The sequence below is a fragment of the Streptomyces bungoensis genome, assembly GCF_001514215.1.
GTDB lineage: Bacteria > Actinomycetota > Actinomycetes > Streptomycetales > Streptomycetaceae > Streptomyces > Streptomyces bungoensis.
The window spans coordinates 133,559-190,456 of record NZ_KQ948868.1; the positions used below are offsets into that span (position 1 = coordinate 133,559).

Genomic DNA, 56,898 nt, shown 5'->3' on the forward strand with positions numbered 1-56,898 from the left:
CCGGCCGGGGGCCATGATCCTGCCTTGGCCGGTGCCGTCCGGCGAACTGAAGGCCGAGGACTCCGCCGCAACCGGCCCGGTCGGCTCGGGCACGTCGCCGGACCGTTGCCCCGCGGTGCCCCAGCCGGCGCCCAGCGCGGGCAACTCCCCGGTGCCGGTGAGCGATTGCGCTGTGCGGCCGCTCGGCAGGTCCGCCGGCCGACCGCTCGGCAGCTCCGCCGGCCCGCTGCCCGGCAGACCCGCGCCGCCCGCCTCCAGAGCGAGGCGGGGCCGACCGCCCACACCGGAAGAGGAGCCGCTCGGCAGTTCGGCCACCGCGCGCTCGCCCGGACGGCCCGCGGAGCCGGGGGCCAGTTCGGGCAGCCCGACGCTCAGGGCGTCACGCGCTCCACCCGCCCGCTCCCGGGAACGGCCCGGGCCCGCGGCGTGGCCGGGCTGCCGGTCGGCGGGCAGGACGGCGGGCACCGAGGGGCCCAGCCTGGCGCGAGCCCCTTCGAACCACTGCCGGGCCACCGCGTCGAGCGCGGGATCCTGCCGCCCCCCGGACCTCTTGGCCAGCGGGACGCCCCGGGAACGCTTCCCCGACATCGCCCGGGTCGCGTTGAAGTTCCCCGTCGCGTCCTCGGCCCGGTCGTAGAGGGAGTTGATCCGCTGCCTGACCTCGTGGCTCTCCGGCGCCATGGAAGACGTGCTCCTTCCTTGCCCTGCAGGGCACTTGGGCCGATCCCGGAGTCGGTCGAACCCCGGCTCCGGACGCCACGGCGGAATCGCCGGCGGCAGCCGGGCGGCCGAGCGTCAACCTAGCCAACTTGTGTCCCCCGTGTGAAGGTTGAAGGGCGGAATGTCCGATACATATTCGTGATGTTCGCTTTGCCGTTCGAGTGGGCAGGGCAGACGCCCTCCCGGTCGCAACAGCCCTGTGACCAAGGCTTCCTGTGGGTTCTCGGTGAATTCCCGATGCGGTTGAACACAACGGCCTCGCGCTGCGTATGGGGCTCTGGGTAAACCGTGCCCACCGACCGGCTCCACGCAGGGGGACACCTTGGTAAGCAGCAGGCGCAGACGCCCGACCGGCGCACGACGCGTGACCTTCGCAGCGGTCGCCCTGATGCTGGGCGGCGGCGGGCTCGTCGCCGCGAACGTCTACGCCTCGGCCACCGAGAGTGGCTGGGGCGGCCAGAACGGCCCGGACGCCACCGGACAGGTCAAGTCCGCTGGCATGGCCACGATCGACTGCCCCGACGTCGGCAGCCGGCTCACGAACGTGCCGGACGGCGCCCGAGCGGACGTCGACCGGGAACTCGCCGAGCTGGACCGGCAGACGGCGTCCGCCTACCAGCAACTCCAGGCGTCGGCACAGGCCCTGAGCGAGAACCCGCACGCCGCCGACGACTCGGTCATGAACCCGCTGAAGGACGAGCGGTCGGCGACCATCGAGCGGATCGCCGTCGCCATCGACCGGGTCGGCGACCGGCCGGAAGGGCTGGAGTCCCTGGCCGCCTGCGCCCTGCTGCCCGGCCAGGAGGGCACGGGCGGCGGCACCGGCGGCACCGGCCAGGCGACGGCCACGGCGTCGGCCTCGCCGGGCGGCGGCCAGGGCCAGAGCGGCGCCGGACAGGCGGGCGCGGGCCAGGGCGGCAACGGACCCGTCGCCTCCGACTACGCCGACATCACCGCCGTACAGCCCAACGCGCCGCAGCCGGCCCAGCAGGCCGACGCCTCCCGCGGCAGCTTCACCTCGGACTGCGGCGTCAACGCGAACGGCCTGCGCAACTCCGACAACGTGATCGTCGCCCCCGGCGTCTCCAACGGCGCCCATCACTTCCACGACTACGTCGGCAACCAGTCCAACAACGCCTTCGCCAGCGACGGCGACCTGGCCAAGGCCGACACCAGCTGCGTGGACAAGGGTGACAGGTCCACGTACTACTGGCCGGTGCTGCGCCTGCAGAACGGCAAGCAGGAACGGGACGCCGGCGCCCCGGGCGGCGGCACCGAGGGCAACGCGGGCCAGATCGTCACGCCCAAGCAGGTCACGCTGACCTTCGTCGGCAATCCGCGGAGCAAGGTCACCGAGATGCCGCGCCTGCTGCGCATCATCACCGGCGACGCCAAGGCCTTCGTCAACGGCCCCGCCAACGCCAACGCCTCGTGGAGCTGCACCGGTTACGAGGACCGGCAGCTGAAGGACAAGTACCCGCTGTGCCCGTCGGGCAGCGACGTGGTGCGCACCTTCCGCTTCCAGAGCTGCTGGGACGGCCGCAACACCGACAGCGCCAACCACCGCACCCACGTGGCCTTCGCGGGCCCCGACGGCTCCTGTCCCGAGGGCTTCCGCGCCATCCCGCAGCTGGTGCAGCGCATCGTCTACGACGTGCCGGCGCCGAGCATCGAGGACGGCGGGCGCACGGTTCCGCTGTTCGCCGTGGACTCGTTCCCCGAGCAGCTGCACAAGCCGGTGACCGACCACGGTGACTTCATCAACGTCTTCGACGAGAGCCTGATGCGCCATATGGTCGACTGCATCAACTCCGGCCGCACCTGCGGCGCCGGGGCCGACGGCGGCGGTGCCTCCGCGTCCCCCGGCACCGGCTCCGGCTCCGGCTCCGGCTCCGGCTCCGGCACCGGCTCCGGCACCGGCACCGGCTCCGGCTCCGGCTCCGGCACCGGCTCCGGCACCGGCACCGGCTCGGGCGCGACGGCCGAGCCCACCGCAGGGGCCTCCGCCACTCCGGCACCCTCCGTCTCCAACCCGTCGGAGCTGCCCAGAACCGACGCGACGACCACACCGGCCCACACCACCAAGCACGGCGCGCCCAGCAAGCCCGGCAATCAGGACGGCCGGAGCGAGCAGGGCACCCACGACACCGGCCGCCCGGCGAAGCAGGGCGGCCAGGGCACCCACGGCGCACAGACCGCTCCGGCCAAGACCGGCACGTCGCACTCGTCCGCGCCGTCCCGCTCGGCCGCCCCGTCCGCCTCGGAGGCCGGCGAGATCGGCCAGGCCACCCGGAGCCCCGAACCCGGCAGCGGCCGGACGACACCCCCGCCCGCACAGAGCGAACCGCAGGCGGTCCACGGCGGCCTCGCCGAGACGGGGGCCAACCTCTGGCCGGCGGGCCTCGGCACCCTGCTGGCCCTGTCCGGCCTGGTGATGCTCATCCGCGCCAAGCGCCTGCGCTACTGACGCCCCCAGCCCACCACCGGAGACGGCGGCCCACCCACCCGGGGGGCCGCCGTTTCTTGTCCACCGCAACCGCGACTCCCTTGTGGGAGCGCTCCCATGGGTATGAGGATGTCCCTCATGAGTCCCCAGCATCAGCAGGCCGCGCACCCCGTCATCCGGCCCTACCGCCCCGCCGACCGCGACGCGGTGGCCGACGTCTGCGTCCGTACCGCGCACAACGGCGGTGACTCCCGAGCTCGTTACCCCGACCTGCGGCTCATGCCGTCGATCTTCGCCGAGCCGTACTGCCACTTCGACCCCGCACTCTCCTTCGTCCTGGACGACGGCGACGGCCGGGCGGTGGGGTACGTCATCGGCACGGCGGACACCGAGCGGTTCGTCAAGGACTTCCGCCGGGAGTGGATCCCCCGGCTGGCCGGCCGCTACCCGGCACCCACCGCGCCGCCGAGCACGCCGACGGAGGAGATGATCGGCCTTCTGCACCACCCGGAGCGCATGCTCGTACCCGAACTGGCCGCGTACCCAGCCCACTTGCACATCGATCTGCTGCCGCCCTGGCAGGGCCGCGGGTACGGCCGCCGGCTGATGACCACGCTGCTGGACGCCCTGCACGGACAGGGCGTACCGGCCGTGCACCTCGGCATGGTCACCGTGAACACGGCCGCCCGCGCCTTCTACGACCGGCTCGGCTTCCACGAGATCCAGGTGGCGGACGCCGGCCCCCTCACCTACCTGGGCCGGACGACGGCGCCCAACCGAACACGCATCTCGGCGGGGTGATGCCGCGTCAGGAGACCTGAAGGGTCTGCTTGGCCAGTTCGTACGCGGGCAGCATCGCCTCGTGCTCGTCGGTGTCCATTCCGCCGAGGTGCAGCACGACCGGACCGTCGGGTGTGGAGACGGCCAGCGCACGCTCCTTCTTGCTTTCTTCCAGGAGCTTGCTCGTCGTGACGTACTCCACCTCGGCACCGGACAGGCCGGCGGCCGTCGTGAAGGCGTGGTACCTCTCCCCGCTCACCTCGTCCTCGGCGGCGACGAACGCGCGCAGCACGGCGCGGGCGTCCGCGTCGCCCGGCTTGCCGGTCCACACGCGCAGGAAGCCGATGTGGCCGGCGGGCTTGGCGTCGATCTCGCAGGCGGCGGTGACCGGGCCCTGCCGCAGGAAGGCGTCGGCGAGCTCCGCCGCCAGATCGCCGTCCGGCCCGCTCGACGCCTTCGCCGCCGCGGCCCCGGCGTCGATGCCCCTGGCCTTCCAGTGCTTGGCGGCGGAGAAGCTGACCGGCAGTTCACAGGCGGAGCCGGCCGCGCCGACCGTGTCCCCGCTCGCCGCCGTCCGCGTCGTGGCCGAGGCGCTCGGACGCGCCGTGCCCTCCGTCCCGCCCGGCGTGGCGCAGCCGCTCAGCGCCGCCGCCAGCAGTACGGTCCCCAGTGCCGCACCCGTCGCTCCGCCCCGCATGATCCCCACCCTTGCCCGCACCGTGCGCTCCCCGTCGATCCGGCCGGTCACTGTAGCCGAGGGCCCCGGCAGCACCGGACAAGCCACCCTCCGGTACCGCTTCTTGACACGGAGTCGCATTGCTCAACTGTGACCTCCCGTGGGCTACCACCGGTAACTTACTCGACAGTAAGGTCCGTGCAGCCGCTTCGGAGCCCCCCTGCCCCACCACCTCAGGAGGTCCGCCATGCCCGCACGGCACCAACTGACCGCCCTCGCCGTCGCCGTCGCCGCCTGCCTCGGCGCGCAGAGCGCCGCCGCGCTCCCCGCCACCGCCCCGGACCCGGTCGTGTCCCGGGGCGTCACCATCCCCGCCTTCTACGACCCGCCGGCCACGCTGCCCGCCGCCGACGGCACCGTGATCCGCAGCGAGCCCCTGCCGCTCGCGCTGAGCCTGCCCGGCCTCGACGGCCCGCTGCCGGGCCAGGCGACCCGGCTGATGTACAAGAGCACCGACTCCACCGGCGGCCCGGTCGCGGTGACCGGCGCCTACCTCGAACCGGCAGCCGCCTGGACGCACGGCGGACCGCGCCCGCTCGTCGCGGTCGCCCCGGGCACCCTGGGGCAGGGCGACCAGTGCGCCGCCTCCCTCGGCCTGGAGCACCCGCTGCGGGCCAACGGCCAGACGCTGTCCGTAGGTTACGAGGACCTGGCGATCTACCGGCTGCTCGCCCGGGGTGTCGCCGTCGTCGTCACCGACTACGCCGGCCTGGGCGCCACCGATCGGCTGCACACCTACGTCAACCGCCTCGACGGCGCGCACGCCGTGCTGGACGCCGTACGCGCCGCCCGCACCCTGCGGGGCTCCTCCGTCACGGCCGCCTCACCTGTCGGGCTGTACGGCTACAGCCAGGGCGGCGGTGCCACCGCGGCCGCGGCCGAGGCCCAGCCGTCCTACGCCCCCGACATCACCCTGGCCGGCACCTACGCGGGCGCGCCGCCCGCCGACCTGACCGCGGTGACCCGGGCGATCGACGGCAGCGACCTGGCCGGCGCCCTCGGCTGGGCCGTCAACGGCTTCCTGCAGTCCGATCCCGCCCTGAAGCCCATCGCCGACCGGCACCTCAACGCGAAGGGCAGGGCCGCTCTCACGGACCTGTCCACGATGTGCGTCGGCGACGCCCTCATCGCCTACAACTCGGCACACAGCACGGCCTGGACCACCGACGGCTCGTCCCTCAGCGACGTCATCAAGGGCGAGCCCGCGCTGCGGGACTTCCTCGACCGGCAGCGCATCGGCACGAGACGGCCGGCGAGCCCGGTCCGGGTGGCCACCGGCGTCAACGACGACCTCGTCCCGCACGCGCAGGCCCGGCGACTGGCCGTCGACTGGTGCCGCGAGGGCGCCGACGTCACCTATGTGCCGGTCCTCGACCCGCCGTTGGGGCGCGCGCTGCTCAACCACGTCGCGCCGCTGCTCACCGACCAGGGCAAGGCCATCTCCTGGCTGACCGACCGCCTCTCCGGCGAGCCCGCCGGGAACACCTGCGCGTCGCTGCCCCTGCGGCCGTAACGGCGGGCCCGGGCCCGCCCCGTGTGTGTCAGTCCGTCTCGCGCCGGCAGTGCAGGAACAGGTGCGGCTCCGGGCCGGCGCCGGGGTGGGCGGGGGAGAACAGGGCGTGCTCCTCGGAGAGCACCGTCAGCCCGGCCCCGGCCGCCATCGCCCGGAAGTCCTCCGCCGCGAAGCTCGTCACCCGGACGGGCTGCCCCATGAAGGTCCCCTCGACGCCCTCCACGTCGAGGGGCACCGTGGCCAGCACCGCCGACCCGCCCGGCCGCAGGGCCCGGGTCAGCTTCGCGACGACGGCGGACTGCTCGGCGCGGGTCATCTGCAGCAGCGAGAAGTAGCCGCACACGGCGTCGAAGGAGTGCTCCTCCAGGGGCAGTTCGCGGAGGTCGGCGAGCCGGAACTCGGCCCGCGGCACCTGCCGGGAGGCGAGGCCGACCATGACCGGGGAGACGTCCACGCCGAGCACGGCGTGCCCGGCCCCGGCGAGGGTCTGCGCGGTCGGCCGTCCCGTCCCGCAGCCCGCGTCCAGCACCCGGCTGCCCGGCGGCAGCCGGTCCAGCAGCCAGCGCAGCGAGGCCCGGTGCGCCTCGGAGGACGCGAACGCCCTCTCGTAGTCGAGCCCCAGCGCGTCGAACAGCACGGCGGCCGGTGCCCGGCGGTCGTCCTCGGCCAAGACGGCTCCTCCCGTCGTCCCTGCACGGCTGCCGGGCATCGTCGCACCCGCGTCCCCGGTCCCACAACGCCGCACGCCGTTTGCGGGGCGCGGTCCCGGCACGGCAGGGTTCGGTGCGTGCCCACCTTGCTGATCGTGCATCACACGCCCTCGCCGCACTGCCAGGCCCTGTTCGAGGCCGTCGTCTCCGGGGCGACCACGCCCGAGATCGAGGGCGTCCGCGTCGTGCGGCGGGCCGCCCTGGCCGCCACCGCCTCCGACGTCCTGGCGGCCGACGGCTACCTCCTCGGCACCCCGGCCAACCTCGGCTACATCTCCGGGGCCCTCAAGCACTTCTTCGACCAGATCTACTACCCGTGCCTGGACGAGACCCGGGGCCGGCCCTTCGGCTACTACGTCCACGGCGGCAACGACGTCACGGGCGCCGTCCGCGCCGTCGAGGCCATCACCACCGGCCTCGGCTGGCGGCGCGCGGCCGAGCCGGTGACCGTCACCGGTGCGCCCGCCAAGGCCGACACCGAGGCCTGCTGGGAACTCGGGGCCACCGTCGCGGCCGGCCTGACGGACGGCGCCTGAGCCGGACGGCGGGCCTGTGCGCGCCGCGACCCCGGGGCCGCCGGCCGGCGCCGCGCGCCCTCGTGCCCGGCGCCCGCCGGGGTGCGCGGGCCGGGCCCCTGGCCGACGATGGGGAGCGAGACCGCGTCCCCCGGGCGCGGTCGCACACCGTCGTACGTCGTCGAGTCGAGGGAGCGTCGGATGCGAGCGGACGGCCACGCACCCGGACGGCCCGCACGGGACCAGCACCACGCGCGGGACGCGCAGGACGACGAGGAACTGCTGCGCCGGTGCGCGACGGACGTGGCCGCCGTGGCCGACGGCATCCGTCAGGTGTCCCTGCGTACCGGGGCCGCGCTGCGGCTGCCCGCCCCGACCGCCTCCGCGCGCCGCCCCCGGACCGCTCTCGCCGCGCGGTGGGCGCTGCTGCGGGCCCTGACGGACCGGCGCGGGCTCGGCGGGCCCGCGTTCACGGCGCCGTACCCCGTACGGCGGACACCGGGCCGGGAGGACCTGGCCCGGCTGGTGGGGGTCACCGCGCTGCGGCTGAAGATCGCCGCCGTTCTGGTCAACCACCCCGAACTGGTGCACGACCCGGGCATGCGCCGGCTCACCGCCGCCGTCACCGCGGGCTCCGACCCGGCTGCCGTACGGGCCCTGCGGCGCCTGTTCCAGGACCGGGACGCCCAGCGCGCCCTGGCCGGCCTCGCTCCCCTGATGGCCGAACTCCCGGCCGTGCGCGCCCTGCTGGACGCCTCTCCGCCCCCCGGCCCCGACCGGTGCGAGGGCGCCGCCGAGGCCGTCGGCCTCACCGACCAGGAGAGGCAGGTCATCGCCACCGAGGGCTCCCTCCTCGGGTTCCTGCGCAACCTCGAGGTGCTGTCCACCGACGGGCGGATCCTGGTGCAGAACGTGCGCGGCCCCGACGGCGTCGTCCGGTACGTCGTCCAGGCACCCGGCACGGCCCCCGGCCGCCCCCGCACCGGCTCCCCGCACGCCGGCACCGGCGCCTGGCGCGACCCGGCCGCGGCGGACCCGCCCCACACCCGCTACACCCGCTCGGTCCTGCTCGCCCTGCGGGAGCACGGCATCCCGCGCGGCGCCGACCTCGCCCTGATCGGGCACGGCGAAGGCGGGACCGTCCTGCTGAACCTCGCCCGGGACCGGGACTTCTGCCGCGCCCACCGGGTCACGCACGTGATCGCCGTGGGCTCCCCGCCCGACGGCGGGAAGCCCGCCGACCCGCGCACCTGGGTCGCCCGCATCGTCAACCGGCACGACCTGGCCGCCCTGCCCGAGGCCGGGGGAGCGGGCGCCGCCGGCCCCTCGTCCGGACCGCGCCCGAACCGGTACGAGGCCCACTATCCGGGGCCCAGCCGCGAATTCCCGGCGTGCCACCTGCTTCGCGCGTACATCGCCCACCTGCGGACGGTCGTGCCCGAGGTCCGCGAGTACGCCGACGAGGCGCTCACCCCCTACCGCGGCACGGTCGTGCGCACCCAGGCCTACCGGGTCCTGGACCGCGCCCACCCGCCCGAGGGCCACCCCTTCCTCACCCTGCCCACCGCCTCCGTCCGCACCACCACCGGCCCGGTCGACGTGCCGGTGCGCTACTACGACTCCTCCGCCGCCCACCTGTGCTTCCCGGTCGACGCCCGCACCGCACGCGCCCTGCTGCCCGACGCCGGCCGGATGGCGCCGAGCCGGCTCGGCGGGCGCGCGCTGGCCGTGCTCTCCCTGTACGAGCACCGCTGTTCCACCATCGGCCCGTACGCCGAGATCGCGCTGTCGCTGCCGGTCGGCGACCCCTGGCGGCCGCGCCCGTACGACGTCGCCGCCGACCTGCTGCGCCGCCTGGACCTGCGCCGCAGCGGGCGGCACGTGCTCTCCCTCGCCGTCAGCAGCGAGGAGGCCCGCACCGTGGCGCAGGAACTCTGGGGCCACAAGGCGCTCCTGTCCGGCGCCGAGGCCGACCTCGCGGGCCGCGCCCTCCGCTTCGCCGCACCGGACCTCGGACTCACCGTCGAGGGCCGCCTCGGGCCCGGCATCCCGTGCCCGGACGCGGACTGGGTGCTCTACGGCCGGCGCGGCGAGGGCACCGTACGCACCCTGGTCCGGACCCACGGCAGGCCGCGCCTGCACACCGGTACCGGCATGCGGCTGCGCCTGGACACCGCCGCGGCCGAACCGATGGCCGGGCAGTTGCGCAGGCTCGGTCTGGACACCGCCCGCCCGCTCTTCGTGCTGGCCTGCCCGCGGGTCCTGCTCCACCGCAGCGCCGGAGCCCTCCTGCCGTGCTGAATCCCCCGCCCGCCCCCATCAGCCGGGAGCCGTCATGGTCCTCGAGTCCACCCGCGTCATCGCACCGGCCCGCGAACTCCTCGACCGGGCGGCCGGTCTGCGCGCCGACGCCGACCTGATGGACGGTTACGCCCGGCGGCTGCTCGCCACCGCGGCCGCGCTGGCCGGCCGCGCCGCGGCGCCGGCGCCGGCCGGTCCCGCCCTGCGACGGCAGGCAGCCGCGTGCCGCACGGCGGCCGGCCGGCTGCGCACCGCCGCCGAGGCGCTGGCCGCACACGCCCGAGCCGGCGCCTGAGAGGCCCGCACCGTGTCGGGACCGACCGTCCGGCGGCACGTGCGTGTCGGAGGCCGCGTGCAGGGCGTGTTCTACCGCGACACCTGCAGACGGCTCGCCGAGGAGCGGGGCGTGGCGGGGTGGGTGCGCAACCTGTCCGACGGAGACGTGGAAGCCGTCTTCGAAGGCGCCCCCGACGCCGTCGGCCACATGGTGCGCTGGGCGGCCCAGGGGCCCCCGGCGGCACACGTGACCCGGAGCGCGAGCGCCGCGGAGGAACCCGAGGGCCTCACCCGCTTCCGCGTCCTGCCCGACGCGGCCCCTGGCGCGGGCGGCCGGTAGCGCTTCGCCGAGGGCTGTCCCGGCCACGGCGCCGAGCACGCCGCGCCGATCGTGGCTGCCGTTTCCGGGGCGGCGTTGCGTGGGGGTCGGAGCCACCGCGCAGCCCGTTCGGAGCTCGCGACCGCTCATCCCGCTCGCACCACCCGCCGTGGGCCATGGCCGCTCCTACGCACCGCCGTCGGCCGGCCGCGCGGAGGACGGGTCACCAAGGGCCGTGTCGATGGCCCGCAGATGGCGGGCGACCGGTCCGAAGGAGAACAGGCCGCTCCCCGCGCCCGCGAGTTCCGCTTCGGCGGCGGCGAGTTCGTCGCGGGCCCGACGCAGGACCGGCAGGTGCCCGACGGACGCCGCCGCACGGGCGAGTACGCACCACAGTGCCTCCTGGAGAAGGTCGTGCGGTGGCCGGGGAACCGTCGTGAGTGCCTCCCGGGCCCGCTCGGTGGAGCCGGAGGCGGCCAGCAGCAAGGGATCGAGCCACGGCCGGTAGGGGCCCGCGTCGAGACGGGCGAAGTCGTCGGGGTCCGGCAGCGCGTCGCCCCGCATGACCGGAACCAGAGCGACGAGGACGGCCGCTCCCCGGGTGAGGCCGGGCATACCGCAGTCGGCGGTCGCCGCCAGGACCTCTGCGTACCGGGGACGGGCCGCCGTCCATCCCTCGGTCTCGCAGCCGCGCAGGGCCCGGTACCACGACGTGAAGACCGCGGCGAGCGGCCGGTCGTTGCGGTGCGCCAGCCGGTCGACCTCCTCGGCCTGTGCGTCCGCCGCCGTGAGGTCGCCGAGTCCGGCGAGGGACTGGAGGCGGACAAGGCGACCCAGGACCTCGTGGCCGGGCATGTGGTGGTCGACGGCCAGACGGGTCAGTTCGGCGCCGAGGGCCTCGCGGTGAGCGGCCGTTCCGCAGGTGGCGAAGGACTGCATGAAGGCGCCGTTGAGGGCGAACGCGAGCAGGGCGGGATCTTTGAGACGCCGGGCGAGGCGGACGGCCTCCTGCGCGGCACGCTCGGCGCGCAGCCGCCACGGTTCGGCGGCGGGGGCCTCGGCCGCCCGGGGAAGCGGCGCGTCGGCGGCGGCATCGCCCCGTGACTCGACCGCGACGACCGACAGCAGGCGGGCCCGCAGCGCGGGCGGTCCGCCGGGGCCGAGCCGGGCAGCGGTGCGGGCGGCGGCCCGGGCCAGTTCGCCGGCGTCCTCGGGGTCGTCGGCGCGGGTCCACACCGCCGGGACGTCGTAGGAGCCGATGAGGCCGGCGGCCAGTTCGGCGTCCCCCGTCGACTCGGCCGCCGCGACCAGGTCCCGACGGTGCACGCGTGCCTCTCGCAGGCCGTCGGCGCCGGTCACCGCGAGGTCCCGCAGCAGGCCGGCGGCGGCGTGCAGCCGGGCGCGGGACCGCGTGGGCACCGAGCGGTTCCACGCGGCGGCCGTACGGTCCCAGACGCCGTCCGCCGCCCCGGCCGGCTCGCTCGCCAAGTCGCCGGCGCGGCTGAGGATCCGGGCCGTGGTCCGCGCCAGGGCGGCTCCGGGGCCGGATCCGTCGGGGCCGGCGAGGACGTGGCGGGCATGGCGCAGGGTCTCCAGGGCCTCACCGCGCCGACCGGACCGGTCCAGAGCGGTCGCCAGCAGCACCCAGCCGTCCTCCCGCCCCGGGTGCGCGGCCACATGGGCTCGCAGATCGACGACGGCGTCCCGGGCGGCGCCGGTGGTCAGCAGGGCGTCGGCGCGCCGCTCGACCGCGTCGAGGCGCAGCGCCTCCAGCCGGGCCTGCTCGGCGGCGGCCCACCCGGCGGCGGGGAAGTCGGCCAGGACCGGCCCACGCCACCGGGCGAGTGCCTCGTCCCAGAGGGCGACCGCCCTGTACGGCGGCGCCTGGGCGGCGCGCGCGGCCGTGTCCTCGAACCGCCAGGCGTCCACCGCGTCGCGTCCGGCCCGCAGGACGTAGCCGGGGCCCTCGGTGACCAGCAGGCGGGACGGCTGCCGGGGAGGGCGCCCGGGCTCCAGGGCGCGGCGCAGCGCCGCGACGAAGGTGCGGACCGCGCCCACCGCGCCGGCCGGGGGCCCGTCCTCCCACAGATCGGCCACGAGCCGGCCGACCGGGACCACCCGGTTGCGGGCGATCAGCAGCCGGCCGAGCACCTCCCGGTGGCGGGGCGCACCGAGCGGAACGGACGCGCCGTCGGCGTCCCAGGCGGCGACCGGCCCCAGCAGTCCGAACTTCACGCCCACGGCACGGTCCCTTCGCGGGCGGCGCCGGCTTCCGGAAGTGCCGCGTGTCCACTCATCGATCGCTGATCCGGGGCCCCCAGCCTGGGTGGCGCCCCCGGACACCCGGACCACCGGGTCCGGAGCATCCACTCTGCCACGAGCCGCAGGAGTCCCTGTGACACACCCGAGCATCCCCCGATTCGCCGAGCACCGCGTGACGGTCGACGACGGCGTCACGTTGCACGCCGCCGTCGGCGGCACCGGCACGCCGGTCGTGCTGCTGCACGGCTTTCCGCAGACCCGTCTGATGTGGCGGCACGTCGCCGCCGGCCTCGCCGCCGACCACACCGTCATCTGCCCGGACCTGCGCGGTTACGGTGCCAGCGACAAGCCCGCCGAGAGCGGTCCGGAGGTCTACTCGAAGCGGACGATGGCCCGGGACATCGTCCGGCTCGCCGCCGAGCTGGGGCACGACCGTTTCACCCTGGCCGGACACGACCGCGGCGCGCTGGTCGCCTTCCGCGCCGCGATGGATCACCCCGACACCGTGTCCCGCGCCCTCTTCCTGGACGTCCTGCCGACCCTCGACACGTGGAACGCCCTGCACGGGGTGTCCGGTGCGGTCGGCTTCCACCTCTACCTGATGGCACAGGCCCCGGGCCTGCCGGAGCGGATGATCCAGGCGTCCGCCGACGCCTTCTTCTCGTACTTCCTGGACGCCTGGAGCAACGCCCCGGACGCGATCCCCGCCGAGGTCCGCGACCACTACGTCGCCGCGTCGGCGGCGGCGGTGCCGTCCATCGTCGCCGACTACCGTGCCTCCGCCGGTGCGGATCTGGCCCACGACACCGCCGACCGGGATGCGGGCAACCGGCTGGCCATGCCGGTCACCGTTCTCCAGCAGGACTGGGGTGCCGCTCTCGGCTACCACGCCCAGGGGCTGTGGAGCGCCTGGGCCGAGGACCTGCGGCACCGCACGGTCTCCTGTGGCCACTTCATGGCAGAGGAGGACCCCGAGCTGATCGCCGACGAGATCCGGGCCCTCGCCGCCCGCTGAGGTCCTCCGCCCTCGTGGGGCCTCCTTGCGGGCACCGTGCCTCCGGAATCCGGGGTGCCCGGATCGGAGCCGGTCAGTCGCGGTGTGCGCCCCCGGGGACGCCGGCCGGGTCAGCCGGTCCCGGCCGCGGGCGGGTCCGGGTCCAGGACGGGTCGGCGGGCAGGTTCGGGACAGGAGTGGATCGGGGCATGCTCGGGGGTTCCTTCGGACGAGTGGGGGACGGTCCGGGGGAGAGGCGGGGCAGGGGGGCCGGGCGCGGTCGTCAGCTCCGCCCAGACGATGCGCGCGGGCCGGCCGGGCGCGACCGTCACACCCCAGTCGGCGGTCAGCGCGTCGACCAGGAAGAGCCCGCGCCCGTTCTGGTCGTCGGGCCCGGACTGCCGGGGGACCGGACGGACCGAGCCGCGGTTCTGGTCCTCGACCTCGACGCGGACCCGGCCGGCGGACCGGCGCACCCGACACGCGATCCGTTCGCCGGCCGCGTGCACCAGCGCGTTGGTGACCAGTTCCGAGGCGACGAGGACCGTGTCGTCGCGGGTGTCCTCGGCGACGCCCCAGGCGGCCAGCAGATCCCGTAAGACCCGGCGGGCCGTGCCGACCGACGCGGGCACGGCCGGCAGGTCGAAGGCGGCGGCGGGACCGGCGGGTGCGGCCCCGGAGGCGAGCGGGTCGGGGGCGTCGGCCCCAGGGAGTCGACCCAGGTGCTCGCCCCCGGGTGGTCTCGGGGCCGGTACCGCCTCCGCCGGCCGGAGCGCGGGGCGCTCGGCCTCCGGGAGCCGGACCGGCACACCGGCCGGCGGCAGCAGCAGCTCGGCGGGATTCACGGGTGGCCCGTCCTCGGGGGGTCGGTGCAGTGGTCGGGGGAGGGAGGGCGGAGCCATCGCCGTACGCCTTTCGTGCGGCCTCGCGTCGTGGGGGGTGTCGGTGTCACCGCAGACGTGCCGCTCGGGGAGCAGACGGCTCACCGCCTCCCGTGAGGCCGTGGTGCGGGCCGGTCTCCCCCAACCGGCCCGCGCCGCCCGCTCCTTCGTCGGCCGGAGCAGTGGGACCACTCTGGCACCCGCCAACAACAGCCCGCAACCGGCAAGTTGAAAATTTCAGGGTGCCAAGTGCACGCTGCTGCGCATCAGGAGGAGAGCCCACGGGTACGTGCCGGCGATCATGTGAGACGGTGGTGGCGGCCCGACGAGAAGGGGGAAACGGGGTTGCCCGACAACGGAGGGACGGCCGGTCGCGTCGACACCGAGAACGCGCACTCCGCCCGCATCTACGACTACATCCTCGGCGGGCACGACTACTACCCCGCCGACCAGGAGGCGGGCGACGCCATGGTCCGGGAGTGGCCCGCCCTCCCCGTGCACATGCGCGCCAACCGCGACTTCATGAACCGTGCCGTGCGCCGCCTCGCCGAGGAGGCGGGCATGCGCCAGTTCCTGGACATCGGCACGGGCATCCCCACCTCGCCGAACCTGCACGAGATAGCCCAGGCGGTGGCCCCCGGGTCGCGGGTCGTCTACGTCGACAACGACCCGATCGTCCTCACCCTCTCCCAGGGCCTGCTCGCCGGCGCGCCCGAGGGCCGGACGGCGTACGTCGAGGCCGACTTCCGCGACCCGGCGGCCATCCTCGCGGCACCCGGGCTGCGCCATACGCTGGACCTCGACCGGCCGGTGGCCCTCACCGCCATCGCCATCGTCCACTTCGTGCTGGACGCGGACGACGCGGTCGGGATCGTCCGCCGGCTGCTGGAGCCGCTGCCCTCCGGCAGCCACCTGGCCATGTCCATCGCCACCGCCGACTTCGCGCCCGAGGAGGTGGGCCGGGTCGCCCGCGAGTACGCGGCCCGCGACATGCCGATGCGGCTGCGCACCCTCGACGAGGCACACGAGTTCTTCGAGGGCCTGGAGCTGGTCGGGCCCGGCATCGTCCAGGTGCACAAGTGGCACCCCGACGGCAGCGGGGACAAGGACATCCGCGACGAGGACATCGCGATGTACGGCGCGGTCGCCCGTAAGCCGTGACCGCCCGATAGCGTGCGGCCATGTACGCCACGCGAGTCACCCGTCGCGTCCAGGCGCCCGCGACGGCCGTCTACCGGGCCCTGGTCGACCCCGAAGCCCTCGCCGTCTGGCGCGTCCCCGCGGGCATGACCGCCCGGGTGCACGCCTTCGACGCGCGGGAGGGCGGCGCGTTCCGCATCTCCCTCACCTACGGCGATCCGGCCGGCGCCGGCAAGTCCGGCGGGCACACGGACACCTACCGGGGCCGCTTCGTGCGGCTCGTGCCCGGCGTCCAGGTGGTGGAGGCGTTCGCGTTCGAGACGGACGACGACACCCTGCGCGGCACCATGACCATGACGACGACGCTCACCGAGACGGACGACGGCGCCACCGACGTCGAGATCCTGCACGAGGGCATCCCGGACGGCGTCCCCCGCGGGGACAACGAGCAGGGCACCCGCATGGCCCTCGACCACCTCGCCCGGCTGGTCGAGGAGCGGCACCCGCCGCAGGCCTGAAGCCGGGGCCCCGCGCCGCCCGGCCCCCCGCCCACCGGCGCCCCCGCTGCTCGGCCAGGACTGACCGCCGAAGGCCCCGGGTACCCGAAAGGCCCCCGGGGCCGACCCGGCGCCCGGGGCTGCCGTGAGAGGGAGAGGCCATGACGTGTGACGGGGAGGACGCCACCCACGCCCCGCGGCCGGAGGTCACCGAACTCCGCCCGGCCGCCGGCGCCCCCGGCCGGGCGGCGCCGGGCGCGCCGGACCCGCAGCAGCTGCCACGCGACCGCAGCCAGGCGATCCTGGAGGCCGCCAAGCAGATCGGGGCCCTGCTGAAGAAGAAGGGCCACCCCTTCGCGCTCGCGGGCAGCGTGGCCGTCTACGCCCACGGGGGAAGCAGGCACCTCCAGCACGACGCCGACTTCGCCGTCCTGCCCGAGGACGCCGACGCGGTGGCCGCCACCCTGCGCGAGGCCGGCCTCCCCGTGCGGACCCCGCCGGAGGACTGGCTGGTCAAGACCACCTGCCGGGGCCAGGACGTCGACATCATCTTCCAGCTGGCGCACCAGCCCGTCACCAAGGACATGCTCGCCCGGGCGCAGTGCCTCCCCGTCGACTCCGTCATCATGCCCGTCCTCTCCCCGACCGACCTGATCCACAGCCTGATCAGCGCCTTCTCGGAGCACTACTGCGACTTCGGCTCGGTGCTCCCGGTGGCCCGCGCGGTGCGCGAGAAGGTCGACTGGAACGAGGTGCGGGCGACCTGCGGCGGCGAGCCCATGCCCGCCGCCTTCCTCTTCCTGCTCGAACGGCTGAACGTGATCGAACCCCGGGAAGGGCAGTCATGACCGACCACGACTCGACACGGCCGCCGGGCCCGGCCGCCGCAGACAACCTGGACTACCGCGTCGCCCACCTCGCCGAACGGCTCGCCGCCGGCCCCCTCGGCGAACTGGGCGTACGGCTCGTCCCGCACGGCGAGTCCGTCCTGCTGACCGGCACCGTGCCGTCCACCCGGTGCCGGGACGAGATCCTCGGCCTGGCCCGCGAGGAACTGGCGGGGCACCCGGTCCACTGCGACATCCTCGTCGCCGGGACCTCCTCGCCCGACCACGGGGAGGACCTCACATGATCCGCGTCGCGGCCGTGGGCGACATCCACATGGGACTCGACAGCCAGGGCACCCTGCGCCCCTCGTTCGAGACCCTGCCCCAGTGCGCCGACGTCCTGCTGCTCGCCGGTGACCTCACCCGGCACGGCACGACGGAGGAGGCGCGGGTCGTCGCCCGGGAGATCAAGGACCTGCCGGTCCCGGTGGTCGCCGTGCTGGGCAACCACGACCACCACGACGACCGGCCCGCGGAGGTCACCGCGATCCTCCGGGACGCCGGCGCGCAGGTCCTGGAGGGGCAGGCCGTCGTCGTCACCGCCGGCGGCGCGCGGATCGGCGTGGCCGGGACCAAGGGGTTCGGCGGCGGCTTCGTGGGACGCTGCGCCGGGGAGTTCGGCGAGCCGGTGATGAAGGAGTTCGTCCGCTACAGCCGGCGCTGCGCGGACGGCCTGCTCGGGGCGCTGAAGGAGCTGGACGAGCAGGACTGCGACGTACGGATCGCGCTGACCCACTTCTCACCCGTGGCGGACACACTGGCCGGGGAGCCGGCGGAGATCTACCCGTTCCTCGGCAGCTACCTCCTCGCGGAGGCGATCGACACCGTCGGGGCGGACCTCGCCGTGCACGGCCACGCCCACGCGGGCACCGAGCACGGGATGACCACCGGGGGCGTCCGGGTGCGGAACGTGGCCCAGCCGGTGATCGGCCAGGCCTTCCACGTGTACCACCTGGCCGGCCGGGAGCGGGTCCCGTCCGCCTGAGCGGTCCCCGCCCGCCGGTCAGGCTGCCGTGCCCAGCGCCTCCCGCCCCGGGACCTCGTCGTCCCGCGGGCGAAGCCGCACCGGAGCGGGCGCCGCGGCCCGGCGGCGCAGCAGACCCGCGCCGATCGCGCCGGCGATCAGCAGGCCGCCCGCGACCAGGGCGCCCCGGGCGCCGGACCACTCCATCAGCAGGCCCAGGGCCGGCGGCCCGCCGAGGCTCCACACCGTGCCGACGCTGCTCCACACGCCGAGCACCCGGCCCCGCAGACGGGCCGGCGGATCGGTCTGCAGGACGGCCGTACCCGCGGTGTCGGAGACGGACTCCACGACGGCCATCGGCAGCACCAGCGCCAGCAGCACGGCCAGCGACGGCGACAGCCCCGCCGCGACCTGCAGCAGCCCGCCGGCCGCCGCGAGCAGGCCCACGGTCCGCACGGAGGGCCGGCGCAGCCGGGCGCCGAGGACCGCGCCGACGATGCCGCCGGCCGCCAGCACGGTGGAGACCGTGCCGAACGCCCCGGCGCCGCCCGCGAGCGGCCCGGTGACGAGGACGGCGAGGGTCAGGCCGTAGTTCCGGCCGAAGACGGAACTCAGCCCCGTGACGGCGGCGAGCGCGACCAGCCGGGGCCGGCGCACGAAGTACGCCAGGCCCTGCCGCACGCTCATCTCCGGCCGCTCCGGTGCGGCACGGCCGCCGCCCCCCGGGTCCGGGGCCGCGCCGGACGCCGGGCGCAGGAACGGGACGACCGAGGCGACGAGCAGGAACGACAGCCCGTTGGCGCGGCGAAGCCCGCAGGCGCCGGGAGCGCCGGGCCCGCCCCGGAGCCTGACGCCTGCCCCGCGGTGCCTCAGCGGTTGACCGCCCGCATCCCCGCCTCGTCGTAGCGCTCGCCCGCCGCGCGGGGCAGTTCGGCGTCGATGCGGGCCAGGTCCTCCTTGGTCAGCTCGATGTCGACCGCGGCCCCGTTCTGCTCCAGGTAGGTGCGGCGCTTGGTGCCCGGGATCGGGACCAGGTCCTCGCCCTGGGCCAGCACCCAGGCGATCGCCAGCTGGGCCGGCGTCACGTCCTTCTCGGCGGCGATCTCCTTCACCTTGGCCGCGAGCCTGAGGTTCGCCTCCAGGTTGGTGTCGGTGAAGCGCGGGTTGCCGCGGCGGAAGTCGCCCTCGTCCAGCTCGTCCGGCGAGGTGAAGCGGCCGGCGAGGAAGCCGCGGCCCAGCGGCGAGTACGGCACGAAGCCGATGCCGAGTTCCCGGCAGGTGGGCAGCACGTCGGCCTCCACGTCCCGCGTCCACAGCGAGTACTCGGTCTGCACGGCCGTGACGGGGTGCACCGCGTGGGCACGCCGGATGGTCTCCGCGCTCGCCTCGCTCAGCCCGATGTGCCGCACCTTGCCCTCGGCGACCAGCTCCCCCAGCGCGCCGACCGTCTCCTCGATGGGCACGTTCGGGTCGACCCGGTGCTGGTAGTACAGGTCGATGTAGTCGGTGCCGAGGCGCTCGAGGGAGCCGTGGACGGAGCTGCGCACGTGCTCGGCCGAGCCGTCCTGCCGGCCCACCGTGCTCATGTCGCCCGGCACCGCGTCGTCCATCCGGTAGTTGAACTTGGTGGCGATCTGGTACTCGTCGCGGTGGCCCCGCACCGCCTCGCCGACCAGCGACTCGTTGGTCAGCGGGCCGTACATCTGGGCGGTGTCGAGGAAGGTGATGCCGAGCTCCAGGGCCCGCCGGATGGTCGCGATCCCCTCGTCCCGGTCGGTGGAGCCGTAGAAGGCGGACATGCCCATGCATCCGAGGCCGATGGCCGATACCTGGAGATCCCGCAGACTGCGCTTGCGCATGTTCGTGTCCCAGCCTTTCGTGCACACTTCGGTCGGCGTCCGTACGGCCGTCACGGCGCACGGACGGAAAGCCCCCACCCATTCAGCGACGGATCGGCCCACCCGGCATCCCGTGGGGGACGCCGGGCGACCCGGCATCGCGGGGTGGTGCGTTCGTGACGCTACGACCTCAAGTGCACTCGAACGCAAATGTCACACGTCCGTGTCTCAGGCGCCCAGCCGGACCGGCAGCTCGAACAGGTCGTTCTGCGTGACCACCGGCTTGTTGCGCAACTCCGCCGCCGGGACCGCCAGGTCCAGGCCGGGGAAGCGGGCGTACAGCGCCGGCAGCGCCACCGCCGCCTCCAGCCGGGACAGCGCGGCGCCCGGGCACACGTGCGGGCCGTGCCCGAAGGAGATGTGCCGGTTCCGCGACTCGCGGGTGATGTCGAACTCCCCGGCGGTCGGGCCGTGCGCCTTCTCGTCGCGGCCGATCGCCCCGTACGACACGATCAGCGCGTCACCGGCCGGGATCACCTGGTCCCCTACCGGGACGTCCTCGGTCGCGAACCGGATCAGCACGTGCGAGGTCGGGGTGGACCAGCGCAGCGTCTCCTCGATCACCGCCGACCAGTCGGCCTCGCCGGACAGCACCAGCGCCCGCTGCTCGGGGTGGTTGGAGAGGTTGACGACGGCGTTGACGATCAGCGAGATCGTGGTCTCGTGGCCCGCCGCCACCATCAGCTGGAGCGTGGAGACGATCTCCTCGTCGGTGAGGTGGTCGCCGTCCTCCGAGGCGAGGATCAGCGCGCTGGTCAGGTCGTCGCCCGGCTCGGCCCGCTTGGCCGCGACCGTCTCGGCCATGATCCGCGCCAGCTCGGTGAGGGTCGCGACGACCTCCTCGGGCGGCGTCTGGGTGGAGAAGAACTTCTCGAACAGCACCTTCAGCCGGGGCAGCCGCGCCTCCTCCAGGCCCATGAGGTCCGCGACGACGTACATGGGCAGCGGGTAGGCGAAGGCCGCCTTGAGGTCGACCGTCGAGCCGTCCGCGGGCAGCGCGTCCAGCAGGTCCTGGGTCAGCTTCTCGATGCGCTCGCGCATCCGCTCCACCCGGCGCGGGGTGAGCGCCTGCGCGACCAGCGTGCGCATCCGGCGGTGGTCGGCGCCGTCCACGGTGAGCATCGAGCGGCCCGGGTTGGCCAGGCCGATCAGCGGCCAGTCCGCGGGTATCTCACCGCGCCGCCAGGCGCCCCACACCTCGATGTCCTTCACCAGACGCGGGTCGGTGAGCAGTGCCTTGGCCTCCGCGTGGTGCGTGACGGCCCACACCGGGACACCGCCCGGCAGCTCGACGGCGGCGAGCGGGCCGGCCGCGCGCAGCGCCGCGCTCTCGCCGTCCAGGTCGGAGACGAAGGGGTCCAGGGCGATCCGAGGTGCTTCGGTACCGGTGCTCATGGTCACGTTCCTCCAGGGCAGGGTCGGGGGTGCCGCGCCGGTCCGGGACAGCCCGGACCCCCGGCGCGAGTGCGGGCCGGCCGGGGCGACGCGGGGATCAGCGGGCTGGTACGGGGGTGAAGCGGACGGGCAGCCGGGTCAGTCCCCGCAGCCAGGGCGAGGGCCGGCGGGCGAGTGCCTCGGCGGGCACCGCCAGATCGATGTCCGGCAGCCGGTCCAGGACGACCTCGATGCCGGTGCGGGCGATCACCTCGGCGATCTCCTGCGCGGGGAACGGGCAGGAGTGCTCGCCGTGGCCGAAGGAGAAGTGCGCGCTGTTGCCGCCGGTCAGCTCCGAGGCGTCGGTGCGCACCTGCGGATCGGAGTTGGCGCCCTGCAGCCCGAGCAGCAGCAGGTCGCCGGCCCGGACGGGGCGCCCGCCGAGGTGGGTGTCGCGGGTGGCCCAGCGGCCGGCCACGTTCTGCGTGGGCGTGTCCTCCCACAGCACCTCGTTCATGGCCTCCGCGACGCTGTGCCGCCCGCCGAAGAGGGAGGCGGCGAACCGGTCGTCGGTGAGCATCAGCCGCAGCGAGTTGCCGATCCAGTCGGCGGTCGGCTGGTGCCCGGCCGCCGTCATCACCATCAGGTCCTGGGTGATCTCGTCGTCGGTGAAGCCGCTGTCGTCGGCGAGCATCCGGGAGACCACGTCGTCGGCCGGCTCCCCCCGCCGGTCGGCGATCAACCGGGCCATGGAACCGGCCAGATGGGACTGTCCGGCCAGGGCGCGCTCCCGGCCGTCGATCATGTCGTTGAGGGCGGTGACCAGGCCCGGGCCGTCCTCGTCCGGGAAGCCGTAGAGCCGGGCCAGCACCCGCACCGGCAGCAGCATCGCGTACTGCGCGATCAGGTCGGCCTCGCCGGTCGTGCACAGCGCGTCGATCAGCTCGTCCGCGAACCGCTCGGCGTGCCGGCGCAGTTCGAAGGGGTCGACCGCCTCCAGCGCGTTGCCGATCATCGCGGCGCGCTGCCGGTGCCGCTCGCCGACCGTGTACAGGATCGACGGCTGCTTGTGCCCGATCATCGGCAGCAGGGGCCAGCCGTCGGGGATGTTCTCCCACTGGTTCCACAGGTCCGAGTCCCGGCTGAACAGCACCGGATCGCCGGTGACCTGGTGCAGCTCGCGGTAGCCCAGCACCAGCCAGGCCGGGATGTCACCGTCGAGCAGCACCGGCACCACGGCACCGTGGTCGCGCCGCATCTCCCGGTACAGCCGGGCGGGCTCGGTCTGGAACCTGGGTCCGCCGAGCGGGACGGCGTCGGAGGGGGTCACACGTACTCCTGTCGGGGCAGGCCCGCCCGGGCGGACGGGTCGGCGTACCGGTTCTTCACGTGCTGCACCAGCGTGATCAGCGTGTGCTTGCCGGACTCGCGGGAGCGGGCGTCGCAGTCGATCAGCGGCACCTGGGGATCCAGGTCGAGCGCCTCGCGGACGTCCTCGCCCGCGCGGACGGCGCCGCCGAAGTCGTTGCAGGCCACGATGAACGGGGTGCCGTGGTGCTCCAGCCGGTCGATGGCGTACCAGGAGTCGTCGATCCGCCGGGTGTCGACCAGCACCACCGCCCCGAGCGTGCCCGAGAACAGGCGGTCCCACAGGAACCAGAACCGCTCCTGGCCCGGCGCGCCGAACAGGTACAGCACGTTGCGCGCGTCCAGCGTGATCCGGCCGAAGTCGAAGGCGACCGTGGTGGCGGACTTGCCGCGCACCTGACGGATGTCGTCGACGCCGGCGCCGGCCTGGGTCATCGTCTCCTCGGTGTTGAGGGGACGGATCTCGCTGACGGAGCGGACCAGGGTGGTCTTGCCGACGCCGAAGCCGCCCACGACCACGATCTTGAGACCGTTGTCGGCGGAGGCACCCAACGGGGTGCGCGCGTCAGAGGTTGCGAAGTCCAACGAGCACCTGCTCCAGGATGTCGGGGTCGGTCAGGGCCGGCCTGCGCGGATGACGGGCGCTGACGCGGCCCGCCGCCAGCAGGTCGCACAGCAGCACCTTGGTGATGCTCACCGGGAGCCGCAGTTCGGCGGCGACCTCCACCACCGAGGTGGGGAACCGGGTCAGCTCGAGGATGGCCACGTGCTCCGACTGCATGCCGGTCACCGGATCCGACTCGGCGACCACGAGGGTGACCAGGTCGAAGGGGGTGTCCGGGCCGGACCGGCTGCGGCCCTGGGTGATGGTGTAGAGGCGGTCGGGCGCGTCGTCCCTGCCCGGACGGCTCATGACGCGCGCGGCGGCGCGGTCAGGTGCTCACCGAGCTGTTCGACCAGCTCGCTCATGGTGTGCCCGACGAGTCCGGCGTCCGCGTCCTCCGTGGTGACCACGGCCAGATGGGCGCCCGCGCCGGCCTCCACGATGAACAGCACGCCGCCGTAGAACTCCGCCATCGCCGAGCGCACGCCGCCGCTGCCGTCGCCGAACTCGACGGACGCCCCGTGCGAGAGCGACTGGATGCCGGCCGCGATGGCGGCGAGCTGGTCGGCCTGGTCGACGGACAGCTCCGGGGTACGGCACAGCTTCAGCCCGTCCCGGGAGAGCACGAGCGCGTGCCGGGCGCCCGGGGTCCTCTCCAGCAGGCCCTCCAGGAGCCAGGTGAGCTTGTCGTCGGTGGTGGTCGGGCCGGTCATGCCGTGGTGTCGCCTTCCGGGAGCGGGTGCGAGTGCGGTGCGGGGGCGCCGGGGGACGGCGCCGTGTGTTCGGCCGGGTGGCTGCCGGGTGCGCCCGGCTCGTCCGGTGCCGTGTCATGGGAGTCGGCGGCCGCCGCGCCGTTGCCCTGTGCGGTGCCGGGCGCGGGAGCGGCGGGACCCCGGGCGTCCGGTGCGGGGCGGACGGCCTGGCGGAAGCTGCTGAACCGGGCGGCGCGGGCCTTGCCGTCGTCGGCGTCGGCCGGCCGCCGGGTGCCGGGCGCGTCCTCGCAGGCGCCGGACGGGGTCCGGGTGCCTCCGGTGCGGGGCGCGGGCCGGGAGCGTTCGGCCTCGGCGAGCGTACGGCCCCGGCGGCGCTTCGGCAGCCCCGCCGGGCCCTCCGCGGCGGACGGTACGGCCGTGTCGCGGACCGGATCGTGGACCGGGTCCGGGACCGGGGGAGCCGGGGCCGCCGGGGCCTGCGCGGGCTCCGGGCGGGACGCCGGCACCGGCGTCGCCGGGGCGGGGTTGGTGAGGATGTCCTGCGGGACGAGCATCAGCACACCGGTGCCGCCGCGCGCCGAGGGCCGGAACGACACCTTCAGTCCGTGCTTGCGGGCCAGCCGGCCGACCACGGCGAGCCCGAGCCGGGTACCGGTCAGACCGCCCAGCTCGGAGGCGTCACCGGAGACCGCCCGCTCGGCCCGGCGCAGCTGCACCTCGCCCATGACCAGGCCGCTGTCCTCCACGGACACGATGACCCCGGCCGGCACCTCCTCCACGTAGACGTGGACCTCGGCGGTCGGCGGTGAGAAGTTCGCGGCGTTGTCGAGGAGTTCGGCGAGCGCGTGCATCACGCCCTCGGCGGCGTGCCCGGCGACCGCGCTCTCGCTGACCGAGTGCACCCGCACCCGCCGGTAGCCGGCGATCCGGCCCATCGCCCCGCGCAGGATCGACTCCATGCCGATGGGCCGGGCCCACCGGCGGCCGGAGCGCGCCCCGGTCAGGACCGCGATGGAGTCCGCGAGCCGCCCGGCCTGGGCGGTGCGGTGGTCCAGGTGCAGCAGGTCGGCGAGGACGTCCTCGTCGGTGTGCCGGTCCTCCATCGCGCGCAGGTCGGCGAGCGTGGCCGTCGCCAGGGCCTGCATCCGGGCGGCCGCGTTGGCGGTCGCGGAGACCGCGGCGCCGCGCTCGCGCCGCGCGCGCTCCAGCTCGTCGGTCAGCCGGGCGTTCTCCGCGCGCAGCCGCTCCGTCTCGCGGGCGCCCGTCACCTCAAGCCGGGACCGCTCGGCCGCGAACGACTCGGTCAACTCCGTTCGCTGACGCGCGAGTTCGTCGATGAGCCGCTGCTGCTCCTGGCGCGCCTCCTCGGTACTGCGGGCCTGTTGCTGCAGCAGCCGTCCCACGTCCTGGGTCAGGTTCTCCAGCCGGCGCCTGCCCGCGCGCGCGGTCCGCAGGGCGTGCGCAGCGGTGGCCACCGCGGCGCTGAGCACGACCGCCGCCGCGCCGGCGCCCCAGGCGAGCGGGGCGCGCACCGGGCCGGGCGCCGCCGCCACCGCCACCCAGACGACGAGCGCCGACAGGGCGCCGGTCGCGGTGAGCGCGACGGCGAACGTACGGGAGAAGGGACGGTCGCCGGGATGCGTGAGCGGGGTCATCGGTCCGGGGGGATCCTCGCGGCAGAGAAGGGCAAGGGAGGGCAGGCGGAAGCGTTCGGGTGGTCAGAGCCGACACTCGATGGTGAACTGCCGGTCACTATACGAGAGTTCGTGATCGAAATGGAAAGAGTCCGCGTTCGTTCCATGGACCGGACGGTCACCGGCCTGGAGCAGCGACCGGTCCCGCCTGTGGCGCCGCACACCCGGTCGATGTGATGGTTTTCGCACGTCGCCACGTACGGCCACCCCCTAGGGTTGCCGCGAGGTACGGCAGGGGCGTGGCTGACACCATGGTGTTCGTCGCCGGCAGGCAGCTGAAGGGAATCCAGAGATGTTCCGCAAGGTGCTGGTCGCCAACCGTGGAGAGATCGCGATCCGCGCGTTCCGGGCGGGTTACGAGCTCGGTGCGCGCACGGTCGCCGTGTTCCCGCACGAGGACCGCAATTCGCTGCACCGGCTGAAGGCCGACGAGGCGTACGAGATCGGCGAGCCGGGGCACCCCGTGCGGGCCTACCTCTCCGTCGAGGAGATCGTGCGCGCCGCCCGCCGGGCCGGCGCCGACGCCGTCTACCCGGGGTACGGGTTCCTGTCGGAGAACCCGGAGCTGGCCCGCGCCTGCGAGGAGGCGGGCATCACCTTCGTCGGGCCGAGCGCCCGGACGCTGGAGCTGACCGGCAACAAGGCCCGCGCGGTGGCCGCCGCCCGGGCGGCCGGCGTGCCCGTGCTCGGCTCGTCCGCGCCGTCCGACGACATCGACGAGCTGGTCCGGGCCGCCGAGGAGATCGGCTACCCCGTCTTCGTGAAGGCGGTCGCGGGCGGCGGCGGGCGCGGCATGCGCCGCGTGGCGGACCCCGCCCAGCTGCGCGAGTCCATCGAGGCCGCCTCCCGGGAGGCCGCGTCCGCCTTCGGCGACCCGACCGTGTTCCTCGAGAAGGCCGTCGTGGACCCGCGCCACATCGAGGTGCAGATCCTCGCCGACGGCGAGGGCAACGTCATCCACCTGTTCGAGCGCGACTGCTCGCTGCAGCGCCGCCACCAGAAGGTCATCGAGCTGGCGCCCGCGCCCAACCTCGACCCGGAGCTGCGCGAGCGGATCTGCGCCGACGCCGTGCGGTTCGCCCGCGAGATCGGCTACCGCAACGCGGGCACCGTGGAGTTCCTCCTCGACCCCGACGGCAACCACGTCTTCATCGAGATGAACCCGCGCATCCAGGTCGAGCACACCGTGACGGAGGAGGTCACGGACGTCGACCTGGTCCAGGCGCAGCTCAGGATCGCCTCCGGCGAGACCCTCGCCGACCTCGGCCTGTCCCAGGACACGGTCACCCTGCGCGGCGCCGCCCTGCAGTGCCGCATCACCACCGAGGACCCCGCGAACGGCTTCCGCCCGGACACCGGCCGGATCAGCGCCTACCGCTCGCCGGGCGGCTCCGGCATCCGCCTCGACGGCGGCACCACCCATGCCGGCACGGAGATCAGCGCCCACTTCGACTCGATGCTGGTCAAGCTCACCTGCCGGGGCCGGGACTTCCGCGCGGCCATCGGGCGGGCCCGGCGGGCCGTCGCCGAGTTCCGCATCCGCGGCGTGGCGACGAACATCCCCTTCCTGCAGGCCGTGCTGGACGACCCGGACTTCCAGGCGGGCCGGATCACCACGTCCTTCATCGAGCAGCGCCCCCACCTGCTCACCGCCCGCCACTCCGCGGACCGCGGCACCAAGCTGCTCACCTACCTCGCCGACGTCACCGTCAACAAGCCGCACGGCGAGCGCCCTCGCCTGCTCGACCCGGTCACCAAGCTGCCGCCGCTCCCGGCCGGCGAGCCCCCGGCCGGCTCCCGGCAGCGGCTGGTCGACCTCGGCCCCGAGGGCTTCGCCCGGCAGCTGCGCGAGTCCCCGACGATCGGGGTCACCGACACCACCTTCCGCGACGCCCACCAGTCGCTGCTGGCCACCCGGGTGCGCACCAAGGACCTCCTCGCCGTCGCCCCGGCCGTCGCCCGCACCCTGCCCGGACTGCTGTCGCTGGAGTGCTGGGGCGGCGCCACCTACGACGTCGCCCTGCGCTTCCTCGCCGAGGACCCGTGGGAGCGGCTGGCCGCCCTGCGCGAGGCCGTGCCGAACATCTGCCTGCAGATGCTGCTGCGCGGCCGCAACACCGTCGGCTACACCCCGTACCCGACCGAGGTCACCGACGCCTTCGTGCAGGAGGCCGCCGCCACCGGCATCGACATCTTCCGCATCTTCGACGCCCTCAACGACGTCGGCCAGATGCGGCCCGCCATCGAGGCCGTACGGGAGACCGGCACGGCCGTCGCCGAGGTCGCCCTGTGCTACACCGCCGACCTCAACGACCCCGCCGAACGGCTCTACACCCTCGACTACTACCTGCGCCTGGCCGAGCAGATCGTCGACGCCGGCGCCCACGTCCTGGCGATCAAGGACATGGCGGGCCTGCTGCGCGCCCCGGCCGCCGCGAAGCTCGTCTCGGCGCTGCGCCGCGAGTTCGACCTGCCCGTGCACCTGCACACCCACGACACGGCGGGCGGCCAGCTCGCCACCTACCTGGCCGCGATCCAGGCGGGCGCCGACGCCGTGGACGGCGCGGTGGCCTCCATGGCCGGTACGACCTCGCAGCCCTCGCTCTCGGCGCTGGTCGCCGCCACCGACCACTCCGAGCGGCCCACCGGACTCGACCTCCAGGCCGTCGGCGACCTGGAGCCGTACTGGGAGGGCGTGCGGCGGATCTACGCGCCGTTCGAGGCGGGCCTCGCCTCCCCGACCGGCCGCGTCTACCACCACGAGATCCCCGGCGGCCAGCTGTCCAACCTGCGCACCCAGGCCGTCGCGCTCGGCCTCGGCGACCGCTTCGAGGACATCGAGGCGATGTACGCCGCCGCCGACCGCATCCTGGGGCACCTGGTCAAGGTCACCCCGTCCTCCAAGGTGGTCGGCGACCTCGCCCTGCACCTGGTCGGCGCCGGAGTCTCCCCGGCGGACTTCGAGGCCACGCCCGACCGGTTCGACATCCCCGACTCGGTCGTCGGCTTCCTGCGCGGCGAGCTGGGCACCCCGCCCGGCGGCTGGCCCGAGCCGTTCCGCACCAAGGCCCTCAAGGGCCGCGGCGAGCCAAAGCCGGCCCCCGAGCTGTCCGCCGAGGACCGCGAGGGGCTGGCCAAGGAGCCCCGGGCCACCCTCAACCGGCTGCTGTTCCCCGGCCCGACCCGCGAGTTCGACACGCACCGGCAGTCGTACGGCGACACCAGCGTCCTGGACAGCAAGGACTTCTTCTACGGCCTGCGCCCGGGCCAGGAGTACTCCGTCGACCTGGAGCCCGGTGTCCGGCTGCTGATCGAGCTGCAGGCCGTGGGCGAGGCCGACGAGCGCGGGATGCGGACCGTGATGTCCACGCTCAACGGCCAGCTGCGGCCCATCCAGGTGCGGGACCGGGCGGCCGCCTCGGACGTGCCGGTGACGGAGAAGGCCGACCGGAGCGACCCCGGTCAGGTGGCGGCGCCGTTCGCCGGTGTGGTGACGCTCGCCGTCGCCGAGGGCGACGAGGTGGCGGCCGGTGCCACCGTGGCCACCATCGAGGCGATGAAGATGGAGGCGACGATCACCGCGCCGAAGGCGGGCCGGATCTCCCGCCTGGCCATCAACCGGATCCAGCAGGTGGAGGGCGGCGACCTGCTGGTCGTGCTCGCCTGACCCCACGGGCGTCCGCCGCGGCCGGGGGGACCGGTCGCGGCGGAGCCGTCAGTCCCAGAGCGGGACGTTCATGACCGGCTGGAAGCCCTCCGGCCGGGCACCGGGGTAGGTCAGGCTCAGCCGGGTGAAGTGCTGGACGTCCGGGTTCTTCTTCCACGGCGCCGGGTGGTCCAGCCGCACGGTCACCCGGTAGGAGTGGAAGCGGCCCGCCGCGCAGTACGGCTGGCAGTCGTTGACGGCGTTCAGGCCCTCGGCGACCGCCGCGTTCCGTCCCCAGTGCTTCCAGGTCAGCCCGGTCAGGCGGCTGTTGCCGTCGCCGCAGGCCAGGATGAAGTCGGCCGGGCGCACGGTGCGGTGCCACAGGCAGTCGACCAGCACGGTCCGCGGCGGCTGGACCTGCGCTGCCGGGGCCTGGGGCGGACTGGCCGAGGCCGTCGTCATGGCCGCCGTGAGCATGGCTCCCGCAGCGAGGGTGACCGCTGTTCCCATCACTGATCGTCGCATGGCCGCTCCCGCCCGTCGTACTGTGTCGTACCGCACATCGACGCTACGACCGTCCGCCCGGATGCACCAATCGCGCAGGTCGCAGGGTGTGTCCGGTCCTGTCAGCGGTGGGCGACGGTCAACCCGTAGAAGGCGACCCTGGCTCCCGCGCTGGTGCTGTCCGAGGAGGACTGGTTGTAGGAGCCGGCCTTGAAGTACTGCCTGTACCGCTGGAAGGACGACGGGATCGCGTAGCGGGTGGTGGTGCCGTTGACGGTCAGCTCGATCGTGTTCCCGCCGGAGACGGCGATGGTGTAGCTCCAGGTCTTTCCGACCGGCACGTGGCCCACGGCGTGCGGGGTCTGCCCGCCGGAGGGCGAGTCCTCGGTGCCGAGCACGATGTCGCCGCCCGCGTGGTAGTACAGCTCCAGCAGCGGCTTGGTGGAGGAGCCGCCGGAGCCGAGGTGGATCTGGCCCACGCACACGTTCTCGGTCACCGAGACCACCCGCAGGGTCGCGCTCATCCGGTGCGTACCCGCCAGCGCCCAGTCGGCGGCGCTGCCGTCGCGGTTCGTCTCCCGCAGCTCCGAGCGGGCGTAGTGGGAGTTCGGGGTGGTCACGCCCTTCTCGGGCGCCCAGAAGCTCATCGCGCCGTCGCGGGTGTCGGTGTAGAAGTACGCGTCCTGGTAGCCGTTGGCGCCCTGGAGGCGGGAGGAGGGGATGGTGGTGGGCCTGCCGGGTGAGCCGACGGGCTCCTGGAGCTGCCAGACGGACAGGTCGAAGTTGCCGCCGGGCGCGACGTGCGGATCGGCCGCGGCGGCGCTGCCGCCGGTGAGGGCGCCGAGGGTGAGGGCGAGGCCCGCGGCGGTGGCCGCCGCGAGGAGCCGGTAACGGGTCATGTGGGGGGTCCCTTCGTCGGACCAGGATGCGTTCAGCTACGTGAACACCGAACGCATCCTTGGTCGCCGGTGACCCGAGAAGCTAAAGGTCTGAACCAGGCGCGTCAAGAGGTGCGGCAGCCGGAGGTCAGCAGGTGCCCTCGTCCTCCCAGGGCCCCCACTGCGGGGCGCCGGGGACCTCGTTCTGCGTCCACCACTTGGCCTTCCAGTTGTGCCTGCCGTACGAGACCTCGTCGCCGCCCGTGTAGACCGCGGACGAACTCCAGGCGGCCTTGCAGGAGTTGCCCGGCGGGGTCGGGCTCGGCGTAGGTGTCGACGTCGGGGGAGTGGTGGGCGGGGTCGCTCCCGCGAACTTCACCGAGTACTTCGCGAAGTCCCAGGAGTTCTGCGGCACGCTGGAGCACGTGCCGGACGTGCGGCCGCCGTTGTCGGGCGGAGAGCACTGGCGGTCGCGGTTCAGCGACCAGAACGTGAACCGGTCCATGTGGTGGCCGGTGGCGTAGTCCAGCACGGTCTGGAAGTCGTCCTGCGTGAAGTACTCGCCGGTGTCGCTGCGGCCGTTCATGCCGGAGAAGCCCTCGTGGGCGTAGGCGGTCGCCTCGTCCCAGCCGAAGGTGGACTGCAGGATCCCGTTGAACTTGGTGAGCGCGCTCGTCTGGCTCGCCGCCCCGTTGAAGCCGCCGTCGAACGGCATGATGGAGAAGTTGTTCGGGGTGAACCCCTGCGACCTGGCCTCCAGCAGCATCTGCTTGCCGAACCAGCCGGTGCCGTCCGCCGTGCCGGCGGTGGTCACCGAGACGTACAGGCCCGGGTTGTTCTGCTGCAGGATCTTCGCGGCGCCGATCTCGTTCCGGATGGCGGCGGTGTTCTCGTACTCCGGCTCCTCGAGGTCGAAGTCGATGGCGTGCAGGCCGTACTTGGTGATGACCTGCTGGTACGCCGCCGCCGTGGCGGCCGCGTCGGAGCAGGTCTGCCCGAGCTTGGTGCCGCCGTAGCCGCCGGCGGACACGGAGACGTCACCGCCCTTGGCGCGGATGGCGTCGATGACCGCCCGGACGGCCGTGTCGGAGGAGACCGCGGCGGTGCCGCCCCAGGTCGGGGTGCAGCCGCCACCGTTCGGCGCCAGGACGAAGGCCAGCTGGAAGGCCTTGAGACCGGTGGCGTCCATGAGGGCGGACGCGTCCGGCGGGTCGTTGTCCAGCGGCATCAGGTACGGGGCGGCCGCGTACCAGCGGTTGCCGAGCGCGCCGGTCGCGCCCGAGGCGGAGCCCGCGACGAACGCGGTCGTGCCCGCGGCGGCCAGCGCGACGGCGGCCGCCGCGCCCAGACATGCGTGAAGACGTCTCACTGCGTGCCTCCAGAGGTGTGGGGTGGGGGAGGGCCCCAGCCTCGGGGAGCTGTTGAGGGCACGTCAATAGGTTGGTCTAGTCCAACTTGCTCTTTGGACTAGACCATACGAATTCTTTACCGATCGTGCTTCCGCAGCACGATCTGGGTCTGCGTGGTCTGCCCGACCAGCCGGTCCCGGTCGTCGCGCAGGTCGGTCTGCACCACGACGAGGGTTCCGCCGAGGTGCAGCGGGCGGGCCGTGGCGCGCACGCGCCCGGCGGTGACCGCCCGCAGGAAGTTCGTCTTCGACTCCACCGTCGAGGTGCCCGAGGCGCCCTCGGGCAGGTTCAGGTACGCGCACACGGCTCCGACGCTGTCCGCGAGCGCCATCAGCGCCCCGCCGTGCAGCGCCCCGCCCACCGTGCAGGCGTCCGGCGACCACTCCAGACTCCCCTCGGTGCGCTCGGCCGCGGCCTCGTGCAACTCGATGCCCAGCCGGGCCGCGAAGGGCATCGCGGCCAGCAGTTGTGCGGGGTTCGGGAGGGACGACATGGCGTACCGCCTTTCCTGGATACCGCGGTGCTCCGGACGTTGATCAGGCAGTGTCGCAGCACCTTCGGACCGACCGGCGCGAACGCGCCAGCCTGCGCCCACCGATGCCCCCTTGACAGGGTGCGTACTGTTTCGCCACGTTTGAGCATCGGCCGAGCGCCGACGCACGGCGGGGATCCACGGGGGGATCCGCGGACAGCACAAGCAACGGCAGGGCGCGCCCGGCGCGTCATGGGGGGAGCGGTCGCCCATGCGATCCAGAAGCCGTCATCCACACACCTCACCGGCCCGTTCCCGTGCCGCGGACGACAGACCGCCGGCGGCGCGGCCGGAAGGACGGTCGAGCTGAGGTGGAGATCACCATCCACAGACCCGGTGAGCTGACCTCCGCACTGCGCGGAGCCTGGCACCGGGCGATGGACGAGTCGCCCGAGTACGCCAACCCGTTCCTCGCACCCGAGTTCGCCCTCGGGGTCGGCCGCCGGCGCGGCGGCGTGCGGGTGGCGGTCCTGCGGGAGGGCGGGGAACCGGTCGGCTTCCTCCCGTACGAGCGCGGCCCCCTCGGCACCGGCCGGGCCGTCGGGCTCGGACTGTCCGACTGCCAGGCCCTCGTGCACCGGCCCGGAGTCACCTGGGACACCGGCGAACTGCTGCGCGCCTGCGGGCTCAGTGTCTTCGAGTTCGACCATCTCGTCCAGGAGCAGCGGCCGTTCGCCCCGCACGTCACCGGCACCTTCGCCTCACCGGTGATCGACGTCAAGCCCGGCGACGGCGGATACCCGCAGTGGCTGCGCGCGGCCTACCCGGGGCTGGCCAAGACGACGCTGAAGAAGGAACGCCGGCTCGGGCGGGATGTCGGGGAGGTGCGCTTCGCGTTCGACGAACGCGATCCGGGGCTGCTGCGCACGCTCATGCGGTGGAAGTCCGCCCAGTACCGGCGCACCGGCCGCATGGACCGGTTCGCCCGGCCCTGGATCGTGGACCTGGTGGACCACCTCTTCCACGTCCGCGAGGAGCACTTCACCGGAGTGCTGTCCGTGCTGTACGCCGGGGACCGCCCGGTCGCCGCCCACTTCGGCCCCCGCTCCAGCACGGTGCTGGCCGCATGGTTCACCGCCTACGACCCCGAACTGCCCTCCTACTCGCCCGGGTTGATGATGCACCTGCGGACCGCCGAGGCCGCCGCCCGGCACGGCGTGACGCTGGTCGACCTCGGGCGGGGCGACAAGGAGTACAAGGACTGGCTGAAGACCCGGGAGCTCCGGGTCGGCGAGGGCTTCGCCGCCCGCCCCCACCCGGTGGCCGTGGCCCAGCGCATGTGGCGCAGGCCGGTGCGCGGCCTGCGGAACACGGTCCTGGCCCACCCCCGGCTGCGCGAGCCCGCCGACCGGCTGCTGAGGACGGCGGGCCGGCTGCGCACCCGGGGCGGGCCCGCGGCGGCCTCCGCACCGGGGGCCTGAGCGCCCCCGCCCGTAAAAACCGCCGCCGGAGCCGCCGTTGGTGGCAGGTTCTCGTCAAAGTTTGGCCAAGCAGCGGACATTCACCCGCACACATGATCGGGTCTCCTGCGTCGGCCGTGTCGATGCCCGTTCCGGGAGGTCCCCAGGTGTCCGTACCCAACCGCAGCAGACGGTGGCTCACCGTCTGCGCGCTCACCGCGTCCGCCGCGCTCGTCGCGATACCCCCGTCATCAGCCTCCGGACGCGGGGGCACCAGCCCCTTCGGCGTCCGGACCCTGGCCCAACTCGCCAAGGAACGACAGCAGTCGGTGGGGGCCATGTCCCCGCACCTGCAGGCCGACGACGACGGCGGCAACGAGGCGGACGAGATCGCCGAGGGCGCCGACCAGTACGCCGAGGCCCGCACCTCACCCGGTGTCATCGCCCCCGGCGCCTACGGCGCGGCCTGGCGCAGCCTGCAGAAACTGCACGGCACCGGCGGCAGCTGGCGGGACATCACCCGGCTGCCCTACAACTCCGACGACGCGCGCTACCGCGACATCGACTCCAACTCCGGCGGCGGGTCCGGCAACGTCACCGGCCGCATGGCCGCCCTCGCGGCCGACGACGACGGCTACGTCTACGCGGGCAGCGCCGGCGGCGGCGTGTGGCGCTCGCACAGCGGCGGCGGCCACTGGCAGCCCATCAGCGACCGGCTGCCCGCCCAGTCCACCGGCGCCCTCGCCCTCGACGGCGCGGGCCGGCTGTGGCTCGGCACCGGCGAGGCCACGACCAACGCGGACGCCTACCTCGGCAGCGGCGTCTACGTCCTCGCCCACCCGCACCACGGCACCTTCTCGGCGCGGCGACGGGTCGGCGGCGACGAGCTGGACAGCACCACCATCCACGAACTGCGCTTCGGCGGCGGCACGGTGTGGGCGGCCACCAGCGAGGGCGTGTGGAGCCACTCCACGAAGAAGCTGAGCGGCCCCTGGAAGCAGGAGTTCGCACCCAACCCGGACTACCTGCCGGGTGGTTCGAAGGCAGACGACCCGAACGCCCCGTACAAGAACATCGCCAACGACATCGCGATCGACCCCAAGGACCCCTCCAAGGTGGTCCTGGCCGTCGGCTGGCGCAGCGGCGACGACTACAACGGCTTCTACACCAGGACCGGCGGCACCTGGACCCGGATCACCAGCGGCCTCGGTGACCTCCCGGCCGACGCCGACAACGTCGGCAACGTCACCTTCGCCCGCTCCGCCGACGGCTCCCGCTACTACGCCATCGACCAGTCGCCGGAGCAGCTCAACACCAACCCGGACAGCGGCCTGGAGGGCATCTACGTCTCCAGGTCCGGCTCCCCGGCCGGCCCCTGGACGAAGATCGCCGACTACAAGGGCCTGGCCGCCGACAACTCGGCGCTGACCTCGCCCGGCTACATGCCCGGCGTGCAGGCCTGGTACAACCAGTTCCTCGCCGTCGACCCCGCCGACCCGCAGCACGTGTACGCGGGCCTGGAGGAGGTCTACGAGACCCAGGACGGCGGCACCACCTGGTCCACGGTCGGCCCGTACTGGAACTTCGGCTTCTCCTGCTGGAGCATCGACCCGGCCAAGCAGACCGGCGACTGCCACCAGACCACCCACTCCGACCAGCACGGCGTGGCGATCGGCCGCTACCACGGCAAGCCGTACGTCTACGTCGGCAACGACGGCGGTGTCTACAAGCGCCCGGTGCGCGGCGCCCAGGACAGCGACGGCCACGCCACCGACTGGTCGTCCCTCAACGACGGCACCATCGACGCCCTGCAGTACTACTCGGTGGGCGTCGGCAACGACCCCGGCCACCGGGGTGTCGCCGTCACCGGCGGCCTCCAGGACAACGGCCAGTCGATCCTGCGCAGCGACGACAAGGTGATGGGCTCCAACTTCGGCGGCGACGGCGGCGACACCCTCACCGACCCGGCCAACGGCTGCAACATCGCGCAGGAGTACGTCTACCTCGCCGTCCAGGTCACCCAGAACTGCGCGGTCAACGACGGCGGCTGGACCACCGACCCGAGCAAGGCCACCTCCTACGGCGTCGCCCCGCCCGACAACGCCACCAGCGAGGCCCGCTTCATCGCCCCGCTCACCACCGACCAGAAGAACGGCTCCACCTGGATCGCCGGCGGCCGCCACATCTGGGTGCAGACCCATGGCTACGCCATCCGCAGCGGCTCGGAGTGGACCAGCGTGCACGACCTCGGCAAGGGCCGGGCCGCGACCGCCGTCGCCGCCTCGGGCGGCAGGATCTACGCCGCCTGGTGCGGCCCCTGCAACAACCAGGGCTTCGCCCGGGGCATCGCGGTCGGCAACGCCGACGGCACCGGCTGGCACGACATCGCGCTGCCGGTGGACGGCACCGTACCCAACCGCTACCTCAGCGGCTTCGCCGTCGACCCGAAGAACGCCGACCACGTCTTCCTCGCGGTCAACGGCTTCTCCCGGCACTGGACCGAGGGCCCGGGCGCGGGGATCGGCCACGTCTTCGAGTCCACGGACGGCGGCACCACCTGGAAGGACATCTCGGCCAACCTGCCCGACGTGCCCACCGACGCCGCGCTGGTGACCGCGAAGGGCGGCCTCGTCGTCGCCACCGACCTCGGCGTGGTCTACCGGGCGCCGGGCAGCACGGCCTGGCAGCGCGTCGGACAGCTGCCGGCCGTCGCCGTCCTGCAGCTGAAGACCAGCCCCGACGGCCGCACCCTGTACGCGGCCACCCACGGCCGCGGCCTGCGCACCATCCGGATGCGCGACCTCGACTGAGCGCTCCCGCCCGCGACGAGAGGTGGCCTCCGGGTCACCCCTCCCGCGGGTACGGCACCACGTCCACGTCGAGTGTGAACGCGACGCGCGGCGCCCCCGCCACGTCCGGTGCCTTCGCGGAGGCGGTGACCACGGCGCGACCGCCCCGGGTGCCCGCGCAGCGCAGGCCGGCGCGCGCGCCGCCGTCGGCGGCCGGGTGCCAGCCGGACACCATGACCAGGGCGGGGGCCGAACTGAGCACCCCGGTCCACCGCTTGTCGTCCGCACGGGTGCGCAGCACCAGGGTCACCACGGTCCCGGGCCGCACACACAGCCGCCGCCGGACCGGATCGCCGGGGGAGACGGTGACGTCCACGTGCCCTGCGGCACAGCCCCGGTCCGGCGAGGGCGCCCCGTCCGCGGACGCCGAGACGCCGGCGGACGGGGACCCAACGGGAGACGCCGGGGTCCCTGACGCCGGGGCCGGGGACGACGGCCTCGGCGAGCGGCCCCCGGACGGTGTCCCGCCCGCACTCGCGCCCGTCCCCGCGCCCGAGCCGCCGGACGTCCCGCATCCCGCCAGCACCACGACCGCGGCCACCACGCATCCACCGGCCCACCACCGCATGCCCGCACCTCCCCGCCTCTCCGGTACGCCTCCCAGCATGCCCCGGCGCGAGCCGCGGTGCCGCCCGCTCAGCCGGGCCGCGTGGCGATGCGCAGGGCCGCGGCCCGGGGCGGTGCCGCCGTCTCGGGGTCCACGGAGGTGTCCGCCCACCAGTCGGCGCCCTCCTCGATGTAGCGCAGGAGGACCCCCTCGCGGATCGCCCACGGGCAGACGACGACCCGCCGTACGCCCATGAGCTTCAGCGCGGTGTGGCCGACGACGGCCCCGGCCAGGCTCTGCGCCGCGCGCGGCGCGGAGATGCCGGGCAGCTGCGCGCGCTCGGCCGCGGGCAGCGCGGCGAGGGCGTCGATCGCCCCCAGCAGGTCCTGGCGCAGCATCTCCCGCCGCACGAACGGCCCGTGGCGCCCGGGTGGCACCCCGCACAGCCGGGCCAGCTGCTGGAACGTGCGCGAACTGACGGCCGTGGTGCGCGGGCTCTCCCAGCGGATCCGGGAGGCGACGTCCCGCAGTTCGTGCCGGACCCTGCGGCGCAGCGCCTTCAGCTCCGCCGCGGTCGGCGGGTCCGTGGCGAGCATCTCCTGCGTCAGCCGGTTCGCGCCCAGCGGCAGCGAGGCGGCGAAGTCGGGCAGCCGCCCGCGCCCGAAGGCGACCTCCAGGGAGCCGCCGCCGATGTCGAGCAGGGCGAGGGGGCCCGCGTTCCAGCCGAGCCAGCGGCGGGCCGCGAGGAAGGTCAGCTCGGCCTCGGTCTCACCGGGCAGGGTGCACATCCGGATACCGGTCCCCGTCCACACCCGGCGCAGGACCTCCTGCCGGTTGGGCGCGTTGCGCACCACCGCGGTCGCGAACGCCAGGGGCCCGGAGGCGCTCCACCGCTGGGCCGTACTGCCCGCCGCGGCCACCGCCTCGACGAGCTGCTCCACCGCGTCCGCGCCGAGGGAGCCGTCGGCCCCCACCTGTTCGGACAGGCGCAGTTTCCACTTCACCGTGTGCACGGGCAGCGGAACTCCGCCCTCCACATCCGCGATCACCAGTCGGACCGTGTTCGACCCCGCATCCACCACGCTCACCCGCATGGGCCCGACGTACCCACTTCGCGGCCGACGACTCCACCCCGCACCCCGCCGCCCTGAGGATGTCCGAATCCAGGCGTACCGCTTCCCCCTCGGACCGCCGCCTCCCTTGTAGGGTCACCGGCGACGGCGGAGCGGACGGGGGACCGGGATGGCGGCGCGGAGCGTACTGGTGGCCGGCGGCGGCATCGCGGGCACGGCCGCCGCCCTGGGCCTGCACAAGGCGGGGTACGACGTGACCGTCGTCGAGGCGCACCCCGACACCGCCGAGGACATCGGCGCCTTCCTGACCCTGGCGAGCAACGGCATGCGCGCCCTGGCCGAGCTGGACGCCACGGACGCCGTCACCGCCGTCGGGTTCCCGCTGACGGTGCTGCGCCTGCTGGACGACCGGGGGACCGAGATGGCGCACGGCCCGCTCGGCGCGGCGGACGACCCGGCGCTGCGCTACCGCTGCCTGCTGCGCGGCGAGCTGAACGCCGCCCTGCAGGCCGAGGCGGTCCGCCGCGGCATCCTCCTGCGCCACGGCGCCCGCCTGACCTCGGTGACGGACGCTCCCGACGGCGTCACCGCGCACTTCGCCGACGGCACGACCCTCACCGCGGCCCTGCTCGTCGGCGCGGACGGCCTGAACTCCACCGTGCGCCGGACCGCCGTGGCCCCGCGGACGCAACCCCGCTACGCGGGACAGCACGTCTACTACGGCTACACGGACGGCCATACGCACGCAGCCACGGACGGCCCTCCCACGCCCCCGGACACCCGCGCCATCACCATGGTGCGCGGCAGCGGCGCAGCCTTCGGGTACGCGGTGTCGCCCGCGGGCCGGACGTACTGGTTCGCCCGCGTCGCGGGGGACCCGCTGCCCGTCGGCGGGCCCGGGCACCGCACCGCCCGCGCACTGCTCCCGCTGCTGCGCAAGGACCCCACCCCGGCCGCGGGCATCGTCGAGGCCTGTGCCGGCCCGGTCATGGTCACCAACGCCACCGAGATGCCGCTCGGCACGCCCTGGCACACCGGCCGCGTCCTCCTGATCGGCGACGCGGCCCACGCGGCCTCCCCGGCCACCGGCCAGGGAGCCTCGATGGCGCTGGAGGACGCCGTCGTGCTCGCCAAGGCACTCAGGGACAGCCCCGACCCGCACACCGCGTTCGCCCGCTACGAGCACCACCGCCGACCGCGCGTGGAGCACAACATCACCGTCAGCGGCGCCCTCTCCCGCGGCACCCGCACCACCCCTGCCGACCGCGGCGACGACGACACGCTCACCGCTCAACTCGCCTGGGACACACCGCTGCCCGCCGCTCCCGGCGAGCACGCCTGAGCCGGACTCCCCGCTCCGGGGCCACCGGTTACCCTGCCCGCATGCCGATCGACAACGGGGAAACCGATGCCCAACTGGCGCTGAGAGCCGCGCAGTCGGGCGCCGACGTGGTGCGCGCGATGTACGGCGGGCCGCTGGCCCGCTTCGAGAAGTCCGCCGGTGACTTCGCGACCGCCGCCGACATCGAGGCCGAGAAGACGATCCTCGCTGTGCTGCGCGGCGCCCGGCCCGGCGACGCCGTGACGGGGGAGGAGAGCGGCAGCACCGGCGCGACGGCGGCGCCGCGCCGGTGGCTGGTCGATCCGCTGTGCGGCACCCTCAACTACGCCACCCGCTCCCTGCTCGTGGCGGTGAACGTGGCGCTGCGCGTGGACGGGGAGATCACGGCGGCCGCGACCGCCGACCCGTTCAGCGGCGAGGTGTTCTGGACCGACGGGCACCGCACCCTGATCCGCCGCGAGGGCCGGGACGAGGAGCCTGCGCCCTCCGCGTACTCGCGGCTGGTGGACGTCAACCTCGACCCGCCGTTCCCCAACGCCCCCGGCTTCCGGGCGGTACGGCTCCTGGCCGACCCGGACTTCGAGCGGCTGTTCCGGCCCCGGGTCGTCTCCACGACGCTCGCGGTGGCCTGGGTCGCCGCGGGCCGCCGGGCCGCCTACGTCACCGACGGCGACCTGCGCGACAGCGTCCACTTCTCCGCCGGCATCGCCCTGTGCCGGGCCGCCGGCTGCACGGTGACCGACCTCCGCGGCCGGCCTCCGCACAGCGGCGACGGCGGGCTGATCGCGGCCGCCGACGCCGGTACGCACGCGGCGCTGCTGGAGATGGCCGGACGTCGGAGCGCGCCGGGCACACCGGGTGTCTGACGCGAAACGGGGCCGTGCGTCTCAGGGCCCGGTGGCGTGCCCCGCCCAGGCACGCGTGCGCAGGTCTTTGTCGTCCAGCACGTCCAGGGTCGTGGCGGCCAGGGCCTCCACCACGGACAGCAGGACCCGGCGAGCGCGGGGGGAGGCGGCGGCCTCGGTGAACTCCGGGGTGCGGTCGGACCCGTCGGCGTCCATGACCGCCACGAACGGATGGATGGCGGGCACCCGGGAGCTGACGTTGCCGATGTCGGAGGAGCCCGGGTAGACGCCGGGGGCGGGCGGGGTCAGCGGGGTGCCGGCGCGGGCCAGATGGGCGGCGAACCGCTCGGACAGCACCTCGCTGTCGCGGAAGTGCTCGTGGCGCACACTCGCCCGCTCCACCTCGTACGACGTGCCGGTCGCCCGGGCGACGCCCTCGGCCGCCGTGTGCAGCCGCGCCGCTGGCCGTCTTGGCACCCGGCGAGGTGATCACGGCGGAGGTCCTGAACGGCCTGCGCAGCGGCATCGGGCACGGCTTCCCGGTCTCCGACTCGGCCGACCCCACGCTGCGGACCCTGCGGGTCCTGGCCGCCCCCCCGAACGGCGGTGTCCGAACTGCGCGATGCTCGCGCGGCGCCTAGGGTTTCGCATGCGGGCGGACCGGTGGCCGCCCGCCCCCGGGTCGAGCAACGGCCCTCCTGCGAACGACCCTGCGCAGGGGGGCCGTTGCCACCCCCACCCCGCTGGTCTCCGGGCCGAGGAGAACGTCCGAAAGGCCGGCCGTGCCGCCTCGGCGGCACGGCCGGCCGACTTCACCCCCACGGGAAACACATGATGTTCCCCTGTTTCGGACGCCCCGGCCCGGGGACCTCGGTGTGGGACGCCCGGCCCGCCGGCCCTCAGCTGCCCCGTCCGGCCGCCCCCGTTCGGGCGTACACCGGTCCGCCGTGTGCCCATCGTCCCGCCCCGCCCGTCCGAGCACCCCGTGACCAGCGAAGGAATGGTAGTGATGAGCGAGACCAACCCCCTCAAGCGTGCGGCGGACAAGGTCGCCCAGGCGATGCAGGGAGACGGCACGGGACCGGAGGACGGCATCCCCGGCAAGCCCGGCCCCGAGTCGCCGCCCGTCGCCGAACCGACCGAGCCCCGTGAGCCGCTGCCCCCGAAGCCCGAGCAGACCGGCCCGGACACCGTCTCGCCGACCGGGCAGCCCACCGGCGCGGACCAGGCCCGGATGGCCCAGAGCGGCAGCTACCTCACCACCGCCCAGGGCGCGCGGCTGTACGACACCGACCACTCGCTCAAGGCAGGCCGCCGCGGCCCGGTGCTCCTGCAGGACCATCACCTGCGGGAGAAGATCACCCACTTCGACCACGAGCGCATCCCCGAGCGCGTGGTCCACGCCCGCGGCGCGGCGGCGCACGGCACCTTCACGAGCTACGGCACGGCGGCCACCGTCACCAAGGCCGCCTTCCTCGCCGAGGCCGTCGAGACCCCGGTCTTCGTCCGCTTCTCCACGGTGCTGGGCTCGCGCGGATCGGCCGACACCGTGCGCGACACCCGGGGGTTCGCGACCAAGTTCTACACCAGTGAGGGCGTCTTCGACCTGGTCGGGAACAACATGCCCGTCTTCTTCATCCAGGACGCCGTCAAGTTCCCCGACGTCATCCACGCCGGCAAGCCGCACCCGGACCGGGAGATCCCGCAGGCGCAGAGCGCCCACGACACCTTCTGGGACTTCGTCACCCTGCACACCGAGGCCACCCACCACACCCTGTGGAACATGTCCGACCGGGGCATCCCGCGCTCCTACCGCACGATGGAGGGGTTCGGCGTCCACACCTTCCGCCTCGTCGACGCCGAGGGCAACACCACGCTGGTGAAGTTCCACTGGAAGCCGAAGCTGGGCGTGCACTCCCTGGTGTGGGAGGAGGCGCAGATCATCAACGGCGTCGACCCGGACTTCCACCGCCGGGACCTGTACGACGCCATCGAGGCGGGGGCCTACCCGGAGTGGGAGCTGGGCATCCAGACCTTCCCCGACACCCCCGACCAGATGTTCGAGGGCATCGACCTGCTCGACCCGACGAACCTCGTCCCCGAGGAACTCGCCCCCGTGCAGCCCATCGGGCGACTCACCCTCGACCGCAACCCCTCCAACTTCTTCGCCGAGGTCGAGCAGGTCGCCTTCCACCCCGGCCACCTCGTCCCCGGCATCGACATCACCGACGACCCGCTGCTCTCCGGGCGCCTGTTCTCCTACCTCGACACCCAGATCAGCCGGCTGGGCGGCCCCAACTTCGCGCAGATCCCGATCAACCGCCCGCACGCCCCCGTCAACGACATGCTGCGCGACGGCATGCACCAGACGGCCGTGCACCGGGGCGTCGCCCCCTACCGCCCCAACTCCCTCGACGGCGGCTGCCCGTTCACCGCCGGCGCGGACATGGGCGCGTACGTCGAGACGCCGGTCCGGGTCCCGGAGGCGACGAAGGTCCGCGAGGCGCCCGAGACGTTCCAGGACCACTTCAGCCAGGCCCGCCGGTTCTGGCTCAGCATGAGCCCGGTGGAGCGCGAGCACATCATCGGCGCCTACACCTTCGAACTCGCCAAGTGCTACGAACAGGCCATCCGCGAGCGGGCCCTGCAGGTCCTCGCCAACATCGACGCGGAGCTGTGCACCGGCGTGGCCGCCGGACTCGGCCTGCCCGCCCCCGAACCGACCGTCCCGCTCGCCGACGTCGCGCCCAGCCCCGCCCTCTCCCAGCTCGGCCACACCTGGCCCACCGAGGGACGCGTCATCGGCATCATCACCGGCCCCGACGGCGACCTGGACGGCGTACGCGCCGTACGGCAGGCGGTCCTGGACGCGGAAATGGTCCCGCTGATCGTCGCTCCGGCCGGCGGCACCCTCGGCTCCGGCCCGGACGCCGTGACCGTCCAGCGCACCTACGCCACCGCCCGGTCCGTGGAGTTCGACGCCCTGCTGCTGGCCGGCACGCCGGGGGTGGGGAGCGACGCCTACGGCTCCCGCGACGCCAAGGCGGGCCTGCCCACCGCTCAGCAGGCGACCGCCGACCCGCGCGTCGGACTGCTGCTGGGCGAGGCCTTCCGGCACGGCAAGGCCATCGGCGCCGCGAAGGCCGCCGAGCAGGTCCTGGAGGCCGCCGGCATCCCGGCCGACGCGCCCGGCATCGTCCTCGGCGACAGCGCGACGACCGCCCTCCAGCAGGTCACCCAGCTGCTCGGCACCCACCGGGTCTGGGAGCGTTTCCCCGCCGCCGCCTGACCCGCCCCCACCCGGCGCCGGCCCCCACCCCAGGGGGCCGGCGCCGGGCCGTTCAGGACGGCCGCGTGCTCAGGACGGCCCGGTGCGGCACAGCAGCAGACAGACGTCGTCGTCGTGTTCGGAGTCGTGCAGCATCGGCTTCAGCAGCGACTCGGCCGCCGCGTCCAGGTCCTCCAGCTCCGCCGTGTCGAGCGCCCCCAGCGCCCGGGCCAGCCTTTCGATGCCCGCGTCGATCCCGGCGGCCCGCCGCTCCACCAGGCCGTCGGTGTACAGCGCCAGCGTGGACCCGGCCGGCAACCGCGCGGTGTGCTCCTCGTACTCGTGGGCGAGCGGAACGCCCAGCATGATCCCCGGTCTCGCCTGCAGCACCCGCACCCTGCCGCCGGGTTCGCGCACGATGGCCGGCGGATGCCCGGCCGCGGCCCACACCACCGTGGGATCACCGGGGGTGAACCGGGCGATCGCACAGGTCGCGTACAGCTCCGGCTGCTGGTGGCGCAGCATGCGGTGCAGCAGGGTGAGGATCCGGGCCGGCCCGTTGCCCTCGACGGCGTACGCCCGCAGCGCGGTGCGCAACTGGCCCATGATGACCGCCGCCCGCAGCCCGTGCCCCGTGACGTCCCCTATCACCGCGAGCACACTGCCGTCCGGCTGCGGGAAGGCGTCGTACCAGTCACCGCCGATGTTCAGGCCGTGCGTGGCGGGCACGTAGCGCGCGGCCAGCGACAGGTCCGGCGTGCTGGGCAGCTCGGTCAGCTGGGCCCGCTGCAGCGCCTCGGCGACGTGCCGGTGCTGCTCGTACTGGCGGGCGTTGTCCAGCGCGATCCCCGCCCGCCGCGCCAGTTCGAGCAGCATGACGGTGGTGTCCTGGTCGAAGCGCTCCCCGGGCGCGGCCAGCGTCAGCACGCCCTGCACGGTGCGCGCGCCGAGCGGCAGGCACAGCAGCGGCCGGTCCAGGGAGAGCGCGGAGGCCGGCAGGTCGTCGACGCCGGGCAGCTCGCCCGGATGGCCGGCCGCGTGCTGCGGGCGCCCGGTGCGGGCGGCCGTGACCGCGGCCGCCGGGCGGCCGCCCGGCGGGGCCTGCTCGTCGTCGAGCAGCCAGACGTCGACGTGGTGCGCGTACTCGGGTACGAGCAGGCCGGGCAGCCGGCGCAGGATGTCGTCCTGGTCGAGCGAGGCGTTCAGCGCGGCGCTGGCGTTCGCCAGGAAGGTCAGCAGCCGGCGGGCCCGCTCCGCGGCCGCGCGCGCGGCCCGCTCGGCGTCGAGGAGTTCGCGCTGGGCCAGCGCGGCCGCCTCCAGTTCGGCGTGCAGCGCCAGCACGCCCTGGTTGGTCTGGTGCAGCTCCTCCCGGTGCAGGCCGACCAGTTCCTCCGCCTCGGCCAGGCTCTCCAGGACGGCTGCCGTGTCCGCGTCGGCCTCCAGCAGCGCGCCGGCCAGGTCGGCGGAGCCGGGCAGGGGCACCGGCACCGGGCGGGGGCAGGCCAGCGACCGCTCCCAGTGCGCGGCCCGGCCCACCGGCCGTACGGCGACGTGCAGACGGTCCGCCTCGGCGCGGACGTCGACCCGCGCGCCGCCCTCCCCGGTGCAGCGGCGCAGGTGCGCGGTGAACGCGGTCAGGAAGCGGGCCCGGTCGCGCGCGGGCACGCCGGCGTCCGCCGTCAGCCGCGCCAGCAGGGCGCGGGCGCGGGCCGCGTCGGCGGTCGACGCGATGGTCCAGGTGTCAGAGGCGGCTGTCATGGGTGCTGGTCCGGCGGTCGGGGCCGAGTACGGCCACGCTGGTGTCGTCACGTACGGGGCGGGCGGGGCTGGCTGCGTCACGCAGGATCGTCGCGGCCACCACCGTCGGGTCGTGGCCGAGCAGCCGCTGGTCCTCGGGCGGCGACCAGCGGCTGGGCAGCCCGTCGCTGTGGACCACCAGAAGACTGTCCGCGTGCCACGGCACCCGCCGCAGCGGCACGCGCGCCGGGAAGTAGGCCCCGACGATGCCCGGATGGGAGACCAGCGACGACCAGGTGCCCGCGGTGCGCAGCCGGGCGCCGACGTTGCCGACCCCGGCGAAGCTGAGCTCCTGGCGGTGGGTGTCCACCTGGGCCACGAAGGCGGCCGCGCCCCGCGTGGGCCGCAGGGCCGTGTTCAGCCGGCGCAGGATCTCCAGCGGCGGCAGGTGCGCGGTGCGGCCCAGCTCCCGGACCGCCGCGGCGGAGGCCTGGGCGGCCTTGGCACCGTGGCCGAGGCCGTCGGCCAGCAGCAGCGTCAGCAGACCGTCGGAGCGGACCCAGCTCCAGGCGTCCCCGGACTCCTCGGCCCGTCCGAGCGCCACGGTCACCCCACCCGCCGGCACCTCCGGCCCGCGCTGCGCCCGCCCGGCCGGTGCGCCGTCGATCCGGGCCGTGGCCACCGTCCCCCGGCCGGGGGCGCTGTGCAGGTGGAAGGCGTTCGCTATCCGCCGGCAACTGCCGAGCCCCGCGCCGAGGGAGGCCTCGGCGGTGCTGTAGCCGTCGCGCAGCGCGGCGTCCACGTCGGCGATGCCCGGCCCGTGGTCCAGGGAGCACAGCTGCACGGACTCCGTCCCGGCCGGGCCGTCCACCAGGTTCACCACGATCAGGCCACCGCCCGCGTGCTTGAGCAGGTTGGTCGCCAGTTCCGTGGCGACCAGTTCGGCGGCCGCCGTGCGGTTCCGGTCGAGCCCCGCCCGGGCGCCCGCCGCCCCGGCCGCGACCCGCGCGTCCCGGATCCGGGTCGAGTCGTGCACCGGGATCTCCCAGACCCGGCTCATCCCACCCCCGTACGGGAGGAGGGCACCGGCGTGACCCAGGCCACGGCCGTGACCGTGGTGCCCCGGCCGGGTTCGGTGTCCACGGCGAACTCGTGCACCAGGCGCTTGGCGCCGCTGAGCCCCAGCCCGAGGCCACCCCCGCTGGTCCAGCCGTCGGTCATCGCCAGGTCCAGGTCCCGGATGCCGGGTCCCTCGTCGGTGAAGCGCATGCGCAGGCCACGGGTGCGGCCGTCGTCCAGCGGGGTGATCTCCACCCGGCCGCCGCCGCCGTGCACCAGCGTGTTGCGGGCCAGCTCGCTGGCCGCGGTGACCACCTTGGTCTGCTGCACCAGGCCGAAGCCGAGCTGCGCCGCGCACTGCCGCACCTGCTGCCGGACCCAGGCCAGATCCGCGTCCGAGCCGATGGGCAGGCTGGTCGCGGACGCCTGACCGGAAGCGGGCATCAGGCCTCCCTCGGTGACAGCAGTTCCATGGCGCGGTCGACGTCCAGGGCGGTGACCAGGCCGGGGAGCGTGAGCCCCAGTTCGACCAGCGTGATCGCGACGGCCGGGCGCATGCCGGCGAGCACCGTGCGGGCCGCCAGCAGCCCGGCCGTCGAGGCGATCTCCGCGAGCACCCGCCCGAGGAAGGAGTCGACGATCTCCACACCCGAGATGTCGATCACCACGCCGGTCACCGAGCTGGCGGCGATGCGGTGGGTGAGGTCCTGCTGGAGCTGCTCGGCCATGCCGTCGTGCAGCTCGCCCTGCAGCGTGACCAGCAGGATGTCGCCCAGGGCCAGGACCGGCACCTGGGGAGAGGCGGGGAAGGGCTGGCTCACCGGGCGCTCGCACCGGCGTCCGCGCGGGAGACCTCGATGCCCTGCCGGCCGAGCGCGTAGGCGAGCGCGTCGGCCAGCGAGGCGCGGGTGACCACCGTGCCCAGGTCGATGCCGAGCTGCACGATCGTCTGGGCGATGGCCGGCCGGATGCCGGAGACGATGCACTCGGCGCCCATCAGCCGCGCCGCGGCCACCGTCTTCATCAGGTGCTGCGCGACGAGTGAGTCGACCGTGGGCACACCGGTGATGTCCAGGATCGCGTAACGCGCCCGCTGGTCGACGATCGCCTCCAGCAGCGACTCCATCACCACCTGGCTGCGCGCGCTGTCCAGGGTTCCGATCAGCGGGACGGCGACGGTCCCCTCCCACAACTTTATGACCGGCGTGGCCACTTCGAGCAGCTGCTGGCGCTGCCGCTCGATCAGGTCCGCGCCCTCGGTCAGCGCCGTCTCCATCACCACCAGACGCAGGGTGCTCATGACGAGGGTCAGCGCGAGGACGCTCTCGTGGGCATCCGCGGTGGACGGGTCGGGGAACTCCTCGCGCAGCAGCTCCACCGCCGGGCCGCGCAGGGCGGCGACCTCGTCGGCGATCTGGGCCGAGGTGCACCCCGTACGGGCCCGGGTGGCGGCCATCCCGCCCAGCTGCCGGCGGACCGTGGCGAAACCGGGAGCGCCGATGTCCTCGATGCGGCCGGTCGCCGTGACGTCGGACAGCGCGTCCACGACGGCCTTGCACGCCTCGACCGCCTCGTCGCGCGAGACGGTGAAGACCGAGCGGAACAACGGGGCGTCGGCCCATCGCTGGGCGATCTGCTCCCGGCGCCGTTCGAAGAAGCCGCTCACCCGCTGCGGCGCCGACCCGGCCGCTGCCTGCTCCGGCACGTCCATCTACTCCCTTTCCCACATGCCGCCGCCGACCGGACGGCCCGGTGGTACGACCGCACGCGACCGGCAGGCCCGAAGCGGCCGTACGGCCGGAACCTCCCGGACCGTCGCCCGCCCGCGTCCGCGACGGCGTTCTCCTGCATCGAGCGGAGCCCGGCGGCATGCGCCGCCGGGCCGGTGACGGAGAGGCGACTACCCCGGATCGGGGCAGGCTCTCCTCACTGTTACCGATGTCACTCGTGTGTGGGACGGGTCGGACGGGGGAACGGCTCAGGCCAGGCCGCCGCCCTGCGCCCCGCCGACCTCACCGCGCCACGCGCCGGTCTCCAGACCGCCGCGCTCCTCGATGAACTCCTTGAACCGCTGCAGGTCCCCGGAGACCCGCCGCTTGACGATGCCCAGCTTGTCGCCGACGGTCTCCGCCAGGCCCTCGGGCTCGAAGTCGAGCTGCAGCATGACCTGTGTGGTGGAGTCGTCGATCCGGTGGAAGGTGACCACACCGGCCTGCTTGGCCTCACCGTCGACGGTGGTCCAGGCGACGCGCTCGTCCGGCCGCTGCTCGGTGATCGCCGCGTCGAACTCCCGCCGCACCCCGCCGACGTTCGTCACCCAGTGGGTGAGGGTGTCCGAGCGCTGCTCGATGCGCTCCACCCCCTCCATGAACTTCGGGAAGGTCTCGAACTGCGTCCACTGGTTGTAAGCGGTTCGCACGGGAACGCCGACGCGCACGGATTCCTCGACCTGCGACATGAAAGAACACCTCTCGTCCGGACTTGCGTGTGCAAGGACCGGGTTCCTTCTCGCGGCCGGACCATGCCTCCGGAAACATCGGCGATCTTTTCCGGGGTCACGGTCCGGCCGGGGCCGGGGAGGCGCCGCCGTCAGTCGCGGGCAGCCGGAGCCTCCCGGCTCAGGGGAGCCGCCTCCCGCTGCGGGGCGGGCGGGGTGCCCGGGCGACGGCGACGCAGCAGCAGGCGTCGCGCCGGGCGTTCCACCGCCTCGTACAGCACCCAGGACAGACCCAGGGACACCGTGAACGCGACGGCTGTGACCGCGAGGCCCGCGACCACTCCGAAGTGCGGCTTCGTGCCCAGCAGGATGGTGCCCGCGCGCAGCACCAGCAGGTGGATCATGTAGTACGCGAACGACAGTTCCCCCAGCCGCACCAGCCGTCGGTGCCGCCAGAGCGAGGGCAGACCCTTGAGGTCCGCCAGGGCCGCCGCCGGAATCAGCAGCGTGAACCCGGTGAGGGTGCACACCGTGGCGGGGTAGCCGGGCGTCACCTGAGGCACCAGGAAGTAGCCGATGATCGCCAGCGCGAGCGAGGCCTCCAGACCCGGCCCGCGCCACCGGCCGAGCAGCACCAGCCGGGCCGTCACGGCGCCGAGGACGAACTCCGGGAGCCGGGCCGCCGGGAAGGAGTAGAGCGACTCGCCCGTCCAGTGGTGGGCGTCCGCCCATGCCAGCACCAGCACCGCGAGCACCGACAGCACGCCCAGCACCGTCGCGCCGCGCGCACCGAGCCGGCGCAGCAGCAGGAACAGCAGCGGGAAGGCGGCGTAGAAGAACGCCTCGCAGGCCAGCGACCAGCTGACCGGGTCCAGGGTCTGCCACCAGGGCTGCCACCACGAGTGCAGCAGCAGCACGTTGGCCAGTGCCTGCCCGGCCGTCGGCTTCGGCAGGTGGGCCGGCGTGAACGCCAGGAGGAACGCGACGACCAGGGTGGCCAGGTGCACCGGGTAGATCCGCGCGATCCGCCGCCGCCAGAAGGCCGGAGCGCGGTCGCCGGGCCGCGCCGACCAGGTGAGCACGAAACCGGACAGCACGAAGAAGAACGACACCCCCGTGGCACCCGCCCCGAAGGCCCAGGTCACGATGTGCCCGGCGGTGCCGCCGAAGTAGCCGAAGTTGTTGACGTGCAGCCCGAAGACCAGCACCGCCGCCATCCAGCGCAGCCCGGTGAGGGACGGCAGGGAGGGTCTGGCGGCCGGCGGGGAGGATCCGGCCGCGGCCGCGTCGGTCCGGGCAGCCGGCTCCCGGGTCGCCCGGCGCGTCGCCGTGGTCATCCGATCACCTGCCGCAGAAGGTTGGCGTGGGGCATGAAGGGGAACCTTGCCCGTTCGCTCTCTCTCATTCACGTGACGTTGCCGACTTCACACTGCTGGCGAACGACGGGCTCCGCCGTATGCCACGGACCCCGGGCCGGGTGCACCCTTTCGAGTGACCTCGCTCCGCGCGGCCCGCAGGGGGCGTCGGGCACCCCCGCGCACCTCCGGCCGGGCGACGACCGTGTCCATGCGTCGGCCGGTGGCGAGTCGGCCGGCGGCCCGATGGCGCCCGGCACCGCCGCCCGCCGACGGCTGCCGGAAGTGAGCGGTTCCACCCGTGCGAGGCCGGCCGGGCCGCGGCGCGTCGTCAGTCGTTGCCGGAGGCCACGTCCTCGGCCCGTGCCGCGGCGTCCCGGGCCCGGCGCTCGGCCTCTCGTACGGCCTGTGCGGCCTTGCGGGCCCTGTCGCGGGTGTCCCGCTCCTCGGTCCGGGCCTGCCGTTGTTCCTCCTGGGCGCGCTGCAGCTCCGCGCGCAGCCGCGCCAGCCGCTCCTCCGCCCCGGCCGCCCGCCGGGCGGCCTCCTCCTCCTCCGCCTCGGCGGCCGTCGCCTCGCCCCGCCGGGCCCGCAGTTCCCGTTCGGCCTCGCGCGCCCGCTCGCGGGCCTCGGCGAGCCGACGGCGCCGCTCCTCGTCCTCCTCGGGCCCGGAGGGCTCGGCCTCGCGCACGGAGGGATCGGCGCGAGACGCCGGGGGAGTGGGCCTGCGGGCGACCGCGGCCTCGTCGGCCGCCGGGAACCCGATCGCCGCGCTGAGCGGCTTCACCAACCGCCCCGCCCCCCACTCCCGGGCGGCCTCCGGGTCCGCGAGCACGGCGTGCAGGGTCTCCTCCACCTCGCGCTGCACGCCCTCGCCGACCGGATGACCGGCCTCGGCGGCCAGCCGCCGCGCCTGCCGGCCGAGGGCGCCGATCACCTCGCTCTGCCGGCGCGCAAGCCGGCGCAACTGGGAGCCGTCCAGCTCACGGTGCGCCCGGCGCAGCTCCTCACCGAGCGCGAGCAGCGGCCGCACCTCCGCCGACCGCCGGCGGACGAGGAGGTTGCTGACCCAGGCGGCCAGACTCGGCCGGCGCAACGCGGCGATCTCCCTCGCGAGGGACCGGTCGCCGGACGAACGGGCCTGCGCGGCGAACCGGTCGCGAGCGGCGACGAACTCCTCGGGCCGCAACCCGTACAGCTCCTCGGCGACGGCGTCCAGCTCCACCTGCGTCCCCCTCGGGCATTCACGCGCCAGGTTCGGTTTCTCACCGGAATGGGAGGGTATGCCCCGTAAGTCCGTCCCCTCTCACCCGCTCACCCGTTCGCCCCACCCGCCGCCCGGCGCGCCGCCGACCGGGCGGCGGCGCCCGATGATGCGCTCGGCCAAGGCCACGCACCGGCGAACACGGGCCGAACGGCAGGAGGTCAAAATTGTATCGTTCGTTTTCTTGAATCCTTCGTGTTTATGGCTGTAGGTTCGCCTCATGACCGCATCCCAGACTCCGACGACCGCCGAGGAGCTGCGCGGCGCCGGCCTGCGCGTGACGGCGGCACGCGTCGCGCTGCTGGAGACCGTCCGGAGCGGTGACCACCTCGGTGTCGAGGCCGTCGCCTCCGGGGTCCGCGACCGCGTGGGGCACATCTCCCTGCAAGCCGTGTACGAGGCGCTGCACGCGCTGACCGCCGCGGGCCTCATACGCCGTATCGAGCCGGCCGGCAGCCCCGCCCGGTTCGAGGGGCGCGTGGGCGACAACCACCACCACGTCGTGTGCCGCTCGTGCGGCGCCGTCGCCGACGTCGACTGCGCGGTCGGCCACGCGCCCTGCCTGACCGCGTCCGACGACCGGGGCTTCGCCATCGACGAGGCCGAGGTCGTGTACTGGGGCACCTGCCCCGACTGTTCCACCGCACGTAGTTCCTGAGCACCGAGTTCCGTCCAGTCCGGAGGATTCCCATGACCGAGAACCACGACGCGATCGTCACCGACGCGCAGTCGGAGGAGGCGAGCGGCGGCTGCCCCGTCGCGCACGGGCGCGCCCTGCACCCGACCCAGGGCGGCGGCAACCGCCAGTGGTGGCCGGAACGGCTCAACCTGAAGATCCTTGCCAAGAACCCCGCCGTCGCCAACCCGCTGGGTGAGGACTTCGACTACGCCGAGGCGTTCAAGTCGCTCGACCTCCCGGCCGTGAAGCGGGACATCGCCGAGGCGCTGACCACCTCGCAGGACTGGTGGCCGGCCGACTTCGGCAACTACGGCCCCTTCATCATCCGGATGGCCTGGCACAGCGCGGGCACCTACCGCATCAGCGACGGCCGGGGCGGCGCCGGCGCCGGCCAGCAGCGCTTCGCCCCGCTGAACAGCTGGCCCGACAACGCCAACCTGGACAAGGCCCGCCGGCTGCTGTGGCCGGTCAAGAAGAAGTACGGCCAGAGCCTGTCCTGGGCCGACCTGCTGGTCCTCGCGGGCAACGTGGCCCTGGAGTCCATGGGCTTCGAGACCTTCGGCTTCGGCGGCGGCCGCGCGGACGTGTGGGAGCCGGAGGAGGACGTCTACTGGGGTCCCGAGACCACCTGGCTCGACGACAAGCGCTACACCGGCGACCGCGAGCTGGAGAACCCGCTCGGCGCCGTCCAGATGGGCCTCATCTACGTCAACCCCGAGGGCCCCAACGGCACCCCGGACCCGCTCGCCGCGGCCCGCGACATCCGTGAGACGTTCCGCCGCATGGCGATGAACGACGAGGAGACCGTCGCCCTGATCGCCGGCGGCCACACCTTCGGCAAGACCCACGGCGCCGGCCCCGCCGACCACGTCGGCCCCGACCCGGAGGCCGCCGGCTTCGAGGAGCAGGGCCTCGGCTGGCGCAGCAGCTACGGCACCGGCAAGGGCGGCGACACCATCACCTCCGGCCTGGAGGTCACCTGGACCCCGACGCCGACCCAGTGGGACAACACCTTCTTCGACGTCCTGTTCGGCTACGAGTGGGAGCTCACCGAGAGCCCGGCCGGCGCCAAGCAGTGGAAGCCGAAGGACGGCGCGGGCGAGGGCACCGTCCCGCACGCCCACGACGCCTCGAAGAAGATCGCCCCGAACATGCTCACGACCGACCTGGCGCTGCGCTTCGACCCGGTCTACGAGCCGATCTCCCGCCGCTTCCACGAGAACCCGCAGGAGTTCGCGGACGCCTTCGCCCGCGCCTGGTTCAAGCTGACCCACCGTGACATGGGCCCGAAGTCGCTCTACCTCGGCCCGGAGGTCCCGGAGGAGACGCTGCTGTGGCAGGACCCGCTGCCGCAGCGCGAGGGCGAGCTGATCGACGACGCGGACATCGCGGCGCTGAAGGCCAAGCTGCTCGACTCGGGCCTGACCGTGTCCCAGCTCGTCACCACCGCGTGGGCGTCCGCGTCCACCTTCCGCGGCAGCGACAAGCGCGGCGGCGCGAACGGCGCCCGCATCCGCCTCGAGCCGCAGCGCGGCTGGGAGGTCAACGACCCCGACCAACTCGCTCAGGTGCTGCGCACGCTCGAGGGCGTCCAGCAGGAGTTCAACGCCTCCGCCGGCGCCAAGAAGGTCTCCCTCGCCGACCTCATCGTCCTCGGCGGTGCCGCGGCCGTGGAGAAGGCCGCACAGGAGGCGGGCTTCGAGGTCCGGGTGCCCTTCACCCCGGGCCGCGTGGACGCGAGCCAGGAGCAGACCGACGCCGAGTCCTTCGAGGCGCTGGAGCCGACCGCGGACGGCTTCCGCAACTACCTCGGCAAGGGCAACCGCCTGCCGGCCGAGCACCTGCTGCTCGACCGTGCCAACCTGCTCACCCTGAGCGCCCCGGAGATGACCGTCCTCGTCGGCGGCCTGCGCGTCCTCGGCGCCAACCACCAGGGCACGCAGCTGGGCGTCTTCACCTCCACGCCGGGCTCGCTGACGAACGACTTCTTCGTCAACCTGCTCGACCTGGGCACGACGTGGTCGGCCACCTCCGAGGACCAGACCGCGTTCGAGGGCCGCGACGCCGCCACGGGCGAGGTGAAGTGGGCCGGCAGCCGTGCCGACCTGGTCTTCGGCTCGAACTCCGAACTGCGCGCGCTCGCCGAGGTCTACGCGGCCGACGACGCGAAGGAGAAGTTCGTGAAGGACTTCGTCGCCGCCTGGGACAAGGTCATGAACCTCGACCGGTTCGACCTCGTCTGATCCACTCCCGCAAGGCGTCCGGCCCGGCCTCCACGGCCGGCCCGGGCGCCTTCGCCGTACGCGCACCGCGCGATGTGCTCCTTCCCGGCCGCCTGCCGCCGCGCCTGCGCCAGGACCTCCAGCACGCCGAACCCGTCCTCGTGGAAGCGGGCCCGGACGGTCAAGCGCCCGGGGGACCGCGCCGTCCCCGTCCGGCCGGAGGGTCCCGGCCAGGAACAGGTCGTGGCGCTCGCTCAGGGCACCGGCCCCGGCCGCCCCCCCGCCTCCCGCCCCGCGGCAGCCGCGCACCCGCCGCCGCATGCCGCATGCACACTTCCGCCCGCGCCGCTCGCTCCCGTACTGCAACCGGGCGGCACCGGGTGCAGGATGGTGTCGTGACGCTCACGGGCCGGGTGCACGCACCCGCTCCGGACCCGCTCGCCGCCCGCCCGCGCGGGCCCGTGGCGGGCGGCGGGCGCGGCGCACGCGCGCCGTCCGGTCCGCCCCGTCGCGCGGGCCCCGATCCGGGCCCGCCGGGCACGCAGCGGGCCCGCACCCGCGCCGGGTGCGGCCGCCGGCGGGCGAGAGGAGGCGACGGCCGATGACCCGGACACCTCCCACCGCGGTCACCCGCGTACGGCTGTGGCGCTGGCGGCGCAACCCGCTGCGCCGGCCCAGCGACCTCGTCGAGGCCTGGGTCGTGCTCGCCACCTGGATCCTCGCCGTGCTCGGCGGCGCCTGCGCGGGCTGGGCGGCGGCGCACTCCGTGGACGCGGGCCTCGCCGCCCGGCGGGCCCAGGTGCACGCCGTGTCCGCGGTGCTCACCGACGCCGCCGTGCGGACCGTGCCCGACGGCAGCGGCTACGACGACGGCCGGGTGTGGGCCGTCGCGCGCTGGACCGGCCCCGACGGCTCGGTGCACACGGACCGGGCGAAGGTCTTCCCGGGAGCCCCGGCGGGCACCCGCGTCACGGTCTGGGCGGACCGCGCCGGCCGTTCGGTGCCGCCGCCCGCCTCCCGGGCCGAGGGCATGCTGCAGACCGTGCTGACCGGCATCCTCGTCGCCCAGGTGACCGGGACGGCGGTCTGGGCCGGTGGCTGGCTGGTCCGCGGCGCGCTCGTCCGGCGGCGGCTGACCGAATGGGACGAGGAGTGGAAGCGCGTCGAACCCGAGTGGCGCAACTTCAGCGGAGGCGGCCGCTGAGCCCCCGCGCGACGCCACACCGTCCGTTCATGTGACTGAATTTCGATCAAGTACGGAACCGACGCGAACGGATCGCGCTGCTCCTCCTACTCGGGGGCGCTGGGCTGGTCGTTCGGCTCGGACGGCAAGCTCGTGGTGACCTTCGGCGGGAAGGTCGTCACGCCGTAGCCGCCCACGGGACCGACAGGTGCGGGACGCCGGCCCCGGCGTCCCGCACCTGCGCGTCGACGGTGTTCCGCATGTAGCGAACTCATGGAGAATTGACGGGAGTTGTAAACGTGACAACACTTCGTCTACCTTCGCAGTGCCTCGCACGGGCGAAGGAGCCACCTCCCACAATCCTGAACAGAGGCTCATTTTGTCGCGCTCGCAACCAGCCAGATCCCTCGCCGTCCTCGCCGCGACCGTCCTCGCCGCTGCCGCCGCCCCGGTGCTCGCGGCCGGCACGGCGAGCGCCACCCCGGACGGAGGGTGCCAGTCCGCCACGGTCCAGTACCGCCTCGTCGACAAGGACGGGAAGCCCGTCGGTGCCGACTGGACCTCGCAGGGCGGGTTCCACCAGTGGGACACCGTCCCCGGCACCGTCGAGGTGCGGCTCGCCCCGGGGCAGACCGTCGGGGACGGCTGCACGTACCCCGTCTCCCTGGCCGAGTACACCACCGAGGGCCCCAACTGGTACACCTCCGGCCACCAGACCCTGGTGGACAAGGCCACGGTCTACCTCACCGCCAAGGACGTCGCCGGCCAGGACGACTCCGGCCGCACCTGGCAGAAGCTGGCCGTGAAGTCCCCCGACTGCTACGGCCAGATCGACCTGTACGGCGACGACGTCACCTACGACGGCAAGACGGGCGAGGGCCACGGGCCGGCGCCGTACCAGCCTGACAACGTCGTCACGCCGTACCACCTGATCGCCGCCTGGAACGGCGGCGAGAAGCCCTGCACCCCGGCCACCCCGGACAGCCCGACGCCGTCGCAGCCGGCCCCGTCGACGCCGTCCACCCCCGCCACGCCCACGGCCCCGGCGCACAGCACGCCGCCCGCCGGGCACTCCACCCC

Annotated in this window: 49 protein-coding genes and 3 pseudogenes (1 of these 52 running past the window's edge); 24 read left to right on the plus strand and 28 right to left on the minus strand. The window is 74.4% G+C overall.

The genetic code is table 11. The features are described 5' to 3' along the window. Window positions 1-681: pseudogene (locus AQJ66_RS28700) on the minus strand (hypothetical protein); the annotation flags it as partial. 427 nt (window positions 682-1,108) lie between these two features. Here AQJ66_RS28700 and AQJ66_RS28705 point away from each other — a divergent pair. Both AQJ66_RS28705 and AQJ66_RS28710 read left to right on the plus strand, forming a co-directional pair. Beyond that, window positions 1,109-3,187: a DUF1996 domain-containing protein gene (locus tag AQJ66_RS28705; RefSeq protein ID WP_061927994.1), complete on the plus strand. Its 2,079-nt coding sequence runs from the start codon at window positions 1,109-1,111 to the stop codon at window positions 3,185-3,187. A gap of 117 nt (window positions 3,188-3,304) precedes the next feature. Beyond that, a complete protein-coding gene (locus tag AQJ66_RS28710; RefSeq protein WP_061927886.1) occupies window positions 3,305-3,967 on the plus strand; it encodes a GNAT family N-acetyltransferase in 663 nt (220 codons plus the stop codon). A gap of 7 nt (window positions 3,968-3,974) precedes the next feature. Here the strand turns inward: AQJ66_RS28710 and AQJ66_RS28715 are convergent, their stop codons facing one another. Next, the gene (locus AQJ66_RS28715; RefSeq protein WP_061927996.1) at window positions 3,975-4,643 is read right to left on the minus strand and encodes a lipoprotein; all 669 of its coding nucleotides are present in this window, start codon (window positions 4,641-4,643) and stop codon (window positions 3,975-3,977) included. Window positions 4,644-4,869: 226 nt separating this feature from the next. Here AQJ66_RS28715 and AQJ66_RS28720 point away from each other — a divergent pair, with 226 nt between their 5' ends. Then, complete coding sequence (locus AQJ66_RS28720; RefSeq protein WP_061927889.1) at window positions 4,870-6,195, plus strand: lipase family protein; 1,326 nt, start codon at window positions 4,870-4,872, stop codon at window positions 6,193-6,195. A gap of 28 nt (window positions 6,196-6,223) precedes the next feature. Here the strand turns inward: AQJ66_RS28720 and AQJ66_RS28725 are convergent, their stop codons facing one another. Beyond that, the gene (locus AQJ66_RS28725) at window positions 6,224-6,904 is read right to left on the minus strand and encodes a class I SAM-dependent methyltransferase (protein ID WP_061927891.1); all 681 of its coding nucleotides are present in this window, start codon (window positions 6,902-6,904) and stop codon (window positions 6,224-6,226) included. A 78-nt stretch (window positions 6,905-6,982) separates the two neighbouring features. On the opposite strand from AQJ66_RS28725, the gene AQJ66_RS28730 reads away from it, so the two are divergent. From AQJ66_RS28730 to AQJ66_RS28745, 4 genes are all read left to right on the plus strand, one after another. After that, window positions 6,983-7,441 carry a flavodoxin family protein gene (locus AQJ66_RS28730; protein ID WP_061927893.1) on the plus strand — a complete coding sequence of 153 codons (459 nt, stop codon included), beginning with the start codon at window positions 6,983-6,985 and terminating at the stop codon, window positions 7,439-7,441. A gap of 180 nt (window positions 7,442-7,621) precedes the next feature. Continuing rightward, on the plus strand, window positions 7,622-9,721 hold the full coding sequence (locus AQJ66_RS28735) for a hypothetical protein (RefSeq protein ID WP_061927895.1): 2,100 nt from the start codon (window positions 7,622-7,624) through the stop codon (window positions 9,719-9,721). A 34-nt stretch (window positions 9,722-9,755) separates the two neighbouring features. Next, complete coding sequence (locus tag AQJ66_RS28740) at window positions 9,756-10,016, plus strand: hypothetical protein (protein WP_061927897.1); 261 nt, start codon at window positions 9,756-9,758, stop codon at window positions 10,014-10,016. A gap of 39 nt (window positions 10,017-10,055) precedes the next feature. Continuing rightward, window positions 10,056-10,337 carry an acylphosphatase gene (locus tag AQJ66_RS28745; RefSeq protein ID WP_061927998.1) on the plus strand — a complete coding sequence of 94 codons (282 nt, stop codon included), beginning with the start codon at window positions 10,056-10,058 and terminating at the stop codon, window positions 10,335-10,337. 165 nt (window positions 10,338-10,502) lie between these two features. On the opposite strand, the gene AQJ66_RS28750 is transcribed toward AQJ66_RS28745, so the two are convergent. Next, window positions 10,503-12,557 (minus strand): AfsR/SARP family transcriptional regulator, encoded by a 2,055-nt coding sequence (locus AQJ66_RS28750; RefSeq protein ID WP_063804102.1) that lies wholly within the window; start codon window positions 12,555-12,557, stop codon window positions 10,503-10,505. A gap of 154 nt (window positions 12,558-12,711) precedes the next feature. On the opposite strand from AQJ66_RS28750, the gene AQJ66_RS28755 reads away from it, so the two are divergent. Continuing rightward, window positions 12,712-13,593 carry an alpha/beta fold hydrolase gene (locus AQJ66_RS28755; RefSeq protein ID WP_061927899.1) on the plus strand — a complete coding sequence of 294 codons (882 nt, stop codon included), beginning with the start codon at window positions 12,712-12,714 and terminating at the stop codon, window positions 13,591-13,593. A 110-nt stretch (window positions 13,594-13,703) separates the two neighbouring features. On the opposite strand, the gene AQJ66_RS28760 is transcribed toward AQJ66_RS28755, so the two are convergent. Next, window positions 13,704-14,417 (minus strand): ATP-binding protein, encoded by a 714-nt coding sequence (locus tag AQJ66_RS28760; RefSeq protein WP_061927901.1) that lies wholly within the window; start codon window positions 14,415-14,417, stop codon window positions 13,704-13,706. A gap of 381 nt (window positions 14,418-14,798) precedes the next feature. Here AQJ66_RS28760 and AQJ66_RS28765 point away from each other — a divergent pair, with 381 nt between their 5' ends. The 5 genes from AQJ66_RS28765 to AQJ66_RS28785 all read left to right on the plus strand — a co-directional run bounded on the left by AQJ66_RS28765 (window position 14,799) and on the right by AQJ66_RS28785 (window position 17,962). Continuing rightward, complete coding sequence (locus AQJ66_RS28765) at window positions 14,799-15,614, plus strand: SAM-dependent methyltransferase (RefSeq protein WP_061927903.1); 816 nt, start codon at window positions 14,799-14,801, stop codon at window positions 15,612-15,614. Between the two features lie 20 nt (window positions 15,615-15,634). Then, window positions 15,635-16,111: an SRPBCC domain-containing protein gene (locus AQJ66_RS28770; protein WP_061927905.1), complete on the plus strand. Its 477-nt coding sequence runs from the start codon at window positions 15,635-15,637 to the stop codon at window positions 16,109-16,111. Window positions 16,112-16,251: 140 nt separating this feature from the next. Next, window positions 16,252-16,938 carry a nucleotidyltransferase family protein gene (locus AQJ66_RS28775; RefSeq protein WP_061927907.1) on the plus strand — a complete coding sequence of 229 codons (687 nt, stop codon included), beginning with the start codon at window positions 16,252-16,254 and terminating at the stop codon, window positions 16,936-16,938. Then, on the plus strand, window positions 16,935-17,222 hold the full coding sequence (locus AQJ66_RS28780) for a hypothetical protein (RefSeq protein WP_061927909.1): 288 nt from the start codon (window positions 16,935-16,937) through the stop codon (window positions 17,220-17,222). Before AQJ66_RS28775 ends, AQJ66_RS28780 begins: the two co-directional genes overlap by 4 nt. Further along, window positions 17,219-17,962, plus strand: coding sequence for a metallophosphoesterase family protein (locus tag AQJ66_RS28785; RefSeq protein ID WP_061927911.1), 744 nt, complete (start codon window positions 17,219-17,221; stop codon window positions 17,960-17,962). The genes AQJ66_RS28780 and AQJ66_RS28785 overlap by 4 nt, the downstream gene beginning before the upstream one ends. 18 nt (window positions 17,963-17,980) lie before the next feature. Here AQJ66_RS28785 and AQJ66_RS28790 read toward each other — a convergent pair. From AQJ66_RS28790 to AQJ66_RS28825, 8 genes and pseudogenes are all read right to left on the minus strand, one after another. After that, window positions 17,981-18,772 (minus strand): annotated as a pseudogene (locus AQJ66_RS28790) (MFS transporter); the annotation flags it as partial. 38 nt (window positions 18,773-18,810) lie between these two features. Beyond that, window positions 18,811-19,800 (minus strand): aldo/keto reductase, encoded by a 990-nt coding sequence (locus AQJ66_RS28795; RefSeq protein ID WP_061927913.1) that lies wholly within the window; start codon window positions 19,798-19,800, stop codon window positions 18,811-18,813. 207 nt (window positions 19,801-20,007) lie between these two features. Continuing rightward, a complete protein-coding gene (locus AQJ66_RS28800) occupies window positions 20,008-21,234 on the minus strand; it encodes a cytochrome P450 family protein (RefSeq protein ID WP_061927915.1) in 1,227 nt (408 codons plus the stop codon). A 97-nt stretch (window positions 21,235-21,331) separates the two neighbouring features. Then, a complete protein-coding gene (locus tag AQJ66_RS28805) occupies window positions 21,332-22,543 on the minus strand; it encodes a cytochrome P450 (RefSeq protein WP_061927917.1) in 1,212 nt (403 codons plus the stop codon). Beyond that, a complete protein-coding gene (locus tag AQJ66_RS28810) occupies window positions 22,540-23,133 on the minus strand; it encodes a GTP-binding protein (RefSeq protein ID WP_061927919.1) in 594 nt (197 codons plus the stop codon). The genes AQJ66_RS28805 and AQJ66_RS28810 overlap by 4 nt, the downstream gene beginning before the upstream one ends. Window positions 23,134-23,146: 13 nt before the next feature. Beyond that, window positions 23,147-23,494, minus strand: coding sequence for a DUF742 domain-containing protein (locus AQJ66_RS28815; RefSeq protein WP_061927921.1), 348 nt, complete (start codon window positions 23,492-23,494; stop codon window positions 23,147-23,149). Beyond that, window positions 23,491-23,898 (minus strand): roadblock/LC7 domain-containing protein, encoded by a 408-nt coding sequence (locus tag AQJ66_RS28820; RefSeq protein WP_061927923.1) that lies wholly within the window; start codon window positions 23,896-23,898, stop codon window positions 23,491-23,493. The genes AQJ66_RS28815 and AQJ66_RS28820 overlap by 4 nt, the downstream gene beginning before the upstream one ends. After that, window positions 23,895-25,553, minus strand: coding sequence for a sensor histidine kinase (locus AQJ66_RS28825; protein WP_061927925.1), 1,659 nt, complete (start codon window positions 25,551-25,553; stop codon window positions 23,895-23,897). The genes AQJ66_RS28820 and AQJ66_RS28825 overlap by 4 nt, the downstream gene beginning before the upstream one ends. Before the next feature lie 331 nt (window positions 25,554-25,884). Here AQJ66_RS28825 and AQJ66_RS28830 point away from each other — a divergent pair, with 331 nt between their 5' ends. Beyond that, window positions 25,885-29,259 (plus strand): pyruvate carboxylase, encoded by a 3,375-nt coding sequence (locus AQJ66_RS28830; RefSeq protein WP_061927927.1) that lies wholly within the window; start codon window positions 25,885-25,887, stop codon window positions 29,257-29,259. A 48-nt stretch (window positions 29,260-29,307) separates the two neighbouring features. Here AQJ66_RS28830 and AQJ66_RS28835 read toward each other — a convergent pair whose 3' ends face one another. From AQJ66_RS28835 to AQJ66_RS28850, 4 genes are all read right to left on the minus strand, one after another. Continuing rightward, a complete protein-coding gene (locus AQJ66_RS28835) occupies window positions 29,308-29,763 on the minus strand; it encodes a hypothetical protein (protein WP_061927929.1) in 456 nt (151 codons plus the stop codon). A 101-nt stretch (window positions 29,764-29,864) separates the two neighbouring features. Then, entirely contained in the window at window positions 29,865-30,641 is a 777-nt protein-coding gene (locus AQJ66_RS28840; protein ID WP_061927931.1) for a polysaccharide lyase family 7 protein, read from the minus strand. 127 nt (window positions 30,642-30,768) lie between these two features. Then, on the minus strand, window positions 30,769-31,989 hold the full coding sequence (locus AQJ66_RS28845) for a carbohydrate-binding protein (RefSeq protein ID WP_061927933.1): 1,221 nt from the start codon (window positions 31,987-31,989) through the stop codon (window positions 30,769-30,771). Window positions 31,990-32,105: 116 nt separating this feature from the next. Next, complete coding sequence (locus tag AQJ66_RS28850) at window positions 32,106-32,522, minus strand: PaaI family thioesterase (RefSeq protein ID WP_061927935.1); 417 nt, start codon at window positions 32,520-32,522, stop codon at window positions 32,106-32,108. A 350-nt stretch (window positions 32,523-32,872) separates the two neighbouring features. On the opposite strand from AQJ66_RS28850, the gene AQJ66_RS28855 reads away from it, so the two are divergent. Together AQJ66_RS28855 and AQJ66_RS28860 are read left to right on the plus strand one after the other, a co-directional pair. Beyond that, window positions 32,873-33,982 carry a GNAT family N-acetyltransferase gene (locus AQJ66_RS28855; protein ID WP_061927937.1) on the plus strand — a complete coding sequence of 370 codons (1,110 nt, stop codon included), beginning with the start codon at window positions 32,873-32,875 and terminating at the stop codon, window positions 33,980-33,982. 146 nt (window positions 33,983-34,128) lie between these two features. Further along, window positions 34,129-36,771, plus strand: coding sequence for a beta propeller repeat protein (locus AQJ66_RS28860; protein WP_061927939.1), 2,643 nt, complete (start codon window positions 34,129-34,131; stop codon window positions 36,769-36,771). 34 nt (window positions 36,772-36,805) lie between these two features. Here the strand turns inward: AQJ66_RS28860 and AQJ66_RS28865 are convergent, their stop codons facing one another. Beyond that, window positions 36,806-37,126, minus strand: a complete 321-nt coding sequence (locus AQJ66_RS28865) for a hypothetical protein (protein ID WP_061927941.1) — start codon at window positions 37,124-37,126, stop codon at window positions 36,806-36,808. Window positions 37,127-37,446: 320 nt separating this feature from the next. Further along, window positions 37,447-38,451, minus strand: a complete 1,005-nt coding sequence (locus tag AQJ66_RS28870) for a Ppx/GppA family phosphatase (RefSeq protein WP_061927943.1) — start codon at window positions 38,449-38,451, stop codon at window positions 37,447-37,449. A gap of 148 nt (window positions 38,452-38,599) precedes the next feature. Here AQJ66_RS28870 and AQJ66_RS28875 point away from each other — a divergent pair, with 148 nt between their 5' ends. Together AQJ66_RS28875 and AQJ66_RS28880 are read left to right on the plus strand one after the other, a co-directional pair. After that, entirely contained in the window at window positions 38,600-39,772 is a 1,173-nt protein-coding gene (locus tag AQJ66_RS28875) for an FAD-dependent oxidoreductase (RefSeq protein ID WP_061927945.1), read from the plus strand. 41 nt (window positions 39,773-39,813) lie between these two features. Next, window positions 39,814-40,638: an inositol monophosphatase family protein gene (locus AQJ66_RS28880; protein ID WP_061927947.1), complete on the plus strand. Its 825-nt coding sequence runs from the start codon at window positions 39,814-39,816 to the stop codon at window positions 40,636-40,638. 21 nt (window positions 40,639-40,659) lie between these two features. Here the strand turns inward: AQJ66_RS28880 and AQJ66_RS28885 are convergent. Beyond that, window positions 40,660-41,073: pseudogene (locus tag AQJ66_RS28885) on the minus strand (amidohydrolase); the annotation flags it as partial. A gap of 14 nt (window positions 41,074-41,087) precedes the next feature. Between AQJ66_RS28885 and AQJ66_RS39075 the strand changes: the two are divergent. Then, the gene (locus AQJ66_RS39075) at window positions 41,088-41,258 is read left to right on the plus strand and encodes a hypothetical protein (RefSeq protein ID WP_159052659.1); all 171 of its coding nucleotides are present in this window, start codon (window positions 41,088-41,090) and stop codon (window positions 41,256-41,258) included. Window positions 41,259-41,626: 368 nt separating this feature from the next. Further along, on the plus strand, window positions 41,627-43,906 hold the full coding sequence (locus AQJ66_RS28890; protein ID WP_061927951.1) for a catalase: 2,280 nt from the start codon (window positions 41,627-41,629) through the stop codon (window positions 43,904-43,906). A gap of 69 nt (window positions 43,907-43,975) precedes the next feature. Here the strand turns inward: AQJ66_RS28890 and AQJ66_RS28895 are convergent, their stop codons facing one another. From AQJ66_RS28895 to AQJ66_RS28930, 8 genes are all read right to left on the minus strand, one after another. After that, window positions 43,976-45,643 carry a PP2C family protein-serine/threonine phosphatase gene (locus tag AQJ66_RS28895; protein ID WP_061927953.1) on the minus strand — a complete coding sequence of 556 codons (1,668 nt, stop codon included), beginning with the start codon at window positions 45,641-45,643 and terminating at the stop codon, window positions 43,976-43,978. Continuing rightward, window positions 45,627-46,682, minus strand: coding sequence for an ATP-binding SpoIIE family protein phosphatase (locus tag AQJ66_RS28900; RefSeq protein WP_061927955.1), 1,056 nt, complete (start codon window positions 46,680-46,682; stop codon window positions 45,627-45,629). Before AQJ66_RS28900 ends, AQJ66_RS28895 begins: the two co-directional genes overlap by 17 nt. Then, a complete protein-coding gene (locus AQJ66_RS28905) occupies window positions 46,679-47,125 on the minus strand; it encodes an anti-sigma regulatory factor (protein WP_061927957.1) in 447 nt (148 codons plus the stop codon). Before AQJ66_RS28905 ends, AQJ66_RS28900 begins: the two co-directional genes overlap by 4 nt. Further along, window positions 47,125-47,502, minus strand: coding sequence for an STAS domain-containing protein (locus tag AQJ66_RS28910; protein ID WP_061927959.1), 378 nt, complete (start codon window positions 47,500-47,502; stop codon window positions 47,125-47,127). Before AQJ66_RS28910 ends, AQJ66_RS28905 begins: the two co-directional genes overlap by 1 nt. Further along, window positions 47,499-48,392, minus strand: coding sequence for an STAS domain-containing protein (locus tag AQJ66_RS28915; protein ID WP_061927961.1), 894 nt, complete (start codon window positions 48,390-48,392; stop codon window positions 47,499-47,501). Before AQJ66_RS28915 ends, AQJ66_RS28910 begins: the two co-directional genes overlap by 4 nt. Window positions 48,393-48,659: 267 nt before the next feature. Beyond that, complete coding sequence (locus AQJ66_RS28920) at window positions 48,660-49,139, minus strand: SRPBCC family protein (protein WP_061927963.1); 480 nt, start codon at window positions 49,137-49,139, stop codon at window positions 48,660-48,662. Between the two features lie 131 nt (window positions 49,140-49,270). Beyond that, complete coding sequence (locus AQJ66_RS28925; protein ID WP_061927965.1) at window positions 49,271-50,455, minus strand: acyltransferase family protein; 1,185 nt, start codon at window positions 50,453-50,455, stop codon at window positions 49,271-49,273. A gap of 349 nt (window positions 50,456-50,804) precedes the next feature. Beyond that, entirely contained in the window at window positions 50,805-51,695 is an 891-nt protein-coding gene (locus AQJ66_RS28930; protein ID WP_061927967.1) for a hypothetical protein, read from the minus strand. Window positions 51,696-51,954: 259 nt separating this feature from the next. On the opposite strand from AQJ66_RS28930, the gene AQJ66_RS28935 reads away from it, so the two are divergent. The 4 genes from AQJ66_RS28935 to AQJ66_RS28950 all read left to right on the plus strand — a co-directional run. Further along, complete coding sequence (locus AQJ66_RS28935; protein WP_061927969.1) at window positions 51,955-52,392, plus strand: Fur family transcriptional regulator; 438 nt, start codon at window positions 51,955-51,957, stop codon at window positions 52,390-52,392. A 32-nt stretch (window positions 52,393-52,424) separates the two neighbouring features. Beyond that, a complete protein-coding gene (gene katG, locus AQJ66_RS28940; RefSeq protein WP_061927971.1) occupies window positions 52,425-54,656 on the plus strand; it encodes a catalase/peroxidase HPI in 2,232 nt (743 codons plus the stop codon). A gap of 580 nt (window positions 54,657-55,236) precedes the next feature. Then, the gene (locus tag AQJ66_RS28945) at window positions 55,237-55,839 is read left to right on the plus strand and encodes an Rv1733c family protein (protein ID WP_061927973.1); all 603 of its coding nucleotides are present in this window, start codon (window positions 55,237-55,239) and stop codon (window positions 55,837-55,839) included. Between the two features lie 358 nt (window positions 55,840-56,197). Next, on the plus strand, window positions 56,198-56,898 hold the 5' portion of the coding sequence (locus tag AQJ66_RS28950) for a hypothetical protein (RefSeq protein ID WP_061927975.1). It continues 217 nt past the right edge of the window; 701 of the gene's 918 nt are visible here — the first part of the coding sequence; it begins with the start codon at window positions 56,198-56,200; its stop codon lies beyond the right edge, outside the window.

Excerpts from the sequence above, each read along its gene's own strand:
- AQJ66_RS28705 (WP_061927994.1), top strand. The coding sequence starts at position 1,109 with ATGCTGGGCGGCGGCGGGCTCGTCGCCGCGAACGTCTACGCCTCGGCC.
- AQJ66_RS28710 (WP_061927886.1), top strand. The coding sequence starts at position 3,305 with ATGAGTCCCCAGCATCAGCAGGCCGCGCACCCCGTCATCCGGCCCTAC.
- AQJ66_RS28715 (WP_061927996.1), bottom strand. The coding sequence starts at position 4,643 with ATGCGGGGCGGAGCGACGGGTGCGGCACTGGGGACCGTACTGCTGGCG.
- AQJ66_RS28720 (WP_061927889.1), top strand. The coding sequence starts at position 4,870 with ATGCCCGCACGGCACCAACTGACCGCCCTCGCCGTCGCCGTCGCCGCC.
- AQJ66_RS28725 (WP_061927891.1), bottom strand. The coding sequence starts at position 6,904 with ATGCCCGGCAGCCGTGCAGGGACGACGGGAGGAGCCGTCTTGGCCGAG.
- AQJ66_RS28735 (WP_061927895.1), top strand. The coding sequence starts at position 7,622 with ATGCGAGCGGACGGCCACGCACCCGGACGGCCCGCACGGGACCAGCAC.
- AQJ66_RS28740 (WP_061927897.1), top strand. The coding sequence starts at position 9,756 with ATGGTCCTCGAGTCCACCCGCGTCATCGCACCGGCCCGCGAACTCCTC.
- AQJ66_RS28770 (WP_061927905.1), top strand. The coding sequence starts at position 15,635 with ATGTACGCCACGCGAGTCACCCGTCGCGTCCAGGCGCCCGCGACGGCC.
- AQJ66_RS28775 (WP_061927907.1), top strand. The coding sequence starts at position 16,252 with ATGACGTGTGACGGGGAGGACGCCACCCACGCCCCGCGGCCGGAGGTC.
- AQJ66_RS28780 (WP_061927909.1), top strand. The coding sequence starts at position 16,935 with ATGACCGACCACGACTCGACACGGCCGCCGGGCCCGGCCGCCGCAGAC.
- AQJ66_RS28785 (WP_061927911.1), top strand. The coding sequence starts at position 17,219 with ATGATCCGCGTCGCGGCCGTGGGCGACATCCACATGGGACTCGACAGC.
- AQJ66_RS28795 (WP_061927913.1), bottom strand. The coding sequence starts at position 19,800 with ATGCGCAAGCGCAGTCTGCGGGATCTCCAGGTATCGGCCATCGGCCTC.
- AQJ66_RS28800 (WP_061927915.1), bottom strand. The coding sequence starts at position 21,234 with ATGAGCACCGGTACCGAAGCACCTCGGATCGCCCTGGACCCCTTCGTC.
- AQJ66_RS28815 (WP_061927921.1), bottom strand. The coding sequence starts at position 23,494 with ATGAGCCGTCCGGGCAGGGACGACGCGCCCGACCGCCTCTACACCATC.
- AQJ66_RS28820 (WP_061927923.1), bottom strand. The coding sequence starts at position 23,898 with ATGACCGGCCCGACCACCACCGACGACAAGCTCACCTGGCTCCTGGAG.
- AQJ66_RS28825 (WP_061927925.1), bottom strand. The coding sequence starts at position 25,553 with ATGACCCCGCTCACGCATCCCGGCGACCGTCCCTTCTCCCGTACGTTC.
- AQJ66_RS28830 (WP_061927927.1), top strand. The coding sequence starts at position 25,885 with ATGTTCCGCAAGGTGCTGGTCGCCAACCGTGGAGAGATCGCGATCCGC.
- AQJ66_RS28835 (WP_061927929.1), bottom strand. The coding sequence starts at position 29,763 with ATGCGACGATCAGTGATGGGAACAGCGGTCACCCTCGCTGCGGGAGCC.
- AQJ66_RS28840 (WP_061927931.1), bottom strand. The coding sequence starts at position 30,641 with ATGACCCGTTACCGGCTCCTCGCGGCGGCCACCGCCGCGGGCCTCGCC.
- AQJ66_RS28850 (WP_061927935.1), bottom strand. The coding sequence starts at position 32,522 with ATGTCGTCCCTCCCGAACCCCGCACAACTGCTGGCCGCGATGCCCTTC.
- AQJ66_RS28870 (WP_061927943.1), bottom strand. The coding sequence starts at position 38,451 with ATGCGGGTGAGCGTGGTGGATGCGGGGTCGAACACGGTCCGACTGGTG.
- AQJ66_RS28875 (WP_061927945.1), top strand. The coding sequence starts at position 38,600 with ATGGCGGCGCGGAGCGTACTGGTGGCCGGCGGCGGCATCGCGGGCACG.
- AQJ66_RS28880 (WP_061927947.1), top strand. The coding sequence starts at position 39,814 with ATGCCGATCGACAACGGGGAAACCGATGCCCAACTGGCGCTGAGAGCC.
- AQJ66_RS28890 (WP_061927951.1), top strand. The coding sequence starts at position 41,627 with ATGAGCGAGACCAACCCCCTCAAGCGTGCGGCGGACAAGGTCGCCCAG.
- AQJ66_RS28895 (WP_061927953.1), bottom strand. The coding sequence starts at position 45,643 with ATGACAGCCGCCTCTGACACCTGGACCATCGCGTCGACCGCCGACGCG.
- AQJ66_RS28900 (WP_061927955.1), bottom strand. The coding sequence starts at position 46,682 with ATGAGCCGGGTCTGGGAGATCCCGGTGCACGACTCGACCCGGATCCGG.
- AQJ66_RS28905 (WP_061927957.1), bottom strand. The coding sequence starts at position 47,125 with ATGCCCGCTTCCGGTCAGGCGTCCGCGACCAGCCTGCCCATCGGCTCG.
- AQJ66_RS28915 (WP_061927961.1), bottom strand. The coding sequence starts at position 48,392 with ATGGACGTGCCGGAGCAGGCAGCGGCCGGGTCGGCGCCGCAGCGGGTG.
- AQJ66_RS28920 (WP_061927963.1), bottom strand. The coding sequence starts at position 49,139 with ATGTCGCAGGTCGAGGAATCCGTGCGCGTCGGCGTTCCCGTGCGAACC.
- AQJ66_RS28925 (WP_061927965.1), bottom strand. The coding sequence starts at position 50,455 with ATGACCACGGCGACGCGCCGGGCGACCCGGGAGCCGGCTGCCCGGACC.
- AQJ66_RS28935 (WP_061927969.1), top strand. The coding sequence starts at position 51,955 with ATGACCGCATCCCAGACTCCGACGACCGCCGAGGAGCTGCGCGGCGCC.
- katG (WP_061927971.1), top strand. The coding sequence starts at position 52,425 with ATGACCGAGAACCACGACGCGATCGTCACCGACGCGCAGTCGGAGGAG.
- AQJ66_RS28945 (WP_061927973.1), top strand. The coding sequence starts at position 55,237 with ATGACCCGGACACCTCCCACCGCGGTCACCCGCGTACGGCTGTGGCGC.